The organism is Methanosarcina subterranea, from assembly GCF_055385895.1.
Window position 1 is genome coordinate 1 of record NZ_AP042426.1, and the last position, 57,671, is coordinate 57,671.

The 57,671-nt window shown below is 44.5% G+C and carries 45 protein-coding genes, 4 tRNA genes and 3 rRNA genes (1 of these 52 running past the window's edge); 38 read left to right on the forward strand and 14 right to left on the reverse strand.

The genetic code is table 11. The features are described from left to right. Window positions 1–156 precede the first annotated feature (156 nt). From ACZ5A8_RS00005 to rrf, 3 genes are all read left to right on the forward strand, one after another. Window positions 157–1,634: ribosomal RNA gene (locus tag ACZ5A8_RS00005) — 16S ribosomal RNA — on the forward strand. Between the two features lie 255 nt (window positions 1,635–1,889). Beyond that, a 23S ribosomal RNA gene (locus ACZ5A8_RS00010) occupies window positions 1,890–4,795 on the forward strand. 78 nt (window positions 4,796–4,873) lie between these two features. After that, a 5S ribosomal RNA gene (gene rrf / locus ACZ5A8_RS00015) occupies window positions 4,874–4,995 on the forward strand. The 16S, 23S and 5S rRNA genes sit together here, the layout of an rRNA operon. Window positions 4,996–5,554: 559 nt before the next feature. Here the strand turns inward: rrf and bfr are convergent. Continuing rightward, entirely contained in the window at window positions 5,555–6,025 is a 471-nt protein-coding gene (gene bfr, locus ACZ5A8_RS00020) for a bacterioferritin (RefSeq protein WP_464531544.1), read from the reverse strand. A gap of 342 nt (window positions 6,026–6,367) precedes the next feature. Between bfr and ACZ5A8_RS00025 the strand changes: the two genes are divergently transcribed. The 6 genes from ACZ5A8_RS00025 (at window position 6,368) to tpiA (ending at window position 10,411) form a co-directional block, all read left to right on the forward strand. Beyond that, window positions 6,368–6,955 carry a YIP1 family protein gene (locus ACZ5A8_RS00025; RefSeq protein WP_464531546.1) on the forward strand — a complete coding sequence of 196 codons (588 nt, stop codon included), beginning with the start codon at window positions 6,368–6,370 and terminating at the stop codon, window positions 6,953–6,955. Window positions 6,956–7,100: 145 nt separating this feature from the next. Then, window positions 7,101–7,172 (forward strand) — tRNA-Cys (locus ACZ5A8_RS00030). Window positions 7,173–7,245: 73 nt separating this feature from the next. Continuing rightward, a tRNA-Cys gene (locus ACZ5A8_RS00035) sits at window positions 7,246–7,317 on the forward strand. 170 nt (window positions 7,318–7,487) lie between these two features. Continuing rightward, the gene (locus ACZ5A8_RS00040) at window positions 7,488–8,105 is read left to right on the forward strand and encodes an endonuclease III domain-containing protein (protein WP_464531547.1); all 618 of its coding nucleotides are present in this window, start codon (window positions 7,488–7,490) and stop codon (window positions 8,103–8,105) included. Between the two features lie 262 nt (window positions 8,106–8,367). Next, window positions 8,368–9,546, forward strand: a complete 1,179-nt coding sequence (locus tag ACZ5A8_RS00045; RefSeq protein ID WP_229390498.1) for a bifunctional 5,6,7,8-tetrahydromethanopterin hydro-lyase/3-hexulose-6-phosphate synthase — start codon at window positions 8,368–8,370, stop codon at window positions 9,544–9,546. Window positions 9,547–9,742: 196 nt separating this feature from the next. Continuing rightward, window positions 9,743–10,411, forward strand: a complete 669-nt coding sequence (gene tpiA / locus ACZ5A8_RS00050) for a triose-phosphate isomerase (protein ID WP_464531549.1) — start codon at window positions 9,743–9,745, stop codon at window positions 10,409–10,411. A gap of 433 nt (window positions 10,412–10,844) precedes the next feature. Here the strand turns inward: tpiA and ACZ5A8_RS00055 are convergent, their stop codons facing one another. The 6 genes from ACZ5A8_RS00055 to ACZ5A8_RS00080 form a co-directional block, all read right to left on the reverse strand. Next, window positions 10,845–12,401, reverse strand: a complete 1,557-nt coding sequence (locus ACZ5A8_RS00055) for a HEAT repeat domain-containing protein (protein ID WP_464531550.1) — start codon at window positions 12,399–12,401, stop codon at window positions 10,845–10,847. 77 nt (window positions 12,402–12,478) lie between these two features. Continuing rightward, window positions 12,479–13,993, reverse strand: coding sequence for a prephenate dehydrogenase (locus tag ACZ5A8_RS00060; RefSeq protein ID WP_464531551.1), 1,515 nt, complete (start codon window positions 13,991–13,993; stop codon window positions 12,479–12,481). Beyond that, on the reverse strand, window positions 13,990–14,832 hold the full coding sequence (locus ACZ5A8_RS00065; RefSeq protein WP_464531553.1) for a shikimate dehydrogenase: 843 nt from the start codon (window positions 14,830–14,832) through the stop codon (window positions 13,990–13,992). Before ACZ5A8_RS00065 ends, ACZ5A8_RS00060 begins: the two co-directional genes overlap by 4 nt. After that, the gene (gene aroD, locus ACZ5A8_RS00070; protein WP_464531554.1) at window positions 14,829–15,572 is read right to left on the reverse strand and encodes a type I 3-dehydroquinate dehydratase; all 744 of its coding nucleotides are present in this window, start codon (window positions 15,570–15,572) and stop codon (window positions 14,829–14,831) included. The genes ACZ5A8_RS00065 and aroD overlap by 4 nt, the downstream gene beginning before the upstream one ends. A gap of 141 nt (window positions 15,573–15,713) precedes the next feature. After that, the gene (locus ACZ5A8_RS00075) at window positions 15,714–16,856 is read right to left on the reverse strand and encodes a 3-dehydroquinate synthase II (protein ID WP_464531555.1); all 1,143 of its coding nucleotides are present in this window, start codon (window positions 16,854–16,856) and stop codon (window positions 15,714–15,716) included. 127 nt (window positions 16,857–16,983) lie between these two features. Further along, on the reverse strand, window positions 16,984–17,781 hold the full coding sequence (locus tag ACZ5A8_RS00080; RefSeq protein WP_229390504.1) for a 2-amino-3,7-dideoxy-D-threo-hept-6-ulosonate synthase: 798 nt from the start codon (window positions 17,779–17,781) through the stop codon (window positions 16,984–16,986). A 488-nt stretch (window positions 17,782–18,269) separates the two neighbouring features. Between ACZ5A8_RS00080 and ACZ5A8_RS00085 the strand changes: the two genes are divergently transcribed. Further along, window positions 18,270–18,839: a GMP synthase subunit A gene (locus ACZ5A8_RS00085; protein WP_229390505.1), complete on the forward strand. Its 570-nt coding sequence runs from the start codon at window positions 18,270–18,272 to the stop codon at window positions 18,837–18,839. Between the two features lie 156 nt (window positions 18,840–18,995). On the opposite strand, the gene ACZ5A8_RS00090 is transcribed toward ACZ5A8_RS00085, so the two are convergent. The 3 genes from ACZ5A8_RS00090 to ACZ5A8_RS00100 form a co-directional block, all read right to left on the reverse strand. Beyond that, on the reverse strand, window positions 18,996–20,327 hold the full coding sequence (locus ACZ5A8_RS00090; protein ID WP_229390506.1) for a signal recognition particle protein Srp54: 1,332 nt from the start codon (window positions 20,325–20,327) through the stop codon (window positions 18,996–18,998). A gap of 354 nt (window positions 20,328–20,681) precedes the next feature. Then, a tRNA-Met gene (locus ACZ5A8_RS00095) sits at window positions 20,682–20,756 on the reverse strand. A 69-nt stretch (window positions 20,757–20,825) separates the two neighbouring features. Beyond that, window positions 20,826–20,900 (reverse strand) — tRNA-Met (locus tag ACZ5A8_RS00100). A 239-nt stretch (window positions 20,901–21,139) separates the two neighbouring features. Here ACZ5A8_RS00100 and ACZ5A8_RS00105 point away from each other — a divergent pair. Beyond that, window positions 21,140–21,331: a hypothetical protein gene (locus tag ACZ5A8_RS00105; RefSeq protein WP_229390507.1), complete on the forward strand. Its 192-nt coding sequence runs from the start codon at window positions 21,140–21,142 to the stop codon at window positions 21,329–21,331. A gap of 143 nt (window positions 21,332–21,474) precedes the next feature. Here the strand turns inward: ACZ5A8_RS00105 and ACZ5A8_RS00110 are convergent, their stop codons facing one another. Next, window positions 21,475–22,335, reverse strand: coding sequence for a protease inhibitor I42 family protein (locus tag ACZ5A8_RS00110; protein ID WP_464531557.1), 861 nt, complete (start codon window positions 22,333–22,335; stop codon window positions 21,475–21,477). A gap of 395 nt (window positions 22,336–22,730) precedes the next feature. On the opposite strand from ACZ5A8_RS00110, the gene ACZ5A8_RS00115 reads away from it, so the two are divergent. Beyond that, the gene (locus tag ACZ5A8_RS00115; protein ID WP_464533961.1) at window positions 22,731–23,678 is read left to right on the forward strand and encodes a formyltransferase family protein; all 948 of its coding nucleotides are present in this window, start codon (window positions 22,731–22,733) and stop codon (window positions 23,676–23,678) included. Here ACZ5A8_RS00115 and ACZ5A8_RS00120 read toward each other — a convergent pair. Continuing rightward, complete coding sequence (locus tag ACZ5A8_RS00120) at window positions 23,660–24,442, reverse strand: helix-turn-helix transcriptional regulator (protein WP_464533962.1); 783 nt, start codon at window positions 24,440–24,442, stop codon at window positions 23,660–23,662. The genes ACZ5A8_RS00115 and ACZ5A8_RS00120 overlap by 19 nt on opposite strands. Window positions 24,443–24,783: 341 nt before the next feature. On the opposite strand from ACZ5A8_RS00120, the gene ACZ5A8_RS00125 reads away from it, so the two are divergent. From ACZ5A8_RS00125 to ACZ5A8_RS00140, 4 genes are all read left to right on the forward strand, one after another. Continuing rightward, window positions 24,784–25,509 (forward strand): phosphoribosyltransferase, encoded by a 726-nt coding sequence (locus tag ACZ5A8_RS00125; RefSeq protein WP_464531559.1) that lies wholly within the window; start codon window positions 24,784–24,786, stop codon window positions 25,507–25,509. A 532-nt stretch (window positions 25,510–26,041) separates the two neighbouring features. Continuing rightward, window positions 26,042–26,500 carry a Zn-ribbon domain-containing protein gene (locus ACZ5A8_RS00130; protein WP_229390510.1) on the forward strand — a complete coding sequence of 153 codons (459 nt, stop codon included), beginning with the start codon at window positions 26,042–26,044 and terminating at the stop codon, window positions 26,498–26,500. A gap of 263 nt (window positions 26,501–26,763) precedes the next feature. Next, a complete protein-coding gene (locus ACZ5A8_RS00135; protein WP_464531560.1) occupies window positions 26,764–28,140 on the forward strand; it encodes a hypothetical protein in 1,377 nt (458 codons plus the stop codon). Between the two features lie 14 nt (window positions 28,141–28,154). After that, the gene (locus ACZ5A8_RS00140) at window positions 28,155–28,811 is read left to right on the forward strand and encodes a hypothetical protein (protein WP_464531562.1); all 657 of its coding nucleotides are present in this window, start codon (window positions 28,155–28,157) and stop codon (window positions 28,809–28,811) included. Window positions 28,812–28,884: 73 nt separating this feature from the next. On the opposite strand, the gene ACZ5A8_RS00145 is transcribed toward ACZ5A8_RS00140, so the two are convergent. Further along, window positions 28,885–30,294, reverse strand: coding sequence for a right-handed parallel beta-helix repeat-containing protein (locus tag ACZ5A8_RS00145; protein WP_464531563.1), 1,410 nt, complete (start codon window positions 30,292–30,294; stop codon window positions 28,885–28,887). A gap of 470 nt (window positions 30,295–30,764) precedes the next feature. Between ACZ5A8_RS00145 and ACZ5A8_RS00150 the strand changes: the two genes are divergently transcribed. The 18 genes from ACZ5A8_RS00150 (at window position 30,765) to ACZ5A8_RS00235 (ending at window position 52,497) form a co-directional block, all read left to right on the forward strand. Next, window positions 30,765–31,457: an ArsR/SmtB family transcription factor gene (locus ACZ5A8_RS00150; RefSeq protein ID WP_464531564.1), complete on the forward strand. Its 693-nt coding sequence runs from the start codon at window positions 30,765–30,767 to the stop codon at window positions 31,455–31,457. Next, window positions 31,454–33,739, forward strand: a complete 2,286-nt coding sequence (locus ACZ5A8_RS00155) for a CDC48 family AAA ATPase (protein ID WP_464531566.1) — start codon at window positions 31,454–31,456, stop codon at window positions 33,737–33,739. Before ACZ5A8_RS00150 ends, ACZ5A8_RS00155 begins: the two co-directional genes overlap by 4 nt. Before the next feature lie 170 nt (window positions 33,740–33,909). Then, on the forward strand, window positions 33,910–34,434 hold the full coding sequence (gene hsp20 / locus ACZ5A8_RS00160) for an archaeal heat shock protein Hsp20 (protein WP_229390515.1): 525 nt from the start codon (window positions 33,910–33,912) through the stop codon (window positions 34,432–34,434). A 31-nt stretch (window positions 34,435–34,465) separates the two neighbouring features. Next, a complete protein-coding gene (locus ACZ5A8_RS00165; RefSeq protein WP_229390516.1) occupies window positions 34,466–34,963 on the forward strand; it encodes an Hsp20/alpha crystallin family protein in 498 nt (165 codons plus the stop codon). A 296-nt stretch (window positions 34,964–35,259) separates the two neighbouring features. Then, entirely contained in the window at window positions 35,260–35,451 is a 192-nt protein-coding gene (locus tag ACZ5A8_RS00170; RefSeq protein WP_322225548.1) for an MnhB domain-containing protein, read from the forward strand. Between the two features lie 1,089 nt (window positions 35,452–36,540). Continuing rightward, complete coding sequence (gene mbhE, locus ACZ5A8_RS00175) at window positions 36,541–38,952, forward strand: hydrogen gas-evolving membrane-bound hydrogenase subunit E (protein ID WP_464531567.1); 2,412 nt, start codon at window positions 36,541–36,543, stop codon at window positions 38,950–38,952. After that, window positions 38,949–39,395 (forward strand): monovalent cation/H+ antiporter subunit B, encoded by a 447-nt coding sequence (locus ACZ5A8_RS00180; RefSeq protein WP_322225546.1) that lies wholly within the window; start codon window positions 38,949–38,951, stop codon window positions 39,393–39,395. The genes mbhE and ACZ5A8_RS00180 overlap by 4 nt, the downstream gene beginning before the upstream one ends. Then, complete coding sequence (locus ACZ5A8_RS00185) at window positions 39,392–39,817, forward strand: NADH-quinone oxidoreductase subunit K (RefSeq protein ID WP_464531569.1); 426 nt, start codon at window positions 39,392–39,394, stop codon at window positions 39,815–39,817. Before ACZ5A8_RS00180 ends, ACZ5A8_RS00185 begins: the two co-directional genes overlap by 4 nt. After that, a complete protein-coding gene (locus ACZ5A8_RS00190) occupies window positions 39,814–41,382 on the forward strand; it encodes a proton-conducting transporter transmembrane domain-containing protein (protein ID WP_322225544.1) in 1,569 nt (522 codons plus the stop codon). The genes ACZ5A8_RS00185 and ACZ5A8_RS00190 overlap by 4 nt, the downstream gene beginning before the upstream one ends. Next, a complete protein-coding gene (locus tag ACZ5A8_RS00195) occupies window positions 41,379–41,876 on the forward strand; it encodes a Na+/H+ antiporter subunit E (RefSeq protein WP_322225543.1) in 498 nt (165 codons plus the stop codon). The genes ACZ5A8_RS00190 and ACZ5A8_RS00195 overlap by 4 nt, the downstream gene beginning before the upstream one ends. After that, window positions 41,873–42,148, forward strand: a complete 276-nt coding sequence (locus ACZ5A8_RS00200) for a cation:proton antiporter (protein WP_322225542.1) — start codon at window positions 41,873–41,875, stop codon at window positions 42,146–42,148. Before ACZ5A8_RS00195 ends, ACZ5A8_RS00200 begins: the two co-directional genes overlap by 4 nt. After that, window positions 42,148–42,498 (forward strand): monovalent cation/H(+) antiporter subunit G, encoded by a 351-nt coding sequence (gene mnhG / locus ACZ5A8_RS00205; RefSeq protein ID WP_322225541.1) that lies wholly within the window; start codon window positions 42,148–42,150, stop codon window positions 42,496–42,498. The genes ACZ5A8_RS00200 and mnhG overlap by 1 nt, the downstream gene beginning before the upstream one ends. Before the next feature lie 457 nt (window positions 42,499–42,955). After that, window positions 42,956–43,690: a metallophosphoesterase family protein gene (locus ACZ5A8_RS00210; RefSeq protein ID WP_464531571.1), complete on the forward strand. Its 735-nt coding sequence runs from the start codon at window positions 42,956–42,958 to the stop codon at window positions 43,688–43,690. Window positions 43,691–43,944: 254 nt separating this feature from the next. Further along, a complete protein-coding gene (locus tag ACZ5A8_RS00215) occupies window positions 43,945–45,903 on the forward strand; it encodes a hydantoinase/oxoprolinase family protein (RefSeq protein ID WP_464531572.1) in 1,959 nt (652 codons plus the stop codon). Window positions 45,904–46,149: 246 nt separating this feature from the next. Then, the gene (gene rbcL, locus ACZ5A8_RS00220) at window positions 46,150–47,436 is read left to right on the forward strand and encodes a type III ribulose-bisphosphate carboxylase (RefSeq protein WP_464531573.1); all 1,287 of its coding nucleotides are present in this window, start codon (window positions 46,150–46,152) and stop codon (window positions 47,434–47,436) included. Between the two features lie 114 nt (window positions 47,437–47,550). Next, the gene (locus ACZ5A8_RS00225) at window positions 47,551–48,642 is read left to right on the forward strand and encodes an L-threonylcarbamoyladenylate synthase (protein ID WP_464531575.1); all 1,092 of its coding nucleotides are present in this window, start codon (window positions 47,551–47,553) and stop codon (window positions 48,640–48,642) included. Window positions 48,643–48,761: 119 nt separating this feature from the next. After that, window positions 48,762–49,007 (forward strand): hypothetical protein, encoded by a 246-nt coding sequence (locus tag ACZ5A8_RS00230; RefSeq protein ID WP_464531576.1) that lies wholly within the window; start codon window positions 48,762–48,764, stop codon window positions 49,005–49,007. Window positions 49,008–49,044: 37 nt separating this feature from the next. Then, window positions 49,045–52,497, forward strand: a complete 3,453-nt coding sequence (locus ACZ5A8_RS00235) for a DNA polymerase II large subunit (RefSeq protein WP_464531577.1) — start codon at window positions 49,045–49,047, stop codon at window positions 52,495–52,497. A 358-nt stretch (window positions 52,498–52,855) separates the two neighbouring features. On the opposite strand, the gene mmp10 is transcribed toward ACZ5A8_RS00235, so the two are convergent. Continuing rightward, window positions 52,856–54,091, reverse strand: a complete 1,236-nt coding sequence (gene mmp10, locus ACZ5A8_RS00240) for a methyl coenzyme M reductase-arginine methyltransferase Mmp10 (RefSeq protein WP_464531579.1) — start codon at window positions 54,089–54,091, stop codon at window positions 52,856–52,858. 421 nt (window positions 54,092–54,512) lie between these two features. Here mmp10 and mcrB point away from each other — a divergent pair, with 421 nt between their 5' ends. The 4 genes in view from mcrB to mcrG are tightly spaced (at most 24 nt apart) and all read left to right on the forward strand, a layout consistent with a single transcriptional unit that may run on beyond the window. Further along, a complete protein-coding gene (gene mcrB, locus ACZ5A8_RS00245) occupies window positions 54,513–55,817 on the forward strand; it encodes a coenzyme-B sulfoethylthiotransferase subunit beta (protein ID WP_464531580.1) in 1,305 nt (434 codons plus the stop codon). Between the two features lie 24 nt (window positions 55,818–55,841). Beyond that, complete coding sequence (gene mcrD, locus ACZ5A8_RS00250; RefSeq protein ID WP_464531582.1) at window positions 55,842–56,354, forward strand: methyl-coenzyme M reductase operon protein D; 513 nt, start codon at window positions 55,842–55,844, stop codon at window positions 56,352–56,354. Between the two features lie 6 nt (window positions 56,355–56,360). Then, entirely contained in the window at window positions 56,361–56,981 is a 621-nt protein-coding gene (gene mcrC, locus ACZ5A8_RS00255; protein WP_229390541.1) for a methyl-coenzyme M reductase I operon protein C, read from the forward strand. Between the two features lies 1 nt (window position 56,982). Beyond that, on the forward strand, window positions 56,983–57,671 hold the 5' portion of the coding sequence (mcrG, locus tag ACZ5A8_RS00260; protein ID WP_464531583.1) for a coenzyme-B sulfoethylthiotransferase subunit gamma. The gene runs 58 nt beyond the window's last position; only the first 689 of its 747 coding nucleotides appear in the window; the start codon lies at window positions 56,983–56,985; its stop codon lies beyond the right edge, outside the window.

Here is a 57,671-nt window from a genome sequence, read left to right on the forward strand (position 1 = left end):
GACAGAAGTTGTTTTCTGTCTGACGAGGATTTGTCGGTTCGGTTAATTCTGGGTGATAGGTGTTTTCACATCTATCGCGAAATGAACTAACTGAATTTGATGTTGTTAGTGCAAGTTTCTGCGACCAAGACCTTTAATTTCAAGTGTGCTATAACAATTCTGGTTGATCCTGCCAGAGGTTACTGCTATCGGTGTTCGCCTAAGCCATGCGAGTCATATGTTCTTCGTGAACATGGCGTACTGCTCAGTAACACGTGGATAACCTGCCCTTGGGTCCGGCATAACCCCGGGAAACTGGGGATAATTCCGGATACCGCATATCTGCTGGAATGCTTTATGCGTAAAATGGATTCGTCTGCCCAAGGATGGGTCTGCGGCCTATCAGGTAGTAGTGGGTGTAACGTACCTACTAGCCAACGACGGGTACGGGTTGTGAGAGCAAGAGCCCGGAGATGGATTCTGAGACATGAATCCAGGCCCTACGGGGCGCAGCAGGCGCGAAAACTTTACAATGCGGGAAACCGTGATAAGGGGACACCGAGTGCCAGCATCATATGCTGGCTGTCCGGGTGTGTAAAATACACCTGTTAGCAAGGGCCGGGCAAGACCGGTGCCAGCCGCCGCGGTAACACCGGCGGCCCGAGTGGTGATCGTGATTATTGGGTCTAAAGGGTCCGTAGCCGGTTTGGTCAGTCCTCCGGGAAATCTGACGGCTTAACCGTTAGGCTTTCGGGGGATACTGCCAGGCTTGGAACCGGGAGAGGTAAGAGGTACTACAGGGGTAGGAGTGAAATCTTGTAATCCCTGTGGGACCACCTGTGGCGAAGGCGTCTTACCAGAACGGGTTCGACGGTGAGGGACGAAAGCTGGGGGCACGAACCGGATTAGATACCCGGGTAGTCCCAGCCGTAAACGATGCTCGCTAGGTGTCAGGCATGGCGCGACCGTGTCTGGTGCCGCAGGGAAGCCGTGAAGCGAGCCACCTGGGAAGTACGGCCGCAAGGCTGAAACTTAAAGGAATTGGCGGGGGAGCACAACAACGGGTGGAGCCTGCGGTTTAATTGGACTCAACGCCGGACAACTCACCGGGGGCGACAGCAATATGTAGGCCAAGCTGAAGACTTTGCCTGAATCGCTGAGAGGAGGTGCATGGCCGTCGCCAGTTCGTACTGTGAAGCATCCTGTTAAGTCAGGCAACGAGCGAGACCCGTGCCCACTGTTACCAGCATGTCCTCCGGGACGATGGGTACTCTGTGGGGACCGCCGGTGTTAAATCGGAGGAAGGTGCGGGCTACGGTAGGTCAGTATGCCCCGAATCTCCCGGGCTACACGCGGGCTACAATGGATGGGACAATGGGTCCCTACCCCGAAAGGGGTTGGTAATCTCACAAACCCATTCGTAGTTCGGATCGAGGGCTGTAACTCGCCCTCGTGAAGCTGGAATCCGTAGTAATCGCGTTTCAATATAGCGCGGTGAATACGTCCCTGCTCCTTGCACACACCGCCCGTCAAACCACCCGAGTGAGGTATGGGTGAGGGCACGGACTCTGTGCCGTGTTCGAACCTGAATTTTGCAAGGGGGGTTAAGTCGTAACAAGGTAGCCGTAGGGGAATCTGCGGCTGGATCACCTCCTAAGCCAAAAAACACTATCACCCAGATGCCGATAAACCGAACAAATCCTCAAACCAGAGATCCAATGGATTCCATCTGGATCTCTCCATTAATAACAAACCAATTTGTTATTCAAAATAACAAATTATTCCATTATCATCAAGTGCACCCGGTAAGTAGCTTATCGGGGAAGGATGGATAGCCTGCGCGGAACCGCGGGCACATGAAGTCGTGTATAGGTGCTGTATATTGAACGCTAACTGGACCTGGTTAGGTGTAACAGGAGTTATGCTATCAGGTGGATGGCTCGGCTCAAGAGCTGATGAAGGACGTGCCAAGCTGCGATAAGCCCGGGGTAGGTGCATGGAGCCAATGAACCCGGGATCTCCGAATGGGACCTCTCCATAGTGATCAGTAATGATCGGGAACGCTCCGAATTGAAACATCTCAGTAGGAGCTGGAAAAGAAATCAAACGAGATGCCGCTAGTAACGGCGAGTGAAAACGGCACAGTTCAAACCGAATCCCTTCGGGGAAATGTGGTGTTGTAGGGCTGTTCAAACGTCTCGCGGCAAAACCGAACTTGCCTGGAACGGCAGACCATAGAGTGTGACAGTCACTTAGGTGTAAGCCAGAAGACCGGAACATGTCCCTGAGTACCGTGCGTCGGATATCGTGCGGGAATCCGGGGGGCACCAACCTCCAAAACTAAATACTACTTGAGACCGATAGCGAAATAGTAGGGTGACCGAACGCTGAAAAGTACCCCGAGAAGGGAGGTGCAAAGTGCCTGAAACCTGATAGTGATGGAACGATACGGCATGAAAGGATCTTTGGTACGAAGGAAGCACCCGCGAGGGTGTTGTACGAGTATCACTGCCAGTGTCGTATCTTACGTTTTGAAGAACGGGCCAGGGAGTGTATCTTGGTGGCGATGGCTAACCTTTTATCTGGGCAGCCGAAGCGAAAGCAACATGTGCGCAACCCTCACGGGTGAGGCACGACGTATACAAGTGCGTGGAGTCACCGGGGTACGACCCGAAGCCGGGTGATCTAGGCGTGGGCAGGTTGAAGCGTGGCGAAAGCTACGTGGAGGACCGCAAGCGGTATTGATCTGCAAATCATTCGTGTGACCTGCGTCTCGTAGTGAAATGCTAATCTAACCCGGCATCCGCTGGTTCCTTCCGAAACATGTCGCAGCATGACCTGACCGGAGATTGTCGGTGGAGTAGAGCACTGATTGGCGGTTCCGGGGGGAAACCCCTCGCCCGCCTGTCAAACTCCAAACCCACTGTCATCGAAGAAAGTCGGAGTCCGGACTACTGGGGTAAGCTTGTAGTCCGTAAGGGAGACAACCCAGCCCGTGGTTAAGGTCCCCAAGTGTCGACTAAGTGTTAACACTAAAGGGCGTCCCAAGCCCAAGACAGCTGGAAGGTTAGCTTAGAAGCAGCTACCCTTCAAAGAGTGCGTAACAGCTCACCAGTCGAGGTTTGGGGCCCCGAAAATTGACGGGGCTCAAGTCGACCACCGATACCACGGAGTACCGAAAGGTAATCTCGTAGGAAGGCGTTGTGTTCGGGCTGAAGCAGGGCTGTGAAGTCCTGTGGACCGTTCACAAACGAAAATCCTGGTAATAGTAGCAGCATAGCAGGGTGAGAATCCCTGCCGCCGAAGGGGCCAGGTTTCCTCGGCAATGATCGTCAGCCGAGGGTTAGTCGGTCCTAAGACGTACCGTAATTCGAGTACGCCAAAAGGGAAACAGGTTAATATTCCTGTACCATTTAGCACTGAGCTCTGACGTTTCAGGGCAGGCCGAGCGGCGTCGTCGCGCCGTCTAAGCAGCGAATCCTGTGGAGAGCCGTAATGGCGAGAAGCGGGCGAATCTGTTATGGCTAAAGTCGGCTGCACCCAGGAACCCGTGAAAAGGACAGCTAAATGTCCGTACCGAGAACTGACACTGGTGCCCCTAGCTGAAAAGGCTAAGGCGTGTCGGAGTAATTCAGTTAAGGGAATTCGGCAAATTAGCTCCGTAACTTCGGGAGAAGGAGTGCCTGCTGTGTAGACAGCAGGTCGCAGTGACCAGGGGGCTCTAACTGTCTAATACCAACATAGGAGATTGCAAACCCGTAAGGGCTAGTACAATCTCTGAATCCTGCTCAGTGCAGGTACCTGAAACCCCGGTTCAACGGGAAGAAGGGCCTGTAAACAGCGGGGGTAACTATGACCCTCTTAAGGTAGCGTAGTACCTTGTCGCTTAATTGGCGACTTGCATGAATGGATCAATGAGAGCCCTACTGTCCCTAACTGGAGTCCGGTGAAGCTTACATTCTAGTGCACAGTCTAGAGACCTCTAGGGGGAAGTGAAGACCCCGTGGAGCTTTACTGCAGCCTGTCGTTGGGTTGTGGTTCTGGATGTACAGTGTAGGTAGGAGACGTCGAAGCGGGTGCGCCAGCATCCGTGGAGTCGCAATTGGGACACTACCCTTCCGGGACTACGACCCTAACTCTGCGAAGAGGACCCCGATAGGTGGGCAGTTTGCCTGGGGCGGGACGCCCTTGAAAAGATATCAAGGGCGCGCAATGGTTGACTCAAGTGGGTCGGAAACTCACTGAAGAGTGCAAGAGCATAAGTCAGCCTGACGTTATTCAGCACAGCAGTGGATGACGAGACGAAAGTCGGTTCTAGCGAACTTTTGTGCCTCCTTGGTGGGGGCCAAAAATGACAGAAAAGTTACCCCGGGGATAATTGAGTCGTTGCCGGCAAGAGTACATATCGACCCGGCAGCTTGCTACCTCGATGTCGGTTCTTTCCATCCTGGCCGTGCAGCAGCGGCCAAGGGTGAGGTTGTTCGCCTATTAAAGGAGATCGTGAGCTGGGTTTAGACCGTCGTGAGACAGGTCGGTTACTATCTACTAGAGGTGCCAGAGGTCTGCAGGTAAGCTGCTTTTAGTACGAGAGGAACCAAGCAGCGGCGCCACTGGTGTACCGGTTGTCTGACAAGGCATCGCCGGGCAGCTACGCGCTAAGGAATAAGAGCTGAATGCATCTAAGCTCGAAATCTGACCTAAAAAGAGACCTCTTTAAGGATTCCGGTAAAAGACCGGTTTGATAGAAACGGGATGTAAGCACCAAGGCAACGAGGTGTTCAGTCCGCGTTCACTAACTATCCGTTCCTTTCACCTAATTCAGGTCCAGGCGAAATTCAGTATGCAGCACACCTATACACGACTTCATCTTTCCATATCCCATTTATAGGTAGAGTCTGGCGGCCATAGCGGCAGGGAAACTCCTGTACCCATCCCGAACACAGAAGATAAGCCTGTCCACGTTCCTTACTGTACTGAAGTGTGCGAGCCTTCGGGAACTCTGGATCGCTGCCAAACTCACCCTATACTACTTTCAAATCTATCTAATATTGTTTTCTAATATTGTTTTCTAATATTGTTTTCTAATATTGTTTTCTAATATTGTTTTTTCTGAATATTTTGTTTTCTGATGCCAGTTTTTAATAATGTTTTTTGAAACTGCTTTTTGATAATGTTTTTTGATATCGTTTCTCTACATTATTTTTTGACATCGTTTCTTAACGTTGTTTTGTTATTTCAGTTGATTTTATTATTACTGTTGTTTTTACTTCTTTGAAGCTTCTTCTCTGTTTGTACACTTTTTGTCTGTTGAGCGAAGCTTAGTATCAGTATCTCTCTATATTAGCCTTCTTTTTGAGGCTGTAGAAGTACATGCTGCCGCCTTTTGCTGGTCTGGCAAACTTTATTAATCAATTTTACTGACTCTCGTAAAAAAATTCTAAAAATATAATGTTTTTTTCTCCCATTGGATAAATCTCTCTAGATATCCTGGGGCATTGGAAATTTTTACTCTTTACCATGGCTTTCACAGGTGGCCCCAGGAATATCTCAAAAACAGAAGTACAGCAGTTAGTCCTTATTCATAGATCTGTTGCGCCAGATAGTTCTGGATACCGATCTGGTTGATCTGGTCGAGCTGCGCCTCAATCCAATCTATATGTTCTTCTTCTTCCTTCAGGATCGCCTCGAGAAGCACTTTAGTGTTATTATCTCTTATTTCTGATGCCAGGCGGATACTTTCGTTGTAGCCTTTAATGGCCCCATCTTCGGCCCTGCGATCACTTTCATGCATCTCCGGCACAAAGGAGCCGATAGTCATTTCGTTTAAGTTGCTGACGATAGGCTTCCCTTCGAGGAAGAGGATACGCTCTATCAACTTTTCAGCGTGCTTCATCTCGACAATGGCGCGCTTTTCGATTTCTTCTCCCAGTCGCTTGTAATTCCAGTTTTCGCACATTTCAGCATGAACAAAATACTGGTTGATAGCAGTCAATTCCTCAGTTAAACGAGCATTTAGATGTTCGATCATCTTTTCATTTCCTTTCATACATAAACCCCCTATGCAAAGGAAATTATAGTTTGCACAATTTATAATTATACACTATAAAAATACTTTAATATTCGATTGTCTATCGAAAACGATAAAATGGCGCTTTTCAGGCGTCAGTTTTCTCTCAGTCATTGACATCACTTCATGTAATTAATTACTTATGAGATACGACCTCGGCATCCAGATCTTAAAAAATGTCTCCGAAAGAAGAATCAAGTCCTGATCCTTATTTGTCCTGATTTGCTTTTTCGAATTACTCTATTCAATCGAAAAACAGAACTTCTTTTTTTAATGAATTTATTTAAATAAAAATCAAGCATATTTTCATTGGGGTGACTTATGAATTATATCAATACCTGGAAAGAGGTCATGCTAAGACCATCTGATTTCTACAGGAGCATGCCAAAGATCGGAGGATATGCTGATCCGCTCATTTTTGCAGCAATCAGTTTCATTATATACGGGCTTTTAACTGCGCTTCTAGCCATCCTTTTTGGTCGCGGGATGTATATGGGCGGTATGTATGATGGAATGTATGGAGGAATGTACAATAGTGCTGGAGAGTTCAGCCTTTTCACTATCCTTACGACTGTAATTGTATTACCTGTTGCAGGTATCGTCTCTCTCTTTATTGAAGCCGCAATACTCTATGTTATTTATAAAGTTCTTGGGGGAAAAGGAAGTTATGAAGGTACTATGAGGTTCGTATCCTATGCAACTGCCGTGCTGGTAGTATCCTGGATTCCTCTTGTAGGCTGGATCGCCGGGCTTTACGGGATATACCTCTATATTGTAGGCGGTATGCACGTGCACAATGTAAGTATGGGAAAATCCGCAATAGCTATTCTTCTGCCCACAATTCTGGTCTTCATACTGATGGCTCTGTTGATGGCAGGACTATTCGCTTTTTCTCGCTTTTTCTTTTGAGCTTGAATATCTCCTTTCTGGATATTCTCTCCTTGCTTTTTACACGAGCGTGTAATAAACTTTTAAGAAGATTGCCTCAAGCTAAATATTTATATATAAGAAATTACTTTAATTGCATCTACACGACTAATACGTGCTCAAAAATGCCAAGATGGCGGAGCGGCTACGCAATCGCCTGCAGAGCGATACCATTCCGGTTCGAATCCGGATCTTGGCTTTTCTCTTCTATTATAACAGATTTGACCTAAAACTATATATTCAATAAAGTGCTTTAAAAGAATCCACTTTGTGCCAAGGTGGCGGAGCGGCTACGCAATCGCCTGCAGAGCGATACCATTCCGGTTCGAATCCGGACCTTGGCTTCTTAAGCACTTTCCACTTCTCTTTTAAAGTTCTTTTTCATTTCTTACCTTTTCTATATTTTTTATCTTTAACTCAGACCTCTCTAAAACGTCTGTTTTCGTTTTTTATTAACGAATTAATTATATCTTTAATCTTGTATTTTTATATTAAGAGAATACTAACTCTGGGCATGGATATTGATGAACTTATGCAGAGACTTTTCGAACTTTATCCGGACGGTTGCACTGTAGACATAAGGGAACCCTTTTTCGCATTAATCTCAACTGTTATGTCCCACAGGACCCGGGATGACGTAACCTATCCTGCAGCAAAAAGGCTTTTTGAGAAGTTCTCAACCCCTGAGGAAATGGTCGAGACTGATGTTGAGGAGATTGAAGCACTCATAAGAGATGTGGGTTTTTACAGGGTCAAAGCCGGAAGGATAAAGGAAATCTCCAGAATTTTACTGGAAGAATACAAAGGCAGGGTTCCGGATAATATGGAGACTCTCCTTAAACTTCCCGGAGTCGGCAGGAAAACAGCTAACTGCGTACTTGCGCATGCATTCCTTAAAGAAGACGCACTTGCTGTCGATACACACGTTCACAGGATTTCTAATAGGCTTGGGCTGGTAGTGACAAAGAATCCTGATGAGACCGAAATGGAGTTAAAAAAAGTCCTGCCGCAAAAGTACTGGAGGCACGTAAATATTTTGCTTGTAAAATTCGGGCAAAATGTCTGCCGGCCTATATCTCCAAGGTGTGGAATTTGCGTCCTGAACGATATGTGCCCTAAAATTTTCCTTTGATTGGGAGTTTCCCGGACTACTTTTAGTTATAGAATCGAATTCGTAAGGCTCTGTACAGGGGTGAAAACCCTTATGGAGGATACGAGATTATTTATATAAAGCTGGCATTAAGCAGCAAAAGGGTTACTTTTAACCTAAATTCGATGACAGATTCATTTAAGGTACACAACTATCATACTTTACATAGTATATTCTCAATACTCTGCACAGTATATGTAATCAGTAATCTGCATCTCATATTTACCAATTTACGAGGTCAAACATGTTTCAGATAGGAGAAGCATTAATGGGGCAGGGCTCAGAACTTGCCCATATTGATTTGATGATAGGAGACAAAGGAGGTCCTGTAGGGCAGGCTTTCGCAAACGGCCTTACGCAGCTTTCAGCCGGACATACCCCTCTCCTTTCCGTTATCAGGCCCAACCTGCCTCCAAAACCTTCTACTCTTATTATCCCGAAGGTTACGGTAAAGAATATGGACCAGGCAGCAAGGATTTTCGGACCTGCCCAGTCAGCTGTTGCAAAGGCAGTAGCAGACTCTGTAGAAGAAGGCGTTATCCCTAAGGATCAGGTTGAGGACATTGTCATTGTAGTGAGTGTCTTTATTCACCCTGAAGCCCAGGATTACAATAAGATCTACAGATACAATTACGGAGCCACAAAACTCGCAATCAAGAGAGCACTTGAAGGCTTCCCTGACATCGACACTGTGCTTGAAGAAAGCAACAAGTCCACACACGCTATCATGGGCTTCAAAGTCACAAGGCTCTGGGACCCACCATACCTGCAGATTGCTTTTGACAACCCTAACATCGAGTTCGTGCTTTCGGCTATCTCGGATATCCCTAAGAGCGACCACGTCATTATCGAGGCAGGCACGCCCCTTATCAAGCGCTACGGCATGGATGTAATTTCCAAGATAAGGCAGGTAAGGCCAGATGCTTTCATTGTTGCTGACCTGAAGACTCTGGACACCGGAAATCTTGAAGCCAGAATGGTTGCAGATGCTGCAGGCGATGCTATTGTAGTCTCAGCCCTTGCCCCTATTAGCACCATTGACAAGCTCATTGAAGAAGCCCACAAGACAGGTATCTATGCGGTAATGGATACTCTCAACCAGCACGACCCGATTTCGGTCTTGAAGCAGCTTAAGGTCATGCCCGATGTCATTGAACTCCACCGTGGAATTGATATCGAAGGCACAGAACATGCCTGGGGCAACATTGAAGAAATCAAAAAGATTGCTCCAAAGGCTCTGGTTGCAGTTGCAGGCGGAGTACGCCTTGACAAGGTACCTGTTGCCCTTAGCCAGGGTGCTGACATCCTTGTGGTCGGACGCGCTATCACCAATGCAAAAGACATCAGGGAAATGGCTGAGCAGTTCATTAATAGTCTTAACAAGCCAGAGATCGACCAGTTCAGGGTCATGACAGACTTCTGAGCAGGTTTCGAATATTTCCCTAAAAAGCTGCCGGAGAAACTGCTAAAACGGCTGTTGTTACAAGTGTTAGAAACAGCTAACAAACCGCTAATAACAAAGTTACGGAAAAACCTCCGGCAGAAACTCTCAACGAAAGTGTGGATTTCCACGCTTTTTATTTTTCACTTTCTTTTCACTTCTCAGGAGGGTATCTTTCTTGAGTTCACCATTCATTTTACTGAACTATAAGACCTATATACAGGGCACAGGTCAGGGAGCAGTTGATATTGCAAAAGCCTGTAAAATCGTGTCCGAAGAATCAGGTATCGAGATTGCGGTAGCTCCTCAGCTCCCGGATATTTACAGGGTAGCTTCCGAGGTTGAGCTTCCAGTCTTTTCCCAACATCTGGATGGAATAGGCGCAGGAAGCTTTACTGGCCATATCTTCGGAAAATGCATAAAAGAAGCAGGAGCTGTCGGGACTTTGATCAATCATTCCGAAAGGCGTCTGACCCTTTCAGAAATCGAAGCTTCTCTGAAAGCGGCAAAAGAATTCGGGCTCAGAACAGTGATATGTACGAATAACGTCCCTACAACAGCAGCAGCAGCAATCCTTGGTCCGGATTATGTTGCAATCGAGCCTCCTGAACTTATAGGCAGCGGAATCCCGGTCTCAAAAGCCGACCCTGAAGTTGTTAGTGGTTCTGTTGAGGCAGTAGCAAAAGTCAATCAGAGAGTAAAAGTGCTTTGTGGAGCCGGAATCTCAAAAGGTGAAGACCTTAGGGCAGCCCTTGACCTTGGCTCGGAAGGTGTGCTTCTGGCTTCTGGAATTGTTAAAGCTGCAGATCCAAAGGCTGCACTGGAAGATCTTATAAGTTTGATTTAAATTATTAACTCGTTTTAATTTTTTCTGAATCTTTTTCCTCAAAAAACACGGATAATCTAAAACATGCACATTGGTCATCGGTTAAGGAAAAATCGTTATCACTTGCATTGATTTTCATAAAATTTGTTAAATTATTCATCAAATGCAAAACTGGAATCTGATATCGATTTCAATTTAAACACTAAACATTTGGGTTTGAGTTTTTCCGTCGAAATCGAGATCCGCAGCTCAAAATCCTTAACCGAATACAAATGAAAACATGCATAATCCCCGGATGAAAACATGCATAATCCGTATGGATAAAAACACCCGAGTAAAATACCAGAGTAAAATTCGAGTAAAGAGTTATCTGAGTAAAAAAGATGCGGCTTTTTCAGCCGCTTTTTTGAGTTTTTTCAGGACTTTCAGGTTTTTGATTACTGATAGCTCTAAATCACTGATAAGCCTGAATAAGGGGCTCAACTGCTCTCGGGTCCCCAATTTCAATAAGAATCAGGGCGGTTTCATCCTTAATTTTCAGGTCTTCGGTTTTCAGGTTTTCTATAAGAGGCTCAACCGCCGGTTCTCCCATATTTATAAGGGCTTCTCTAGCACTAACTCCAAAGTCTTTATCTCCAAGTTTTTGTATGAAAAACCCTGCAGCTTCCTGATTATTAGTTTTTCCAAGAGCAAGGAGAGCTCCGTTTCTAATGCTCGTATTCATGGTCTGATTGTCAAACACCATTTTAAGAGTACTTACAGCTTCAGGGCTTCCTATATTTCCAAGAGCTGAGGCTGCAGCTACCCTTACCTCAACCATTTCCCCATCATCGGTTAGCACTCCGGTTAATGTTTCCGTAGCCTTTGGGCCTCCTATTCCTCCAAGGGCAAGGACAACACTTTTTCGGACATCTGCATTTGCGTTCAGGTTATCTTTTCTTCTTCCTTCAGCTTCTTTTCCGCTCGCCAGAACGTCTATCAGCGGCTCTACTGCCGATTCATTTCCCATTCTACCAAGCGTAAGGGCTGCATTACTCCTTACCGAAGCCTTTGAGTCTCTCAATCTCTCGATAAGATATGGTACAGCTTCTTCTGCTTCTAGTTTTCCAAGGGAGACTGCAATACTGCTCCTGATGTAATCTTTCTCGTTATTTTTTAATTCCATCATCAGGGTATCTATGGCTTTTTCATCTCCGAGTTCTCCAAGTGCCATAGATGCACTATATTTTGCCAGAGGGTAGTCCCTGGTAAGCATTTTCAGTAAGGGGTCTGTTGCAGCTTTTTCCTTTTCTTGTCCAAGAGCCATTGCAGCTGCAACTCTTACGTATCCATTTTCGCTTTTAAGAGCGTTAAGGAGTTTTTCAGTTTCGTTCCCCGGTTCTTCAGGGTCAATTTTTGAAAGCGCAAAGGAAGTATAGAGCGTAGAATTCTGTTCTTCAGCTTTTAGAGCCTCTTCAAGAATATCCGTGTCATTTCCGTATTCCATATTAAGGGATCTTGCAAGGCTCTCTCGCATGGCTTTATCTTTTGTTTCTATAGCCTGCATAATATCTTTTGGAACTTCTCCCTGACTCTGTTTTCCGGCTGCATCAGCTGCAGTCCTATTTGAAGCCCCGTTCTCTTCAAAGTTTCCTGAAAGAGTACTTTCCGCTCTTTCATCTCCGGTTTCAAGAAGTGCGAGAAGCATATAACTTTTTATTTCTCCCGAGCTTGAATTTCCGGCCTCAATCGGTTCAACATTTTCAATCCTTTCTATGAGAACGTTTGCTGCCAGCTTTCCGAATTTTCCAAGTTCAGCTATTGAGTTTAATCTTGTTTCACGGTCACCAGTTTCCAGCCTATTTATGAGATATGTGACCTGATTTTCGCTTGAAACTCCAGCCACTGCTGTGGCGTTTGTTGCATTTCCATTGCTTTCAATAAACTTATCACCGCTTAAAAGAAGTGAAAAAAATATGGTAAGAGTGATAAGTGCAAATAAAAGAGAAATTTTCCATTTGACCTGAGACATTATGTTTTGTATTTATTTATTTATTGTTTATATCGGTTTCTCTGCTCATTAAGGCACAGTTCTAGGAAATAGCTCTTTCATTTCTCACGCTTCAGGTTTTTCTTTCTTATCCGGCACCCAAGCCCGGAAAGAAGGACTGTCACTTCAGTTTCGACAGAATCTGCGTTACAGTCTCCAAAAATAGTTATCCTATAAGTCACTCCTAGCTTTTTTGTCTCACTTAAATTTTTTTCGGATACTGTCTCATTAGCCCAGTTATAGATATCACTGATTTGACAATCTGTAAGATGCTTGTTTGTATTGATCGCTCCGAGAACTATCTCAGGGTCGGCACTTTCAGGGATGAGGACTGAAATATCCCGGATCGAATGTTTCAGGTTTTCTCTTCTCCATTCCCTTAACTCGGACTCCGAAAGAAGTCGAAGGTTTTCAAGCTTGAGTTTTACGAATTTGTTTTTGATATGAGGAGCAGTACCTTTCGAAACCAGTTTTGTAAGAACTATCTCGTTCGGCCCCACCTCTTCCACTCTACCTACATGGACTTTTCCGGAGTAAATGTGAGAAAAACCGCAGACTTTTCCGACAGAGTTAAGGACAGTCTCGTATTCTGCTATCCTGGAATTAATAAGTTTGTCCGACCTGTGCAGGGCATGGGATGTATCATCATATTTTCGGGCAGCAGCCTTCATTTTTCTTACAAAGCCCTCTTCATCATGAGCCCGTACAAGGCTGGATAGTTCCTCACATTCCTTTATAAATGCCTCATGCACTTCCGGAACACCCGGGTTTTCCATCTGAATCAGGGCGTAGAGGTAGGGATTCTGTCCAAGAATTCTGCCCACAAAGTCAAGCATTATACTGTAAACCGGGCTTACGAATTTTCTGGATTTCTTGATGTCAAAGTCAAGCCTGTTAATAGTCGCCCCTATAGAGATATAAGCAAAATGAGTAAGACCCTGCACTACCGAGACCAGCCGGTCATGTTCGGCTGCGGTCGTGATTTCAACGTGTGCACCGTTTTCCTCAAAAAGCTGCCTGATTATCGGAAACCATTTTTCAGAACGCCCTTTTACCGGAACAAGGATTACGGTTTGCCCCCGGATTGTGGGAATTGTGGGGCCGAACATAGGGTGTGTTCCAAGGATCTCAACATTTTCGGGTGCAAAGCTCTGCATAGCTTCTACAGGCTTTACCTTGATGGAGGTAAAGTCCATAAGAAGGCTGCCTGCTTTCATCTTTGGGGCAATTCCTGCAATAGTTTCTTCCGTTGCATTGATAGGGACGGATACGATTACTATATCATTTTCAGGGATAACTGCTTCAAGGTCCGAAGCAAAAGGCACATCCAGTCTCCTGGCGACTTCCACCTTGCCCCCTTTTCCCCATACAGTAACCTCATAGCCCTTTTCTTTAAAAAAACGAGTGAACCACTGCCCCATTTCTCCGGTTCCGCCAAGGATCAGAACCCTCGTTTTTCCGAAATTCTGTTTTTCCAGACCTGGGTTCCATATTTGGGTTCTTGTATGGTTTTGCAGCGCATGGCACTGATCTTTTTCGGCCTTCATTATTCCTGTCTCAAGATCCGTATTCAAGCCTGCAGAGCCTCCAGTACGGTTTTTTTCATGAGTTCTATTGGAGGTTCAACTCCTGTCCAGAGTTTGAAAGCTTCTGCTCCCTGATACACGAGCATTAAAACCCCGCTTACGGTTTTTGCTCCGGCAGCCTTTGCTTCCCTTAAAAGCCTGGTCTCAAGCGGGTTATAAACGATGTCAAAAACAGTAAGGCTGCTGTGAAGTTCTTCTGCTGTTGCAATAGTTGTATCTGTGTTCGGGTGCATCCCGAGAGTTGTGGTATTGATCAGGATATCTGCATCCTGCAACAATTCTTTTAGCCCTGAAAGCCCGGCACCGTTTATTTTTCCCGGAAGGGTTTCAGCCGAGATCTCTTTTGCAAGTTCGAGTGCCCTTTCTTCGGTCCTGTTTATTACTGTGATATCGGCGCCGTCGGCTGCAAGCTGAAAAGCGACCGCCCTTGCTGCTCCTCCTGCCCCTGCGATCACCACTCTGGACCCCTCAATTTCCACTGCAGCATTCAGGAGTGCTTGCCTTGCTCCCAATCCGTCGGTGTTGTACCCCTGAATTTCTCCTGTTTTTTCAAAGATTACAGTATTTACTGCTCCAATTCTTTTTGCAAGGGGATCAGGCTTGATAAAATCTAGTTTCAGAGCCTCCTCTTTTAATGGAACTGTCAGGTTAAGCCCTCCAAACCCCATAGCTTCTGCTCCGAGGATTGCTTTTTCCAGTTTTTCCGGCCTGACTCTGAAAGCGTGATAGATGCAGTCCATTCCAAGGGCTGAAAACGCTGCATTATGCATGGCAGGGGAAAGGGAATGCCCTATAGGGTTTCCAAATACACCAAAAACTTGCTTCATTTTAGCATTTCCATTATCTTCTTTACTTCATCCACAGGAAGCTGACCCGGGGCTGCGGCTGAATCCCCTTCCATCGAAGCATATGTCAGGACTGAACCGTAAAGAGGCGCAATTACTCTTGTATGTTTTCCTTGCTCCCCCATGGCAATAGTGCATACTGACTTTCCCGCACCCCTGAAATCCAGCGTAACTCGCAAAAGATTAAGGACATCTTCCATTGACTGGGGCATCACTGCAAGTTTGGCAATATCTGCACCAGAAAGAAACATTTCTTCAAGAATTGCTTTCATTTCCTGAAGAGAAGGAGTTTTTAAAAAGTCGTGGAAAGACACGATTACGGTTTTTTCGTGCTCTTTTGCCACTTTTATAACTTTGTCTCTTTCTTCCCTATCTGCAGAGAGTTCGATATCAACTGCATCAGGTCCGTTTTTATCCGGTCCATCTTTAAAAGAAAGGAGCCCTGTAAGAAGTCCGGTTCTTTCTCTCTCTTTTCCTTCCCATTTTCCTCCTTCCTCCCTGGAACGGTTAGTAACGATTACAGGAAGCCCTGTTTCAGACTTTATTTCCCTTACTGTTTCTGCAGCTCTCTCCAGGTCCCTGACTCCCAGCAAGTCCAACCGGACTTCAAGAATATCGGTTCCTTTTTCGGCTGCTTTTTTTGAGGAATCAAGCGGTTTTTCGAGAATTACTGCAACAACCGCAGTTTTCTGTTCAAGGTCAAATTGGCCTATGTGGGTCATGCTTTCTCCGAATCCGGGAGCTGTTTATTTGTCTGCAACTGGGTATTTTGCCTGTAACCAGTGATTTACCTGTGTTGGATTAATCTGCCTGTTTATCGAGCTTCTGCGTTTTAAGCTTTTGAATAAGAAGCTTATAATAAGTTACTTCTCTATGATTGTCTCCTGTATTTTTTTGCCGAAATGTCTGGCTCCTTCTTCGAGACGGACAAGGACCTCGTCTCCTTTCTTCAGTTTTGCAACTGAGATCGGGCTTCCATCCTTTCCTACAAGCTTGATGGTTTCGGCGTTTTGCAGGATTGCTGTTAAAGTCCTATCTTTTGCTTTTGCTTCGATTAACATAAGGGGGCGGCTTTCGATCTTGACTCTGCCAACTATACCCTCCCGCTGTTTTCCTTTCGAGTCTACAATAGTTACGGTATCTCCGGTCTGGAGTTCCGAAAGATAGCGGGTTTTATCCCCTATTTTAATGTAAGAATGAACTGCACCTGCATTTACCCTGAAGGGGCGGGCTGCCACGTAAGGGCTCTCCTCGGATTCCGAATTTACAAGGAACATCCCGCTTGCCTGCGAACCTATAAGCATGCCTTCTCCGCGCTGCATGAGGTTGCAAGTATCCACACAAACCCGGTCTCCCATTCCAAGGGGTTCTACCCTGGTTACCACTGCAGCTTCAAGTTCGGCGCTTTCGCTTTCCTGTTCTCTTGCAGCCTTGATCGTATCTTTTATTTCCTGAGGGTTTCCGCTGTCAAGGAGAACTCCATCAGCTCCTGCTTCAAGAGTCTGGAAGGCGAGCCTTGCTTCTTCAGCACTTTTTACCCCGAAGATAATCTTTACTTTCTCGCGCTGGAGATCGGCTATCAGGTTCTCGAGAGGAATAACTTTCCAGTCAGTGCCTGTCACAAGCAGATAATCACAGATCTTTCCCATTTCGGCTGCGAAGCGTTCATAGTGTTTATCCTTGATGACCACATATCCGCCTACGTTCACGCCTTTATCCATGAGCAGGGTTGCTGCGTTTACATCAAAAGAACCCGGAAGCTCCGCAGGCAGGGGTTTTGTCCCGTCACCTTCTCCTCTCTTTCCCACTACCACGATATCAGCTCCGGACTTGTTGTCACGGGCAAAGGCTGCTACTGTAATGTTTCCGAGTTCCCTGACTTTCTCTACATCTCCCGGATTTACAAGTACACAGTCGGCTCCGGATTCCAGGCCTGTCGTGATTCTCTCTTTCTGTTCTTCCCATCCGCCTTCATCGGCTTTTATCCAGACGCTTTTCTTTTTCAAAGGCTTTCAACCCCGTTCATAAATTCTGTTTTTTACTCCGGCCTTACTCCGGTACTTTCATTTTCGGTTTTTATTTTTTATTTCGGGCTTAGTTTTTGCTTCTCAGCACCCTTTTCTTAATGTCTCTTTACTTTAACTGCTCAAGAGCTTCTTCTACAGGCCTTCTATGGTGTACGATTTCGCAAATAGCCCTGGTCAGCCTGACCGGATCCCTGTGCTGGAACACATTTCTTCCGATTGCAGCTCCTCTCGCTCCGGCTTCCATTGCTCCGTCAATCATTTCAAGAAGCTCGAAGTCGGTTGAGGTCTTCGGTCCACCTGCAATTACTACAGGCACAGGGCAGCCCCTTACCACATCTCTGAAACTGTCAGGATCTCCGGTGTATACGGTTTTTACAACGTCAGCTCCGAGTTCGGCTCCAATCCTGGCAGCATGTGCCACATTTACAGGGTCGTGAGGATTTGTGATTTTTTTGCCTCTGGGATACATCATAGTAAGAAGAGGCATACCCCATTCAGTGCAGTCCCTGGAGATTGTCCCTAGCTTTTCGAGCTGGTCGGTTTCCGTGTCGGACCCTACATTGATATGCATGGAAACTGCATCAGCTCCCATTTTTATCACTTCCTCAACAGTACAGACCTGCACCTTAGCGTTGGGGTCGGGGCTCAGTATAGAAGAGGCACTGATATGCACGACAAGCCCGATATCATGACCGTATCCTCTATGTCCGTACCTGACCATTCCTTTCTGCATAAGAACTGCGTTTGCTCCTCCTTCGGCAACCCTATTAACTGTATCGGTAATATTGATAAGCCCTTCAATGGGTCCGTCGGAGATCCCATGGTCCATGGGAATAATGACCATGTTTCTGCTCTCCCGATTCATCAGCCTTTCTATGCGTATTTTTTTGCCAATCTCTGACATGGTAGTTCCCCTAAGTTCTGAACTAATTTACTTTATTTGTAAGTTTTATTGATTTTATTAATTGATTCTTTCTAGCGTGCTAGTATGTCACATAGTAGCACGCATCTTTTATTTAAACTTATTCAAGCCCTGATCCTGTGCAGCTTCACAACTTCTTTGGGTTTAGATAACACTCATTGGACTAATTTGTACATCTATGTACTATAGTGCTCAGCTCTTAAAGTTTTCTCTTATTTGACAGTTCGTGGTTGGATAGTTCATTATAGTTAGATTGTCATGTCTGATTTCATTCCTTCGATAACTGCCCATACGTATTTTCTCTTTTCTGAGATAGCTGCATGAACCTTGAAACTGCGGATGTGAAGAATCAGAAAGTGCTGAAGCAAAGCCAGGAAGATACAAGAATTAAAATAGGATAACATGGGCTAATAGAATAAGCTTAGAGCGTAAGAACCATTTCACATTTGTAAACAGGAACGGAAGAAACTATGAGAGAATTAAAAATCCTTGTTGTAAACAACTACGGACAGTTTTGCCACCTTATTCACAGGGCTGTTCGGGACCTTGACATGGATACAAAGATTATTTCCAATATAACCCCTGTAGAGGATATTCTGGCGGAGAAGCCTGACGGGCTAATCCTGAGCGGAGGGCCGGATATGGAAAGGTCAGGCCTCTGCTCTGACTACATCCGGGAAATTGATATCCCTATTCTTGGAATCTGCCTCGGACACCAGGCAATTGCGCTTGCTTACGGAGGTCATGTTCATGCAGGAAAAAAAGGCGGGTATGCCGAGGTTGAAATAGAGGTCCTCGAAGAAGATGACATACTCAGGGGACTTGGCCCAAAAACAACTGTATGGGCTTCTCATGCAGATGAGGTTGCCATTCTTCCTGAAGGGTTTATCCACCTTGCCCGCTCAGATGTTTGTGAAATTGAAGCCATGCGCCATCCCACAAAACCGATTTATGGTGTCCAATGGCATCCTGAGGTTTCCCACACCGCGCAGGGAGAAAAGTTACTTATGAACTTCTTTGAGGTTTGTGATCAGTACTGATCAATCAGTACTGACACTTCTGTAATTTAGAAAAAAATCTATAAATCTCTAAAAAGAGTCGGGGTTATCTTAAAGAATCCTGTAAATTCTAAGAATTACATAAAAAGAGCAAAAATAATCTAAATATAAAAACGATAGAAAAAAGTCCCGGGATTATTACATCCCAAGTTTTTTCTTCATCATCTTCTGAATATTGAATTTTCCGCCTCTGAAACCTTTCAGAGCCGTTTGCATGGTTTTGTGGTACTTCAGAAGCTCTCTTACATCTTCGGGACTGCAGCCTGAGCCTCTCGAAATTCTTTTGATCCTTGAGCCGCCTATAAGTTTAGGATCTGTCATTTCCTCTTCTGTCATTGAGTCCATGATGATCTTGTAATTTTTCATCTTGTCACTGGTGGCCTGGAACATTTCATCCGAGAACTTCGCGCCTCCCATTCCACCCATGCCCATAGGGAGCATTGACATAATCTGTTTCAGAGGTCCCATCTTATTCATTGCTTCGAGCTGCTTGTACATATCCTTCAGGGTGAAGCGTCCCTGCATCAGGGCTTCAACATTTACGTCTTCTTCACTCAGGCTCTCCTCTGCCTTTTCCATCAGGCTCTTGAGGTCTCCCATTCCGAGCAGCCTTGAAATAAACCTGTCAGCTTCGAACTTTTCAAAATCTTCCGGGGTTTCACCAACTCCGATAAAAGCAATCGGAGCTTTTGTTTCGGAAACTGCCGAAAGCGCTCCACCACCTTTTGCTGTCCCGTCCAACTTTGTGATGATAACGCCTGTGATCCCTACAGAGTTGTTGAACGCGTGAGCCTGCTGGCTTGCCTGTTGCCCTATGCCTGCATCCAGAACCATGAACTTGTGGTCGGGTTTTGCGATAGCATGAATCCGTTCCATTTCTTCTATCAGGTCGGCTTCAAGGGCGTGTCTACCTGCAGTATCTACGATTTTTATATCATATTTATCAAGCGCTTTAAGCCCGTTTCTGGTGATCTCGACAGCATCAGGGTTTCCTTCTTCTCCGTAAAAAGCCACATTGAGTTTCTCAGAGAGAGTCTTAAGCTGGTGGTAAGCCCCAGGACGGAATGTATCTGCGGCAATAACTCCTGCTTTGAGCCCTTTTCTCTGGAAGTAGCGGGCGAGTTTTGCAGTGCTCGTGGTTTTTCCGCTTCCCTGTAGCCCCACCATCATAATTGTCTGGGGCTTGAGCTGAATTTCCGCTCCTTTCCCGATGATTTCCATCAGTTCCTGATATACAATGCGGATTACGTGCTCCCTCGGGTTCATACCCGCAGGAGGTTCTTCTTTCATTGCACGCTCTTTGATTCTCTGGGACATCCCCATGACAAGTTTTACGTTAACGTCGGCCTGGAGCAGAGCCCGCTGAATATCCTTTACTACTTCGTTGACCGTGCGCTCATCAATTCTCCCTGCGCCGATCAGTTTCTTAAGTGCCCCCTGTAAGGAGTCTCCGAGTTTTTCCATTACCATATGAGAATCGTCCTGCTTAATTTTGAGAATGGATAAAAAGGTAGTTTAAGTTCCGTTTATTAGCCTGTGCAAGGAGATTACTTTTTCTTGCGTTTATTTTTACCTTATAGGAATGTGATCTTTTCTGAATTTATTTTAATCCTGTTAATCCTGTATAAGAAAGTGATCTTTACTTAATAAGCCTTTGAGTTTCTGACGCCTTAAAAAGGTATGATAGAACGCATAAGATAGGATTAATTAACTGGATATTAATGAGTGCCCGGATATAAAAAATAGAGGTACGGTACAAAACCTGAGATAATACAAATTATCGGATAGAGAAAAATGAAACCAATGTCTAAAAGAATTGTTTGATAGCGGGGGATGGATTCGAACCATCGGTCTACGGGTTATGAGCCCGTCGGGATCTCCTGGCTACCCCACCCCGCTACGAGGTTTTTGCTTTATTTTGTCCAAAAGGAAAATTATCAGGAAAAAAGTTATCTGAAAGTTCTCTTATAGCGGGGGATGGATTCGAACCATCGGTCTACGGGTTATGAGCCCGTCGGGATCTCCTGGCTACCCCACCCCGCTACAGGGTTTTATAGGTCAGGCACCTTGCCTGAGACAACTACCTGAACATACTAACGATTACTTATATACTTTTCGCTCGATCCATTAATCTTTCCGGAAAATCGGATAACTTTGCATCTGCTTTAGAAGCTTCACAGTTTCAATCCTGCCTTTTTCAGGTTTTTATTTATTTCTAGTTTTGCTGGTTAACCTGGAATTTTCAGGAAAGATATTTGAAAGCCGGAGACCCACATTATACTATGACCAGATGTTTGTTTTGCGGAGCCTATTGTGAAGTAAAATGCGGAGTCTACTGCGAAAGCTATTCCGGAAACCCCGAAGAAAAAGAACACAGGGAAGATGTAAATATACTTGGGTGTACTCAGATAGGCACGTCGTATATCTGCGACAGTTGCCTTAAAGACTTAAAACAAGCCCTGGGGCTCCCGTAAGATCGCTGGAAAAATAAGGTGACTGCTGATAGGAAGTATTTTTTCATGCCCCATCTCTTAATTGGGATTCCTCCTAACTTGAGATTTCTCTTACTTAATAAAAAATAAAAAGGAGGAAAAGGCATGAAAAGCAAGACTGCAGTTCAGACCACTTCTACACTAAGTGTAAATCTGTCTTCAGTGCCGGTTTCATTTTCCCAGGATCTTTTATATATTGCCATTACTTGCTGGTTGCCCTCGGAATCGGCTTTGATTTCCCAAAGATGAACCCCTCCGGCACCAACAAGAGGCTCTTCACCTTCTTCAGACTCTGGAGGATAGTACTCATCCGAAACCAGACTGAGCCCCTGGCTCAGGTTAAGTTCCCAGGAATAGCCCGTGGTAGGGTTTTCCTGAAGCCTGAGATAAAATGTCTCTTCATTTTCGAGGCTTATACTTGTTCCATTGCCAGCTTCGGTTACTACCTGCTGTCTCGGAGGCATGGGACTCGGCAGTTCCTCTAATGTATTATCAACGGCAAGCTCAAATGATCCTGTTGCCCCATTTACATTTACAGTATAGTTTCCGGCTTTGAGACCCTGCACGTCAAGCGGAATTGTTTTCTCAAAATCTTCTATAGCCTGGGTACACACTGCATCTTTTGGGCGCTTTGTCGTGATATTGATATTGAAGACATTTCCTTCCCTTTCAGTGTTTACTTCGTCGATTTCGGTGCATCCATCAGGAAGGTAGCCTTCTGCTATCACATGTATCTGTACGGGAAAAGATTCTAGAGTCAAAATATCGATGCTTTCCACGTTTGCAGTACCGTATATGTATTCTTGTTCGCTGGTGTTCTGGCCGTCAGTTACTGGACCTTCTGTTTCATTATCCGTATTGTTTTGTCCATCGTCAACACAGCCGGAAAGTGAAATTGTAAAGATAACGAACAGGACTGCCATCAGTCTCACAGCTTTTACAGATCTGTGATTTATTACAGGCCCGCCATTTATTTTTCCTTTCATTTATCTCCCTCTTGATTCTTCTAATATATAGATAAAAAGATAAGCCTGTTCGAATTTATCCTTTGCTTAAGCTTCAGTTCTGTTCGCAGCTTTAATAATATGTTTATTTTCTCTGTTATTTTGAAATTATATGAACTACATCTTTCTCTTTATAGCGAATCGATTTTTGCCAAAAGGATTTAAAGAGTAAGTAGAGCGGCACTCAGGGAGTTTTTCGATTTGAGTTAGTAAAAACGGCTAAGATTGGCATGAAGTGCAGTTAAAAGAAAAGTTGAAAGAAAGGTTGAAAGAAAGGTTTAAAAGGAAGGTTTAAAGGAAGGTTCAAAGAAGTCCCTGTAGCAGGTTTTGTTTTCATCTGGTATCCGATAAATTTAGGTGGGATTCTATTGAGGGTTGTGGTTATTACACAGGGCATTCCGCAAATTCTTCAAGCCATTATAGAATCAAAACATAAAGTTGTGGGAATTGTTGATTGTGCCCCAGCAAACGAACCAGATAAGTTTCTCAAAGCAGCAGGAAGGTTCCTTACAGGTGTTCACTACTCTCTGACTTCAAATCCTTTGAGCCTGAGACTTTTTTCCCGAAAACTGCAAATCCCTTACTATTATCTTAGAAAAGAGAACAGTAATGATCTGGAAAAATGGGTCAGGAATGTGGAACCTGATCTTATTGTTATATATTCCATGTCTCACTTGTTGAAAGAGAACGTCTTTAGCCTTCCTTTATATGGTACCGTTAATATTCATTATTCGTACCTTCCGGAGTACAGAGGACCGAATCCGCTGTTCTGGGAATACTATGATCATATACTCAATCCCGGTGTAACCATCCACTGCGTGGATAAGGGAGAAGATACGGGAGATATCATCTGCCAGGAACGTGTCCTTATAAATTCTGGAGAGGCACTCGAAGAAACCGGTCAAAAGCTGGTCTCTACCGGAATTAAACTGCTCTCAGAGGCGATGAATGCTCTTGAAAACGGGAGTGTCAGAATTAAACAGCAGCCTATTGGCACCCCAACAGTAAGGGCCAGAAAAATCAAGCCCGAAGAATATAATAAACTGGTAAAGTGGGATGATTGGAGTGTTGAGAGAGTCTTCCATTTTTTAAATGGTACCCCGAAGTATCATTCCGCTCTGCTGAAGAAAAATAGCTTTTACAGGCTGGGATTCAGTATCAGGATTCTGGATTACGAAGAATGCAATACTTCAGGGTATAAGGCCGGCAACCTCTATAAAGAAAAATCAGGGCATTTTTTCGCCTGTAGAGACGGGAAAATATATGTTGAAATAAAACCTTCTCTTGATAACTTTTTTGTCCGAATTTATCCTTTTATCTCCTGAGCCTTGTCTTTGTAATGGAGAATAAGGTCTTCAGTCCATTTCAAAGGGGCGGCTTCAAAACTTATAATACTTTCCTGGTCATAAGCTCCTTTCCAAGTAAGGAAATCAGCCATCATGAAATGTTCAGTTTTCGTCAACATAGCTATTTTCACTTCGTCAGTGCAAACAAAAAGCCGCCTGTTTTTTCTGGCCAGATAAAGCTTCAGTTCTTTCTCGAAGTCGTTTTTTAATCTTTCATAAATTCTTTTTGTTACTACAAGAGTAATTTCAGTGTTGTTATCTGCAATTCTGAGAAATATCCCTGGAAGTGCCGGATGGAATATTGAAGACAGAGAAAGCAGGTTTTTTGAATTTTCTATATTTTTTAGAAACACTGCAGGAGTTTCGAAAATTTTATCAGGATCGGGTTTTACAAGGGAATATGGTTTTAGTTCGTTAAGTCTCTCAAGGAAGGCTGGAGACAAACCACTCAGATCACGCTCCTGCCAGAATTCCTTATGTTCCTCGATGACTTCAAGAATGTCAAGCAGGGGCTGCATTTTTTCAACCAGAATTTCTGCAAGAGGGGTAAGCCGGTATTCTTTATCATCCTGCAAAATCAGAAAATCCTCCTTTAACTTTTTGATCTGGGGAAGCATCCCTGTAGGGGTAACATTCAGGAGATCTACGATTTCTTCTATCGTTTTTCCTCCCTCCTTGAGGAGGAGCAAAAGGTCCTTTCTTTTCTGGGACATAAAGAGCAGGTCTATCAACATTTTGTCCATTGTTTTCACTTTCCAGATTCATGTCTCTGCGGAAAAATTATTTTTGATTCTTTCTGCTTTCTGGAAGATCTCTTGAGTCTTTTATTTCCGGCAGCAGTAATCAAATATCTTTAGCTTTAAGGCTTTTTTCAAATAATATCTTAACTGCATCAAAATATGCCAGTAAAGTTTTCAAATATGCCAGTAAGGTTTTCAAATTTGCCTTAAAGTGTTTCTTTTTAGTCCTTTTCCGAACTATTTTTTAACAAGATAAGAAAACTTAAAGTCTATGGTCTGAATTATATGATCTCGAAGGTGGAGCCTGGACATGAGTGCTCCTGAAATAATTAATTTCCTGACCAATGCACCGGGTTTCGGATCCGGGAGGGTTTTTCATAGAATCGTTTAGATGTGTGCTTACTAATTGGGATTACATTTACAACCTGTGCCGAAACATTTCAAGAGAAATCAAAAACTCCGGATATGAGCCGGATGTTATTATCGCACTTGCCAGAGGAGGCTGGTTTGCGGGACGTGTGCTGTGTGATTTTCTTGGGCTCGATGACCTGTCCAGCCTTAAAATCGAACATTACATAGGATCTGCAGCTATTGACACCGGCGAACCTTATATACGGTATCCTCTCTCAGACAATGTAATCGAAGGCAAAAAAGTGCTTATCGTTGATGACATTGTGGATACCGGAGAAAGTATGATCAGTGCTAAAATTTATGTCGAAGGCCGGAGCCCGAAAGAGGTTAGAACCGCTTCCTTACAATACCTGGGGAGCTCAAAAATTGATCCTGATTATGTGGGAGAGCGGCTTGAAGACTGGGCATGGATCGTCTACCCCTGGAATTTTATGGAAGACATGATAAGTATCCTGACAAAAAACATGAGGAAAAACCCTCATAAGCTCTGGAGCCTTGAAGACCTTAAACACAGTCTTTATACAAATCATGCCCTTGACCCGGTAGTTTTTGAAATTACCCAACCTGGCAGGCTCCCGGAAGTTATGGAAGAGATGGACCGAATACGTAGAACCAGTTCTGAGGTTATTGATGGAAAGAAGTACTGGAAACTTCTCTAAATAACCTTATTGCCTGTTTGTGTACCGATAGTCTGTGCACTATTAATCTGGGCACCAGTAGTTCGCATTCAAGGTTACATTCGATACCAGGACTAAAATAATCTCTCCACTGAAGTTATCTATTGAAAGCAGGACTATTGAAAGCAGGAGGTTTGCAGCCGGTAAGGATAGGAATCCCTCCGGTTGAAAGTAAATTTTTCGTTAAAACTGCTAAATAAAAAAACTGTAAATACAAATATACATATTTATTAAAGGTATTTATCTAAGATATCATTTAATGTATACTGATATACGTATCAATGTATACTGGTATTCGTGCCAATTTCTTATAAAAGATAAATCTCATACTCAATTCAATTGCCTATTTAAATTGCCATTTTAATGATCAGTTTAAGATATCTATCTAAGACATATTTAAGCAATAAGTATCTCTAAGACATATCTAAGTAAATACGTATCTAAGTAAGATATCCATTATAAAATTATAAATCCTGCATTAATTAAGTTCGTATTATTGATTACCGGTGAACTCATGCCCCATAGATGTACCAGATGCGGAACCATTTTTGAAGACGGAGATTCTGTAGTCCTTAGCGGCTGCCCGAACTGCGGCTGGAATAAGTTCCTCTATGTGAAAAAAGAGCCAGAAGGCTTGGAAAACCAGGGAAGGCCCGCTCTGGAAGAACAAAAACTGGATCTTGAAGCCTCTCTGGACGAGGTTGTCAGGAATATTGACGAGGCCCTTGCATCCGGAGAAAAAGACAGGGGTCAACAATTAGGAAACGAAAGTAAAACTGATGAGAACAGGGTAGAGTCCGTAAGGATTCTCGGCCCCGGCTCTTACGAACTTAATCTGGATTCTCTTTTAGAGCGAAAAGAACTTGTTATGGCAATCAGGGAAGAAGGTTCATATGCTCTCCATCTGCCCTCCGTTTTTAACCAGCAGAAGGAAAGGCAAAAAGAAAAATCAAAATCAAAGAAGCAGAGATAACCTCTGACCTTTATCTTTTCCATCAAGTCTTCTGCTTTAAATTCATCTGCAAAACTCCTTCTCTTTTCTTCATGATATAGTTTTCAAGCATAATTTTCTATAGTTATCTTTAGTGATCTGCCGTTTCCTCATTCTTTTTATCGACATCAGGGCAAAAACCCACAAAAGAATGAAGTAATAGAGCAAAGTTCTTCTAGAAAGAGTGCAGATCTATATCTGTTTGGAGAGTTTGTTATTTATTATTTCCGAGCTGGGGGATTCGAATGAATTTAAGTAGTACAGAAAGAATACTTGCTGCCTTTCTGATTCTGGCTGCTCTCTCAGGATTTCTGGTTTTAACTGATGATAATAGTAAAGTTAAAACTCCTGAAGGTCCTGGAGCGCAACCCGATAAAATTGCTTCAGGTGAAAGGTCGCTTCGGGAACTTTCAGGGACCTCTGGTAATAATATCATTCAGAGGATCGAGGTTCAGGATATTCCATTTGAGTCCAATGAATACTGGGATGGTTTTGAAACTATTACAATAGACGTTGAAGAATTCGAGAACTCCGCTGCAAACGGGAGTGTAAATCTCAGGTTATTAGAGAGAAATTTTGAAGTAGAAATCGAGGAGATTTCCAGACTTAATGGGGGGAAATCGCATCGCTACTCGGGGCATATTAAAGAAATACCTCAAAGTAAGGCAACCTTCTACGTATGCGGCGAGTTACTTAGCGGCTCTATAGAGTTTGAAGACCTGATGTATAATATTGCAGTTACCTCTGAGGTATCTGACGGGAAAATTGTTCACACAGTATTTATAATGGACTGGAAAAAAGACAGAGAAAGACTGAAACAATCGTTAAATCCCTTTAGATTCATTTTTGCCTCCGGTTCAGCGGGAAGTTCTTCACTGATTAAAAGCTGCATGGCCGATGAAGGTAGCATATTTGAAAGAGTAGAGTTTGACAGACGTTCTTTCGAGATCCCGGTGACTTGCGAGGATTTTGAAGCCGTGATAGTAAACCCTCAAAGGTTCAGGGAGTCCGCTTCAAACGGGACTGTAAGTCTAAGCTTGATGGGAAAGAACTTTGAACTGAAGCTGAAAGAAACTAATACTCCTGACTCACAGACAACCTATGCTGGATACATTGTCGGAAAGCCGCAGAGCAGTGCAGTTTTTGCAGTAGGCAACGATACAATTGACGGCTTCATGAACGTTGATTTTCACACACTTTCTTATAGAATTACAGCTACGGATAAAAAATGTAATGGAAGAGTTGTCCATCTCATATGCAGATATTACAACGAAAATGCCGAAGAAAAATTAGAGCAGAAGTTTTCTTCGGATCCTTTGCATTTCTTCCTGAAAAATGAAGATAAGGAAACGCATGAGATAAGTATCGACATCCTGGACTTCTATAATGAATCAATATTCTGCAAGACTTATTCATTGAATCCGGGCAATGAAATTTCTTTTTCTGAGATTAGAGCGGAACCCGAAATTTACAGGTATGAAATTACTTTGGATAGAAACCTTACCTTCGAACAGGAAGTAAGGGCTAACTATGCTACCGGGCCTGGTTTTTCTGAAAAACTGCATATCGACCTCATAGACCATTCGGAATATCCTATCGCAATCGGGATTGAATCTGCCTAGGAGGTTTAATACATATGCAGGAAAAAGCAAAAACTGTAATTCTAATCATTATTGGCATGGCAGTATTATACTATGCTGCTCTGCCTCTTTATTATGAATCTTTTAATTATTATCCTCCTATGAAAGAGGATATGCCTTATAGAGGGACTGTACAGATATGGAACACCTTTATAAATCAAAGAGTAACCCTTGATACTGAAGTGCCTTCAATACCTGTAAATCAACTCCCGGTATATCAGGGGAAATCTTCCTTAAGCACCCTGAATGTCAGTTTTATTAATTCCAGCGAGTCTTATATTAATCAATATACTGGGGAAATCTATTTCCTTGTTGCAAATAACGAAATTATAGAAAAAGGGTTTAACTTAACCGATAGTGCTACAGATCCGGAACCCATACGAATAGTAGGTTTCCAGACAGCGGGTTTCAACGACTCAGACAAGTATATAGTCCAGCAGGTAAGGAACCGAAATTTCATCACTCAGAAAGGTAATCTGCCAATGTTTTCACTGGGAAGGGTCAGGATCATTGAAGTCAAGTTTGTTTATTACAATGGTTTTGATACTTACCCCTGCAGATATGCAGGTCAAACTACATACTATCCTGCCTGGAAAGTAACGGCTGAAACCTCAAATTATGGCGATCAAATTCTGATGATTAAAGCATTTTAACAACCTGGTAGTAAATGTTTCCCGGTATCTCATTCCTTATGTCCATCTATCCTGTCTTTCCAGATCAGGTACCTTATCCCTTTTTTCTTTTCACAATGATTGATGCCATCCCAACAATGGCTATTGTCATAAAGCAACCGATGAATGGCATGTCTGTTAACCGCATCCCCGACTCTTTCCCAATTTCCTGTGCACTGATCTCAGGTGTGTCGAGTTCGCTGGAGCCGATAAGAGTATCATCGGAACTGACCAGAACCTCCCCCAGCTGATTTGAATCCATACTATTATCTTCAAGCTCGTTATTGCGGCTGGTTTCCGCAAGAAAAATTCCGTATTTTCCGTTTGAGTGTATCGAATTATTCTTCAGCGTATTGTTGTCGCTTGAAATGCCAACGTAGATGCCGTAAATCGTGTTATTTGAAGCGGTGTTGTTGCTTAGAATATTGTCTCCTGACCCTCCCCATTCAAAAATGGCATCATCATCAATTTCAGTTCCTTCGTTCCAGAGATGGATGCCGTTTGCATTATTCTGGTTCACAAAGTTGTTATGGAGAATATTATAGTCGCAGTCCATCAGGCAGATCCCCTGGTTTATGTTATTCGAAGCATTATTGCCACTTAATGTGTTATTATTTGAGTAAAGTAAGAAGATACCATCCATGCCATTAAAGCTTATAGTGTTGTTTTTCAGGGTGTTGTTCTTCGAAAATTCAATCCAGATACCGTTTCTTTTGTTCGAATTTACTGTGTTATTGCTTATCGCATTATCAGCAGAGGATGTAATGCCCATTCCGTATTTCCCATTATTCAATATGGCATTGTTCCTTATAGTGTTGTTATCTCCCTGGATGTCAATGCCTATTGTGTTTTCCGAGACTGCATTTCCGTCTACCGTGTTATTGGAGGAAAAATGAATTATGATGATACCTGCGACATTTCCTGACATATGATTGTTCATTATCGTGTTATTGTCCGAAGACATGAGTATAATCCCGGCGTCATTGTTCTTCGGAAGCTTGTTGTTGATAAGGGTGTTGTTACTGGTATCAATTAAAAAAATGCCTTCCCTATTGTTTGAAATGTAATTGTTATCAATTATACAGTTCTTTATCCCGTCAAGATAAATCCCATATTTATAGTTCCCCGGATTTCCCGAGGCATCTTTTATTTTTAATCCTCTAATTGTCACATTATCCGAAGCAATTTTGAAGACATGCTCATTTTGAGTAGAAGCAAGGACGATGGTATCTTCCGGATTTCCGGATTTTGATATGATTCTTAATTCCCTGTCAACGACAATATTCTCTTTGTAAGTGCCGGGATAAACGAGAATTGTATCTCCTGGATTTGCATCATTTACTGCTTTCTGTATTGACTTGTAATCCTCTTCCCCACCGTTGTTCACTGTAAGGGTATCTGCTGATGCGGGGCTTGCAAGTACTAGAAATGCAAGTCCGATGAAGACGCAAATTTTGATTTTCACATTCCGGTTTGGAGACAACATAATCCTTCCAACCAAGCTTTAATTTTTCAGTTAAAATTAGTTTCTTATTTCATTTGTTTATTGTGGTTTTTTGCTCTTCGCAGTTTTTTTCTCTTTTTAGTGATTTTCATGCAAAACGTGAGCATCAGTAATATTTATATATCATGAATGATAACTAATGGTTAGTAACTATTATGCACGTATAATAATTGGTGTTCTGGCCAGGGGTTCCAGGAAGATTTTTCTGTGTAACTGCTTCCATACGGATCGTGAATTCTCTTTACCGGAGATTGGGTAGCAGGAAGACAACAACTCAAACGAACTGCAGAAAAAGCCTGGGTCACTATTAAATCTGTGCCAAATATAAAACATATATTATAATAATTATGACTAAAATATATAAAAAATAAAATTCAAAACTTATAGCTAATTATACATCATAACATTTCGATAATTACCAGAGGGAAAAAATGGACCCAGCAAAACTACTTGACATCCTGGGGAATGAAAACCGCAGGAAGATTATTCAGCTTCTTGCAAATCGCCCATGCTATGTCAGTGAAATCTCAGGCAGGCTGGGGGTAGGGCCAAAGGCGATTATCAGTCATCTGAGCCTGTTAGAACAGTCAGGGCTGATCGAATGTAGTGTGGATGATCAGAGGCGCAAGTACTTCAATATTGCAAATAATATGAGACTTGAGGTGTCCGTATCACCTTATGCATATACAGTGTCTCTTCAGGACATTAATTTTGACAGAGAGAAAAAAGGGGAAGGATCTGCTGTCGAGAAGAAAGAAAATATTGCCAGGAATGAATCGTCCTGCTTCTTCCTGAAACTGAGTAACAGGCTCCAGGAACTCAAAGCAAGGCAGGAACAGCTTGTGCAAATGCAAAAGCAGCTGCAGGTTGAATATATGGAATTGATGGACAAATGCCTGGACTCAATTGAAGGGGCTGCCAGAAATCCTGTAGAATGTGAGCTTCTGTTCGAGCTTCTTAAAAATGAGGCTACATCGGCTGTCCTCTGCTATAATCTGCGTCTTCATCCGAGCGTTATAATGTCTAATCTTATGGACCTTGCAGAAAGGGGTTTTGTTGAATATACGATTAAAAATAATCAGCAGTACTGGAAAATATGTGAGACCGGGGTTGAAAATAAATGACTGAAGAAATGAATCTGAGAGTAGCTGAGGCTTATCATAAAGATGTGGGCAGGGGAATTGCAAGAATTGATACCCGCCTGATGCAGGAAATGGAGCTTGTAAGTGGGGATATAATTGAAATTTCGGGCAAATCCAAGACTTATGCAATTGTCTGGCCGAATGTCGAGCGCGGGCAGGAGAACAGGATCAGAATCGACGGAAACCTGCGCAGCAATGCGAAGGTTGGAATTGATGATAGGGTTACGATCCAGAAAGTCCAGGCAAAACACGCTCAGAGGGTTACACTTGCTCCATCCCAGCCTGTAAGGCTTGTGGGCGGGGCGCATTATATCCTGAGAATAATCGAGGGCAGACCTCTGAACAAAGGCCAGCAGATAAGGGTTGAAACTGTAAATAACCCTCTGACTTTTGTCGTAGCATCTACAAGGCCTGCAGGCCCGGTTGTTGTTACCAAAGATACTGAAATTATCATTAAAGAAAAATCCATTGAAGAAATTAAGACGCCTGAAGGTGTATCGTACGAAGATATAGGTGGGCTCAGGCGTGAAATCCAGCTTGTCAGGGAAATGATCGAGCTGCCAATGAGGCACCCTGAACTCTTCCAGAAGTTGGGGGTCGAGCCTCCCAAAGGTGTCCTTCTCCGCGGGCCACCCGGAACGGGCAAGACAATGATTGCAAAGGCAGTTGCAAGCGAAACCGATGCCAATTTTATCACCATCAGCGGTCCTGAAATCGTTTCCAAATACTATGGAGAAAGTGAACAGAAACTCCGAGAGATCTTCGAAGAGGCTGAAAGGGACGCACCTTCCATTATCTTTATAGACGAAATCGATTCCATTGCTCCCAAACGCAGTGAAGTCACTGGAGAAATGGAAAGAAGGGTCGTTGCCCAGCTACTTTCCCTGATGGATGGGCTCAAGTCCAGAGGTGAAGTAGTGGTAATCGCTGCCACAAACCGTCCTAACTCCATTGACGAGGCTCTCCGCCGCGGCGGAAGGTTTGACCGGGAGATCGAAATCGGAATTCCTGACCGGAACGGCAGAAAGCAGATTCTCCTGATCCACACACGAGGCATGCCTCTTGAAGATGAAGTGAGCCTTGGCGAAATTGCAGATGTAACCCATGGTTTTGTAGGAGCTGACCTGTCCTCTCTCTGTAAGGAAGCTGCAATGCATGCTCTCAGGAGAATCACTCCTGAAATCGATATCGAAGAGGAGATCCCGCAGGAAATCATTGACAACCTCATGGTCACCAGGGAAGACTTCAGAGAAGCCCTGAAGAACATCGAACCTTCGGCAATGAGGGAAGTCTACATTGAAGTTTCGCATGTGGGCTGGGATGATATAGGTGGACTTGAAAAAGCAAAACAGGAACTTATCGAGTCTGTGGAATGGCCCCTCAAGTATCCTGAAATGTTCAAGATTGTCAGTATAAAACCTCCAAGAGGCATACTGCTGTTCGGACCTCCGGGTACGGGCAAGACCCTGCTTGCAAAAGCCGTTGCAAGCGAAAGTGAGGCTAACTTCATCAGCATTAAGGGCCCCGAACTACTCAGCAAGTATGTAGGAGAATCCGAGCGTGCAATCAGGGAAACATTCAGGAAAGCAAAGCAGGCTGCTCCGACTGTAATCTTCTTTGACGAGATTGACTCGATTGCTCCTCAAAGAAGCTCCGTTTCCGACACTCACGTTTCCGAAAGGGTGGTCAGCCAGATCCTTACGGAACTTGATGGGATAGAGGAACTCAAGGATGTAATCATAGTCGCTGCTACAAATCGGCCGGACATGGTAGATCCTGCTCTCCTCAGACCTGGCCGCTTTGACAGGCTTATTTACATCAAGCCTCCTGGAAAAGAAGGCAGGGAGAAGATCTTTGAGATCCACACAAAAGAAAAACCCCTTGCAGAAGATGTAAAGCTCTCAGAACTTGCTGATATGACCGAGGGATATGTGGGTGCAGATATTGAAGGCATCTGCAGGGAAGCTGCAATGCTTGCCCTCAGGGAAATAGTTACTCCGGGTATCGACCGAAAGGGCATTCAGGAGAGAGCAGGAGATGTTCGGCTTTCCAAAAAACACTTCGAAAAAGCAATTCGCCGTGTAAAGCCTACAACCTCCAGAGAAACACTGAATGCGTACGAAAAGAGTGCCGAACTCTTTGCCAGGTATGCAACTGAGTTTGAGGAAGAAGCTTCCGAAGTAAAAAAAGAAGATTCTGAATCAAAAGAACAGGAAAAGAAAATAGAGGGAAAAGAAATCCCAAGTTTTTTGCAGGCTGAGTGAGACTTTGCCTGAAATGCTGAAGTGCCGGTAAATGCCGGCTTTTTTAATTTTTATTAAAAAGAGTAATCATTTCAATTAATAGCCTCTTGATTTCAATTAATGGCCTTATTGATTTGAGTAATACTCACTTAAGAAACTCAAGACGCATAACTTAATAATGATGTGATGAGATGGACAGAGACAGGAGAAAAAGAAGTTTTTTCGATGAAATATTCGGAATTGATCCCCTGAAGGATATGGAAGAAATATTTGAGCGCCTTAGCACAGCTATGGGAATGAGCATGGATAACTTCGGGCAGCATCCCTTTGTTTACGGTTTTTCCGTAACCCAGCGTCCAGGGGAAGAGCCTGAAATCCGGGAATTCGGAAATATTCCGATGTTTGAGCAGACGGAGACCGGAGAAAAACGGTACCTTGACATAAGAAAACCCCTTATTGATGTACTGGAAACCGAGGAAACAGTCCATGTGATTGCCGAGATGCCGGGCATCGAGAAAGAAAATATTCAACTGAACGCAACTGATTTAATACTTGACATCGAAACATTAGATGGGAATCCAAAATATTCCGAGCGTGTGGAACTGCCCATAAAGGTGGACCCCCAGAGCGCTAAAGCCACATATAAGAATGGTGTGCTGGAAGTTACCTTTAACCGGCTGGAATCCAGTTCCCGAACTTCGATCAATATAGAGTGATTCGGGAGCGAGAGGAAAATAAGAGGTAATAATGGTGGGCACAAAAAAAAGAAAGGATTTCTTTGAAGATTTTGGGTCTGAACTTTTTGACAACCTGGAAGAGATGATCGAAGCCCTCCTGGAAGAAATGGGAGAGTCCGTCCCCTTTGTTTACGGATTTTCGATCATTCACCGCCCGGGGGAAGATCCTGAACTCCGGGAATTCGGAAACGTTCCGGAATACTCTCAAAACGAAGAGAACTTCTTTACCCCAGAAACAAAAGAACCTTTAATTGACATATTTGAAAATGAGGACATGGTGCATGTACTTGCAGAATTCCCGGAGACTGAAAAGGAAAATCTCCTGCTGCACGCTACATCTCAACACCTTGAAATTAAAGTCCTTGGGCTTTCTGAATATTCCGAAGACGTAGAACTCCCCGTCCTTGTGGATCCGAAGAGTGCAAAAGCAAGTTACAAAAATGGGGTGCTTGAGATCACCTTCAGGCGTTGCCCCGAAGAAAGTCCTGTAGCAATAGAGATCAATTAATTATAGAAAAGACAGAGAACACCTTTCAGGGTGAAGGACAGGAAACAAAGCCTGAACCCTGATAAATATGCTCATTATAACCAGTAATACAGAAGATTATTATTTTTCTCCTCTTTACTATGAAAGAGAAATAATTATGAACCTCTTTTAGCCATTTTTAATTATAAAAGAGAAAATAATTCTGGATTTTTTTATCGGCAGTTTCTACTAATGGCATTTTACGGATCTTTGTATCTTAATTCACTATACCTTTTTATCTCTGACCTAGAATGTAGTTTGTTGGTTCGCATAGATCTTTGCGTTTAATTACCAAAACGGTTTCAAAGATCTGTCTGTTGATAGATATGCTGTACTCTATCGACCTTTTACTGGTCGGTGGGAACAGGTCTGGCGGAGGTTTCATTGGCGGCGTACTCTGTGCTTGCGGAATTGGGCTCATCTATGTAGCGGTTCATTGCGCCTTTTTATCTGGCACATGTACTTTTTAAAATACACGTTGTTTTATAATAGTCATGGGGTTTTTAAAGTCCGCCAGGTAAATTTTATAATTATCATTCACTATCAGGAATCCTATTCTTGAAAACAGTTTCAGAACACTTCACTGACAGTTTCAGAACACTTCACTGACAGTTTCAGACAGAAAGTTTCGAAGAATTATGTTAGATATACTCTTTTCCTTTTTGTGAACTTTTTTTGTCAACCGTTTCTTTTTTTTGACAAAAAACTTTTTTTCGAGTTTCTTTCTATTTTGATTTTTTTTACTTTCAATGCGCACAATTCTTTTTTTTATCTATTTAATTCATTTTATATGCAAGTTTCATTTTTTTGGCATACAATCATATATATTTAAATATAGAATTAATTCAAATGAGCCTGCTACTGAATCATTCTCTATTGCTTTCTCAAACTAAATCTTCTGATTCACAGTTTTAATGATTTAAATAAATTATACTGATCGAGGGGGTAACTTATTAATTAATTTAGTTAACTTTTTTGATCAAATTGCTACTTAAAAAGGAAAAAAAATTTCTCTGACCTTTATTTTTCATATTTTTTTCTCGAAATTGCTGTTTTTCTTGATAGTGTTTTTTGGAAATATTCAAATATTTGAGAATCCACATGGAAATTAGTGAACCTTATGCTATCGATTTAGTCCTTCATATTTATTTAGTTCTAATTTGGAGTACTTCGCATACATTCCATTAAACCTCTATCATGATAGAATCGGTAGCAATAAGAACTGAGTATATCTAAAATTTCAATCAGGAAAGCGGGATGTACTTTAAATTATCTAATAAATCTGAAGTTCTGAAAGGGAGGTATCTACTGTAATAATGGAATAATTTGGGAAGATTTCGTGTGCAATTTTGGACGCAAAATAGTTTGCTTGATACTGAAGATGTGTCCAGTAAAAACCGAAACATTTTTACTATATGACAAAAGAGTATACGCGAGGAAATATAAGATTACATTATATCTTTATTTTCTATGTGGATTGAATTCTGGATTGAAACTTTTGAACCTGACTAGTATTCACTATTAATAACCAAAAACTACAGAGGTTGGGTTGATGATTAATGGATCCATTTAATGCAATAGTAATAGCTGTCTTTTTACCATTTATACTCGCATGGACATTACCTGTATTATATCGCGTATTCAAACAGAGGATTGGCTGGATTTCGGCACTTATTGCATTTACGTGTTTTGTGCTGAATGCTCAGGTAATCCCGTACGCTATGGCAGGCACTCCTGTAAAGGGTTCGTGGGACTGGATGCCGACAGCTGGTTTATCCTTAGACTTTTACGGAGACGGCATGGCTGTTCTCCTGGCATTAATCGTTTCAGGCGTTGGTGTTATCATCATGTCCTATTCAAACGGTTATATGTCCACAAAGGAAGACCTGCCAAGGTATTACCAGTGGCTCTTACTCTTTATGGGTGCAATGCTGGGCATTGCCTATACAGATAATACGATCCAGATGTTTGTTTTCTGGGAATTAACCAGTATAACGTCTTTTATGCTTATCGGATACTGGAGAGAAAGACCGGAATCCGTATACGGCGCAACCAAGGCTTTTCTGATAACTGCCGGTGGCGGACTTCTAATGTTCGCAGGTTTCCTGATGCTCAGGGTTGTTACAGGCACCTATGGAATCTCTGAAGTCGCTCAGAACTCCGAAATCCTTTCAACATTCCATGGAAGTCCGTTTTATGTTGCAATCCTTGTTCTGATCTTCCTGGGAGCCGCTTCCAAATCTGCTCAGGGACCGTTCTATATATGGCTGCCCAATGCAATGGAAGCTCCGACCCCTGTCAGTGCTTTCCTGCACTCGGCTACAATGGTCAAGGCTGGTGTCTATCTGGTTGCAAGGATGCACCCCATCCTTTCGGGTACTCCCGAATGGTTGATTCTGGTTTCAGGAACAGGTATGATAACCATGGTGATGGCAGGTTTCCTGGCTTTCAGGCAGACCGACATCAAAGCTATTCTGGCTTACTCGACAATTAGCCAGCTGGCCTATCTGATGACCATGTATGGTTACAGTACTGCAGAACACCCGGGATTGGGCTTTGCTGCAGCAACCTTCCACCTGTTGAACCACTCAACCTTCAAAGCTACCCTCTTCCTCGTAGCAGGTATTGTGGCTCACGAGGCGACAACCCGAGATATCAGAAAACTCGGCGGTTTGCGTAAAGAAATGCCAAAAACGTTTATAGTTGCGGTGATCGCAGCGGCCTCAATGGCAGGTGTCCCCCCACTTAATGGGTTCCTGAGCAAGGAAATGTTCTATGAGACATCCGTTGAGATCGGGGCGCTGGTTTCGGAAACTTATGGAGGTCCATGGGCTATTGTCTTCCCGGCTGTCGCAGTGCTCGGTGGTGTATTTACTCTTATGTACTCTATCAAACTGATAGACGGGATATTCCTTGGGCATAGGACCCACGACCATGATGTCCCTCACCACATTCACGATGCTCCCTGGGTCATGCTAGCTCCTGCAGTTTTCCTTGCAGGTCTGATCATCTTCTTCGGGCTCTATCCCAAATTCCCGGTTGAAACCCTGATTCAGCCTGCCTACAGCGGCCTTGTCCCGCATGCAGAACACCTTCATATAAAGCTCTGGCATGGAATTACCACACCGCTTCTGATGACGATAGCAACCTTTGCCATCGGTATTGTGCTTTACAAGTTCTATGACTCAATAGCTGCCTGGCAGAACAGCTTCAATGCAAAGCTTCCCTGGGTTAGCGTGAACTACTGGTATGATGCAACCGTAAACAATGCAAAAGGCATAGCCGCCAAGTTTGGAGCAATTACCCAGCCGGGACCTATCGGAGTTTATATCAAAGCTGTCATGCTTTTCATGATCTTCCTTATTACCTGGCCTATCTATAAACTGGGTATAGGCTTTAGCGACATTCTGCCTGCTGGCATGAACTTCAGTTCGCAGCCCTATGAAATAGTGCTGTATGCCCTTATGATTGCGGCAGCGCTTGGTGCTACGGTTATCCCGAGATATCTGCCTGCAGTCCTGTCTCTTTCAGCATTAGGCTTCCTGGTATCCTTGCTCTATGTGTACCTCAAAGCCCCCGACCTTGCAATGACTCAGGTCTGTGTGGAAACCCTTTCTACCATTATCTTCGTCCTGGTAATCATGAAGATTCCTCAAAAATTCAAGGAACCGATGCCGGCAGGTAAGGTTATGGTAAACTTTATAATTTCAGCAGTAGTTGCGTTTTCAGTCTTTGCCGTTATGGTAAACGCAAACATAGGTCTCCTGGGGCCGTTTGAGTCCTTCTCTTCCTACTTCATGGAAAACAGCTTGCAGCTGACAGGTGGACTTAACGTAGTAAATGTGATAGTCGTGGACTTCAGAGGATACGATACTATCGGAGAAATTTCGGTTCTTTCCCTGGCAGCCCTTGGTGTATATAACCTGATCCTGAGCAGGGCTGGAAAGGCTGAGGGAGGTGAGGAAGAGTGACCACGTTAATTACCAAAACAATTGCAAAGATCTGTTTGATGATAAGCATGCTTTACTCAATCGATCTTTTGCTGATTGGTGGGAACCGCCCGGGTGGAGGTTTCATTGGCGGTGTGCTCTGTGCTTCCGGAATTGGACTTATCTACGTGGCATACGGGTTCGATGAAGTCAAGAAAATCTGGAACCCGGACTGGCATACCTGGTTTGGATACGGACTGCTTTTTGCAAGCATTACGGCCATATCCCCTATGCTTGCAGGCCACAACTACTTCAGAAGTGCTTTTGAGCTAAAGCCCTTAATCCTGGGAGGCTTCCATGTGGGTGAGCTTGAACTTGTCTCATCCATGTTCTTTGACCTTGGAGTATATTTCGTGGTCGTCGGAGGGCTTCTGTTCATCGTAACAAAAGTAAGCACAGATAAAGGTCTGGAGGGTAGAAAATGAACAATGCCTTACTAGCGCTTACTATCTCTCTGCTTTTCGGGATCGGGACTTTTCTGATTCTGCGCAGGGATATGATGAAAGTTATTATCGGTTTCGGGATCGTTTCCCATGCCATAAACCTGTATATTGTTGCGAGTGGGGTCTTCAGCGAAGGTACCCTCGTGCCTATCCTGGAGCACCACCAGGCTGTGCATGGTCTCGACCAGGGCCTGGTCGTCGCCGATAACATAACAGCTGGCATTATTGGGCCGATAACAACCAATCCGTATACAAATTTCGTGGATCCACTTGTACAGGCTCTCGTGCTCACGGCAATTGTTATCGGACTTGCAACAACTGCTTTCATATTGACCCTTGCATATCGCATTAATGAAGAATATGGTACTATTGATGTAAGGGAACTCAGGAGGTTGTGGGGATGAGCTTTTTAATGCAGCATCTGCCCATGTTCCTGATCGCCATACCTTTGCTGATGGCCCCTATTACCATCATAGGCAAGAATTACCCTGGATTCCAGAAGGCTATTGATATGATAGCGAGTGTCAGTCTGCTGGCTTTAAGCGGGCTGCTTATATATACAGTCTGGAACGATGGAATCATAGTATATGAGATAGGTGAGTTCGGAAAGTATGGAATCGTGCTTGTAGCTGATCTCTTGAGTTCAAGTATGGTTGTCCTGACCTGCCTTATAGGCTGTATGGGTCTGATTTATTCCTATAATTACATAGAGAGTAAATCCCTGAGCCTGACATATCACTCCCTGTACAACCTTATGCTTGCAGGTATCATCGGAATCTTCCTGACAGGCGACATTTTCAACCTGTTTGTCTTCTTCGAGATCATGTTGCTCTCTTCAGGAGCTTTGATCGTTGCAAACGAAACCTCAAAGGTTACGAAGATCTCGGATAAGATGGAAGCTACCATGAAGTATATTGTCCTGAACATGCTCGGTTCAAACGTGATGCTGATTGCAGTCGCTTCCCTGTACGCATCCATTGGCTCTCTGAACATGGCTGACATTGCGCTTAAGATCAGGATCCTTGCCGAAGCAGGAACAATGCCCTGGCATCTGTACGCTATTGGCCTGCTCTTCATCATCGTGTTCGCTGGAAAAGCAGCAGTCTTTCCCCTGCACTACTGGCTTCCGGATGTTCACCCCACAGCGCCGTCCCCGATCAGTGCGATGCTCAGTGGTGTGATTATCAAGATCGGAGCCTATGGTATACTCAGGATCCTCTTTGTTATCTTTGCACCTCTCAAAGGAGTGTACGGACCGATCATTCTGTTGCTCGCTCTTATCACTATAGGACTTGGAGCCACAGCTGCGATAGGACAGAATGATGTTAAACGTTTGCTAGCTTACTCCAGTGTATCCCAGATAGGATATGTTTTCCTGGGTTTTGGTATGGGAGCGATTGCACTCGATGCAGGTGAAATTGCAGGCGGGACTTTAATTGTTGCGGCATCTTTTGTCTACATGGTAAACCATGCCATTGCCAAGAGCATGTTGTTCTTTACCTCAGGTGGAATTATTCACCATGCGGAAACCAGGGACATGCGTAAGATGGGAGGCATGATTAACAGCAATCCTCTGATGGCTTTCTCTTTCCTTGTGGGAGCCATGTCCATTGGTGGGGTACCCCCAATGGGCGGATTCATTGGTAAGTTCTCCCTCTTCGATGCAGGCCTCAGAGCGGAATTCTATATCCCTATAGCTATTGCATTAATATTTGCAGTCTTTACTCTGTTCTATATGTTCAGAGGCTGGATGCTTATGTTCTGGGGAGAAAGAGATCCGCAGTACGGGGAGTATTCCCATCACAAACTGTCCATGTTGATCGTAGGCCCGATCATGCTGCTGGCAGCTCTTGTGTTCATTCTCGGATTATTTGCCGACCCGGTCCTTGAGGTTGCACAGACCATAGCGATGCAGATCACTGATCCGCAGCCGTATATTGATGCAGTATTAGTGAGGGTGATTAGATGAAACGTCGTTTGATTACTTACATGGCACTCCCGGTAGTATGGTGTATGGTCAGTGGAGAAGTAACCATCGGCAACCTGTTTCTCGGCCTCGTCTTCGGAATGGTTGTTGTCCAGCCTTTCAGTAAACTGTACAGGATGGACGAGGTGGTAGTGCCTACGGGAAATTGGGTGGCAAAGATCCCCAAGAAAATCAAGTATTTCTATGTGCTGATCAAGGAGATTATAAAAGCTAACATTGTTGTCGCAAAGATCGTTCTCAGCCCAAAAATCGACATCAAACCCGGAATTATCGCAGTTCCTATAAGGGCCAAGACCAATATCGGGATCACCGGGATTGCAAACACGATCACGTTGACTCCCGGAACCCTGACCGTGGACATCTCGGATGATAAAACCATTCTGTATGTCCACTCAATCGATGCAACCAATCCGCAGGGGGTCCGTGATTCTATCAGGGATGATCTTGAACACTATATACTGGAGGCATTCGAATGATGATCACACTTGAACAAGCAGACTTTCTTGCCCTGATAGTATTGGTAGCTGCAACAGCACCCTGTTTATACAGAGTGCTGTACGGTCCGACCCTTGCTGATAGGATTGCGGCTGAGGATGCCATGGGTAATGCCCTTGTAGTGATCTTTGCGCTCTACGCTTTTCAGTCGAGCTCGATCTTTCTCATGGATGTAGCCATGCTTCTGGCAATAATCTCCTTCGTAGGGACGGTTGTAGTTGCAAAGTACCTTGATAAAGGGGAGGTGCTCTGATGGCTGGCGAAGTTGAACTCGTTTTAGACGTCCTGAGTATTATCACTCTCCTTATAGGGATTTTTTTCCTATCTCTGGGTATGATTGGCCTCCTTCGCCTGCCTGATGTCTATAACAGACTGCACGCAACTACCAAGGTCGGTACCCTGGGAGCGTTTGGGGTCCTCCTGAGCATTATCCTTCAGGAAGGTGCCTCCCCCATGGGCATCAAGGCCTTCACTGTCGCAATTTTCATCCTCCTTACCAACCCGATTTCCGGGCACATGATTGGCAGGGCGGCATACAGGATGGGAGTGAAATGCTGCGAAGGCACTTGCATGGACGAATACGCAGGAAAGAGAAAAAAGTAAAGATTAAGTGAGTGTGTTTCCCAAACACATTCATCTTTTGTTTTTACCGGATCTCCGATCTTTTTAGCGTCGGGTTTTAGTTCCGGATTTCTGGTTCAATCTCATTTTTTCTGTTTTCTGTCTCATCTGATTTTTCATATTTTCTGGCTATCAACTCAATCTTTTGGTTTTTTTTCTTCAGGGAACCTTCGGATTCTTTTCTTTATTCAAATTTCCTTATTCATTTTTCTTATTCAATTTTCCTTACTCAACTTTTCAAATTAGATTTCTTGATTTGATATGGCTCTATTTTTAAACACTGGAGAAGTATATACTAAATATAGCTTATTTGCTTATTATTTATCTATTGTTTAATACATAGACTAAATCGAATAACTATATATTATACTCTGCGAATTCTAATCCTGAAAAGTCAGAAATATGAACAAACAGGCATAGAGGAATAGATATTATAAGAATGGTACATCTTTCAGACATCCATTTCTCAGAGGCATACTACATTCCTGAGATTGCAGATTCAATGCTTGAAAAAATAAATCAGGATAACCCTGATATTGTTGTAATTACGGGAGACCTTACGGAAAACGGGCTCGCAGCCGAGTATAACGGAGCAAAAAACTTCATTGATAGGATCGAATGCAGAAACAAAGTAATAGTTCCCGGAAACCATGATTCCAGAAATGCAGGTTATCTTTTCTTCGAGGACATTTTCAAGGCCAGGTCTTCTTCCGGGCGTTTTGGTGAAATTACGGTTGTAGGGCTTGATTCTTCCCAGCCGGAACTTGAAGAAGGGCACATCGGAAGGGAAAACTACGGATGGATAAAGGAGGCTTTTTCATCAGACGGTTTTAAGGTTTTTGCCCTTCACCACCACCTGATTCCAATTCCCAGGACAGGCAGGGGAAATAATGTGCTTGTGGACGCAGGGGATGTTCTTGAACTTCTGGACCGTTCAGGTGTGAACCTTGTGCTCTGCGGGCACTGGCATATTCCCTGGGTCTGGAGATTAAACGACATGCTTGTTGTCAGTGCAGGAACAGTCTGCTCGTCCAAAATCCGGGGAAAAGCCTTTCAATGTTACAACTACATAGAGCTTGAAGTGCCTGAGCCCGGGTGTACGCGCTGGCATCTGCAGGTTCACAGAGTTTTCTCCTCCAGAGAAAAAGAGCGGGTTGTGGATAGTATAATATAATAGTATAATAGACAGGCGGGTTAAGAATACAAAAAGTCCTGAGAACTTCAGATTTCTTTTACCTGCATTCTCCGTATTACCTGTTTTTCTTTTTCACTGCCCCCTTCCCTGTTGCCTGCATTGTTCTTTTCTTTCAATATTTTGCCCCCTCTATTATTTCATACCCCTTAATATTTTACCCTCCTGCAGAATCTTATGCTCTTACAAAATCCTGATCGGCTATGTTATATTTTTTTGAAAATAAATTATAAACCATGAAACTTGGTTTAGGAATTGATACTGGTGGAACATACACAGATGCTGTTTTAATGGATCTTTCAGAAGGCCGGATTCTTGATTTTAACAAGGCACTAACAACGCATTCCAATCTGGTTGAAGGGATAGAAAATGTAATTGCAGGCTTAAAGCAGGAGTATCTGGTCAATATAAAACTTGTTTCGGTATCCACAACTCTTTCTACAAACTCCACACTGGAAGGTAAAGGTCATCCTGCAGGGCTGATTCTGACAGGCTATACGGTAAACGGAGGTATTCCGGCACGTGAAACAATTTCCATAGGTGGCGGCCATGATTCAAAAGGAAACGAAGTTAGCTGCCTTGACCTTAAAGCTGCGGAACAATTCGTTAACGACACCAGAGGCAGGCTCTTTTCATATGCTGTATCTTCTTATTTTTCCGCGAGGAACCCGGAACACGAGCTTTCAGTAAAAAAAACAATAGAACAGCTGACCGATAAACCCGTGGTTTGCGGGCACGAACTTTCCCTGAGCCTTGGAGCTTATGAAAGGGCAGTAACTGCAGTTCTGAACGCTCGCCTGATCCCGATAACTTCTCAGTTCATCCGGGCTGTTTTATCGGTGATGGAAGCGAGAGATATCAAAGCTCCTATGATGGTAATGAAATGCGATGGCTCTCTTGCACACATAGAAGAAGCGCTTGAAAAACCTGTGGAGTCCATTTTTTCAGGCCCTGCCGCAAGCCTTGTAGGAGCTGCCCATATAAGCGGCTTGAAAACCTGCGTGGCTGTGGATGTTGGAGGCACAAGCACTGATATTGCTCTGATAGAAGACGGAGTTCCCGAAATAAGTGAAAACGGAGCTGTAGTGGGAAACTGGAAAACCATGGTCAGGGCGGTCAGGATCAGAACCTCGGCTATGGGAGGAGATAGCCACATCTGGGTACAGAGACAACTTTATATTGGCCCTAACAGGGTTATCCCCCTCTGCTTTGCAGCTTCAGATTATCCTTCCATCGAAGATAAGTTGAGGAAAGCCGAAAAAGTTTCGGACAGGATAATGAATGATATCTTCCAGCCAGCTAGTTTCTTTGTCAGGAGCGGGAGTCCTGAATCTGATGATGATATACAGGCACTTAATTACTCTATTGAATTTGAACTGGAAAACCATGAACGTCAGATTTTCGATGCTATAGGATATGAGCCAGTTTCAGTATCCGATATTGCAGAAATAGTTAAAAAACATCCACTGCAGTTCGTAAAGGCTCTGCGCTCCCTGGTCCAGAAGCGCTGCATTTGCCACATAGGTTTTACACCTACGGACGCCCTGCATGTGCTTGGAGAGTATGAGGCATGGAACAGCACTGCCTCATTGTTGGGAGCAGAACTTCTTGGCAGCTATCTCGGGCTGGACCCTGAAAGCTTTTCCAGGGAAATAAAAAAGACTTTTGCAAGGAATATTGCTCTTGACCTGCTGACGTTCTTTGCAAAAGATTTCAAACGGGAAGACCTTGAAAAACTACTGACAAGCTCTCGTTTCACAAAGTTCAAAATCAATATTCCCGTCGTAATGATAGGGGCTCCTGTCAAAGCTTACGTGCCCGAACTCAGAGAATTTATCGATGCGGATATCCGTATTCCGGAATTTCATGAGGTGGGCAATGCCGCAGGGTCCCTGGCTGGCAACATCGTCAAAAGAAGCGAAATTCTAATCCGTCCGGCAGGTCACGGGACCGAGCAGTATCATGTGTTCTCTGAAATGGAACGGAAGGTTGCAGATAATTATCATGAGGCTGTGGACTATGGGTTGGGACTTATGGAAAAACTGATTTTCGACCATATGGACGGGTACGGGCTTCAGAAAGAGCAGGTCCGTTTTGACCTTGAAAGAAAGGACTTTAATCCGGGTTTCGGAGCCCAGAAAGAAACCCGTCTGGTGGGCCTTGGTATCGGAAACCCTTTGAAACTGGAGCAATAAAAAGGGTTACATAAAGATTTTTACTTTCGAGGACTTTCTTAGCCATTTTTCCACATAGAGCAGCCAAATTTCTGGCTTCTTTTTTTATTTTTTCATTTCAGTCAAGACTTCAATTAGGGTCCTGTTAATACGAGTAAACAAATCTTATTAATGTTCAGTTACTTCCTTCAACGAAGACGATTATTGTATTTACTGGATTTTTACTGAATTCGATTCTAAAATGATTATTAATCAGGAGAAGACAACATGCGCAGGGACTACATAGATATTGGCTACAGCCCTAAAGATACGGATCTGATCTGTGAATTCCACATAGAACCGTCAGCAGGAGTGAATTTTGAGGAAGCTGCTACCCATATGGCAGGGGAAAGTTCCATAGACTCTTGGACTGAGATTGCTACACTGAGTCCCGAACTTGCAGAGAAACTGAAGCCCCATGTTTTTTACGTGAATGAGAAAGCACAGACTGTAAGGGTGGCTTATTCGGAAGACCTCTTTGAACTGGGCTCTGTCCCTCAGGTTCTCAGTGCTGTTGCAGGAAATATACTGAGCATGAAAGTCGTTGACAACCTCAGGCTGCAGGACATCGCCTTCTCTAGTTCAATGCTCCGTGAGTTTAAAGGTCCGAATTTCGGGCTGCAGGGAATCAGGAGATTTGTTGGTGTGCAGGACCGGCCGCTTATAGGGACTATTGTCAAGCCTAAAGTTGGCCTGAACTCCGAAAAACATGCGGAGGTTGCTTACAATTCCTTTGCCGGAGGCTGTGACCTCGTTAAAGATGATGAGAACCTGACCGACCAGAAATTTAACGGTTTTGAAAAGAGAGCCGAACTCACCCTTAAGCTCGCAGAAAAGGCAGAATCAGAAACCGGAGAGCGAAAAATGTATCTCTGTAATGTTACTGCCCCGACCTGTAAAGAGATGATCCGCCGCATGAATGTCCTTAAAGACCTGGGTGCAAGCTATGCAATGGTTGACATCGTGCCTGCGGGCTGGACTGCCATTCAGACCCTGCGCGAAGAGGCTGAGGACGCAGGCCTGGCTCTTCATGCTCACCGCTGCATGCATTCAGCCTATACCCGAAACCCACGCCACGGGATAAGCATGCTAGTAGTTGCCAAACTCTGCAGACTGGTAGGGCTTGACCAGCTCCACATAGGCACTGTAGTCGGAAAGATGCACGGAGAAAAGCATGAAGTTCTGAATCTCAGAGATCAGTGCGTGCTCGATAAAGTGCCTGCAGATGAAAGCCAGCACGTCCTTGACCAGGACTGGGGAGGGCTAAAGCCTATGTTCCCTGTAGCATCCGGAGGGCTTGCCCCTACAATGATTCCGGACCTTTATTCTATCTTCGGAAAAGATGTTATTATGCAGTTCGGTGGTGGAATTCATGCGCACCCGATGGGCACGGCAGCTGGAGCCACTGCCTGCAGGCAGGCCCTTGAAGCAAGCCTTGAAGGAGTCAGCTTGCAGGACTATGCGAAGGACCACAAAGAACTTGAAGTCTCTCTCGGAAAATGGCTGAAGAAATAAGCTTCTAAGTAAGGACCAGACTGGATAACCGGAACCAATTACAGGCAGAAACAGTTACAGATGTAAAAGGCAGAAACAATAGCGGGATAATAATCAGCAAGGGGTTTACTTCTGGTGAAAGCAGAAAACGGAAATAAAAGAGAGACCCGATTTTTCCGGGTATCCGAAGAGAACTTTGACGATATTCTTGACAAGGCTGCAGAAATTATCAAAAGGGGCGGGACAGTTGCCTTCCCCACGGAAACCGTTTATGGGCTTGGAGCTGATGGGCTCGACCCTGACGCTGTCCGGAAAATTTTTAAGGCAAAGGAACGCCCGCCCGGCAACCCTCTCAGCCTGCTCGTCCATTCCAGGGAAGACCTTGGAAAAGTCGCAAAAAATGTCCCTGAAAAAGCTTTCAGGCTTATGGATGCTTTCTGGCCTGGTCCACTTACGATCGTTCTTGAAAAAAATGACATTGTCCCGGAAATTACCTCAGGGAACCTGTCTTCGATAGGACTCCGCATGCCTGATCACAGGATTCCTCTGGAGCTTGTAAAAAGGGCAGGCACTCCTCTGGCTGCTCCGAGCGCGAACCTTTCGGGAAAGCCCAGTCCCAGTCTGGCAGCCCATGTCCTTGCTGACCTTGCAGGCAGGATTGATGTAATTATTGACGGGGGAGGGACAGCCATAGGGCTTGAGTCAACCGTGATTGATATGACAGTAGAACCTCCTGTGGTTCTACGACTCGGAGCCGTGGGAATTGACGAACTCGAGAACGTTATAGGTAAAGTCAGGCCCACATACATGGAAGCTGAAGCCAAAGATGGAGAGGCTATATCTGAGAAACAGGCAGGCCAGAAGTACAGTCACTATACTCCTGATACGCAGGTTGTGCTTGTAGAAGGAGAAAGAAAAAAAGTTTCTGAAAAGATTGGTACCCTGCTTGAAAATTACCTGCTCGAAGGAAAGAAAGTAGGGCTTTTAATTAGTAATGAGACCGCAGGCTTTTTTGCTTCTGAAGGACTGAGTGCCCACGGATGCTTTTTACTTGGGCCTTACGAAGAGCCGGAAGAAGCTGCCAGAAAACTTTTTGAAGGGCTAAGAACTCTGGACGCGAAAAGTCTGGATGTAATTCTGGCTGATGGTTCTTTTAACCCTTCAGGACTTGGAGCTGCACTTCTTAATCGGTTAAGAGAAGCCGCGTCCATAAGGTACGCTGTTTGAATCGGGAATGCCGGTTAAATTGCGATAGTATAAGTGAGAGTTTGACAGTCAGATTTGACAGTCGAATCTGACAGTCATATATGATGGTTATTTTTGTAGTATACTGGAGAGAGATTTTCTTGAAGGCGGAAAAAAGAGAACAGATGGAAAAAATGCGGGCTTATAAAAAAGTCCGGAAGCAGAACAAAAAAACAACAGGAGTAAGCCTTGCGATCCTGGCTGCAGGTCTACTTTTGAAGACTCTCAATATAAATGTTCTTGGTATTGATATCGGGTATTATCTTCTTTGGGCAGGAGTTTTTGTCTTCTTTGTAACTTCTATGTCAGGCCTCTTCGCTGCGGGATCTCTGCGCAAGCAGAGATAATCTTTTTTCTTTCTTTTCCAAAAAGGGGCTTTTCAAGATGGGTGAAACGATTGCAAGTGAGGAAATGCATGAATACTTTAATGGGCTTGAGGCGAGGCTAAAAAAGGCAATTGATGTTGCAAACAGGGCCCGGGCCCGGGGCGGAGATCCGAAACCCTTTGTAGAAATTCCCCTTGCCAAAGACCTTGCAGATAGGGTCGAAAACCTTATTGGAGTCCAGGGGGTTGCTGCAAAGATCCGGGAACTTGAGGTCAAGATGTCCAGGGAAGAAGCTGCCCTTGAAATCGGGAAACAGGTTGCCGAAGGGATTGTAGGAAGTTTTCCAACAAAAAAAGATGCAGTGGAAGCTGCTATCCGTGTTTCCATGGCAGTCCTGACCGAAGGGGTGGTTGCAGCTCCTATAGAAGGAATAGATAAGGTAGATCTCGGGAAAAATGACGACGGATCTCAGTATATCCGGATCTTTTATTCCGGGCCCATCCGAAGCGCAGGAGGGACTGCGCAGGCTCTTTCCGTGCTTGTCGGTGACTATGTGAGGCGTGGGATCGGGATTGACCGCTACAAACCAAGAGATGAGGAAGTAGAGCGCTATGTGGAAGAAATCCTGCTTTACAAGAGGGTTGCAAGCCTGCAATACATGCCTTCCGAAGATGAAATCCGCCTTATAGTTCGAAACTGCCCTGTTTGCATTGATGGGGACCCTACTGAAGAGGCAGAGGTCGAAGGGCACAGGAATCTCGAGAGGATAGGGACAAACCGTGTTCGGGGGGGGATGTGCCTCGTGCTTGCCGAAGGTCTCGCCCTCAAGGCCCCCAAAGTCAAGAAGCATGTTAACAAGTTGAAGATGGACGGATGGGACTGGCTGGAGACACTCATCGGAGGCGCTAAAAGCGGAGAGAGTGCTGAAGATGAGCAGAAAAATAAGATCAAACCAAAGGACAAATATATTCGTGACCTGATCGCCGGAAGGCCTGTGTTCTCTCACCCTTCGAGGCCGGGAGGTTTCAGGCTGCGATACGGGCGGTCAAGAAACACTTCATTTGCTTCTGCAGGAATCAGTCCTGCCAGTATGGTCTTGCTTGACGATTTTATAGCGAACGGCACCCAGCTCAAGGTTGAAAGGCCCGGAAAAGCGGCAGCCATGTCTGCCGTGGACTCAATAGAAGGACCTACGGTAAGACTTTTTTCTGGAGACCTTATCCGTATAGATAACATAAAGGAGGCATATGAACTCCGCCCACAGGTTGAAGTAATTGTTGATATCGGGGAAATTCTTATCAATTACGGTGACTTCCTGGAAAATAATCACCCTCTTATGCCTTCACCCTATGTTTTTGAATGGTGGCAGTACGATTATCAGGCAGTCTGCCCTGAAAAAATTCCCGAGGATGAGCTGAAAAACCCATCTGTTGCCCTTGCTCTCAGGCTTGCAGAGGGATTTAATGTGCCATTGCACCCGAAATTCACCTATCTCTGGCACGACATAAACCGGAACGAATTTGAAGCTCTGAGAAAATTCGTGGCTGAAAAAGGGATCTTTCTGGCAGATGAGTCAACCGGCGCAGGAGTCCTTAAACTGCCCCTGGAAACTTCCCTTGAAGAAGGTATAAAATGGGTGCTTGAAAAGCTCCTTGTACTGCACAGGGTAAAAAAAGGTGAAATTCTTATTGAAGAGGCTCTTCCGTTTATTTTATGCCTCGGGCTTGAACATTCCCTCAAAGAAAAAGCCAGTATGCCAGATACTGATAATATGGTGGAAGCTGCAGGTATTCTTAGCGGGTTTAAGGTATACCCGAGAGCTCCTTCAAGAATAGGGGCAAGGATGGGAAGGCCGGAAAAATCCGACCTGCGCAAGATGTCCCCTGCAGCCCAGGTTCTCTTTCCAATAAACAATTCCGGGGGAATTACGCGAAATCTTGTCTCTGCCTCCGACTACACATCCTGCATGAATGGAAAGATAGGAGAAATTGAAGTGGAACTGGGGCTTAGAGAATGCCCTGCCTGCGGGAAAGAGGCTTATTTCTGGCGCTGCGAATGCGGCGAATTTACGAATCCCAAACTTTCCTGCCCTCGCTGTAAAATAGATGTACGGGGTGCTGAGACCTGCCCCAAGTGTGGGAGAAAACCGACTTCAGTTGCAAATGTAAAACTGGATTTTCGTTCTATTTACAAGCAGGCTTTTGAGAATGTAGGGGAAAGAGAAAAAATGGATCTGATCAAGGGAGTAAAGCGGCTCATGAACGGGCAGATGACTCCCGAGCCTCTGGAAAAAGGAATCCTGCGCGCAAAACATGATGTCTACATTTTTAAGGATGGGACCGTACGCTATGATATGTCAGATATTCCCCTTACCCACATCCGGGCTGATGAACTGGGAATTACGGCAGCCAAACTCCGGGAACTCGGCTATATGGAGGATATTTATGGAAATCCCCTTGAGAGGGACGACCAGGTTACCTGCCTGAAGGTTCAGGATCTTGTGATATCTTATGACGGGGGCGAGTATATGCTGCGTACTGCAAAATACGTGGACGACCTTCTTGTGAAGTATTATAAGATTGAGCCCTATTACAATGCCGAAACCATTCAGGACCTTGTAGGGGCACTGCTCATAGGGCTTGCTCCTCATACTTCCGCAGGAGTACTCGGGCGCCTCATAGGGTTTACGAAAGCTTCCGTAGGATACGCCCATCCTTTTTTCCATGCTTCAAAACGCAGGAATTGTGATGGAGACGAAGACTGCATAATGCTCCTTATGGATGGAATCCTCAATTTTTCAAGGTCATATTTGCCCGACAAAAGGGGTGGGAAGATGGATGCTCCCCTCGTGCTAACTACGAGGATCGACCCCAAGGAAGTGGATAAAGAAGCCCATAATATCGATGTTCTTGCGCACTATCCTCTTGAATTTTACAGGGCTACGCAGGAGATTAGAAACCCCACTGATCTTGAAAGTATTATGGACCTGGTTAGCAGCCGGCTTGGGACGCCCGAACAGTATGAACATTTCATGTTTACACATGATACCTCGAATATTGCCGCAGGCCCTCTTAATTCCTCATATAAAACTCTTGGGAGTATGATTGAAAAAATGGAGGCCCAGCTTACTCTGGCTAACAGGATAAGGGCAGTGGATGCGCCGGATGTAGCTGAAAGGGTGCTCAAGTCCCATTTCCTTCCGGATCTGATAGGGAACCTTCGCTCTTTTTCCAGACAACGGATGCGTTGCATCAAATGTGCAGAGAAATTCAGGCGCCCACCCCTTACCGGAACCTGTCCGAAATGCGGAGGCAATGTGATACTGACCGTGCACGAGGGATCCGTCCGCAAATACCTTGAAATTTCAAAAGAGATCGGAGAGAGGTATGGGGTCTCGAGCTATACCAGACAAAGAATCGAGCTTCTTGATTATGATATCTGCTCTCTGTTTGAAAACCACAAGGTTAAGCAGCTGGGACTTTCAGATTTTATGTCCGGGTCTGCGCGTTGAGCTAAAGTGCAGAGAGCGTTAAGAATATGAAAAAACTTCTTACGACTGGTAGGAAGGAGATAGGGCAGTCTGAAAGTTGGAAGAAATCGGAATGTTTATAAATTATGTCTCCAAACTTCCCAGCAGAATTTTTTTTCTTCTGGAAAAGAGGTCTTTTCATTTTCTAGCTCTTTTTTACTGACAAAGACTTTACTATTGAACTGGATTATTTTCTATTGATTTTTTTCACAATTATATAATTTATTCTAGATTTATATAGTATCTGTTTTAATATCTATACTTATATCTGTATCTCTTTTTTGTCAATGTTTAAGTCTCTTCAGAATTCGACCCTACTGACTCTCGGCAGGGTCAGATTTTACTTTACAGGTAGCCCCAGCGAGTTAATCTGGTTAATAAGCTCAGTAAAGTTCTCTATTTCCAGTTCCAGAACTTCTTCCCTGGTCATACCTATAGACATTTCTCCATCTACGGAAAGGCACTCAGGTCCTCTGCGTACAAGCCTGTCTACCCCGTCTCTTTTGAGGGCTTCCTTGACTTCCATATCATGGACAAAAGCTCTCCCCGGAATAAACACAGTTTCAGTTACCTGGGAGAGGTCAAGGGTTTTGAAATCGTCAATAGTAATAAGGCATCCAATATCCTTTTTCAGTGGAACTACGTTTACAGTCCCTCCAAGGGCATCAAATATTTCAGTAAGCCTGGAGGATGCTACCTGACCTGTAATGACAGTTGCTCTTCCGGTTACTCTGGGAAGTTTTGAAAGGGCTTCAGGAATGTTGCGGATTGCAAAAGGTGAGCCAATTAAGGGGTCTTCCAGTGGTGTTCCTGTGATCCTCATAGAAGGATGTTTTGCTGCTGAACTGCGCACAATTTCAGTAAATTCAGAGACCGTATGTGGAGTTATCCCTGGCATGATAGGTGAATTGTCAAGGATCAGGCCGTTTTCCTGGAAGTTTGCAAATCTCATAAAAATAGCTCCCTTTGCGCCCATAGCTTCCAGGTCACTGAGGGTCTTTTCAAGAACCTCTCCATCATTTATTCCCGGAAGGAGGACTATTGCTCCGTAAACTTCACAGTGGGCACAGAAATCCCGAAGAACCTGAATTGAAGCTTCGGGTTCAGGGTCTTTCATGTATTCGGCTCTCAACGCCGGGTCTGTTGCAAAGACCGTGAAACTCACTTCTGTAACCCCATGCTCTATGTAGAAAAGAGCATCATCGGGTTTACTGAAACCTTTCCCACTGGTATATCCAAGATGTATCGGGGCGCCGAACTGAGATAGAAAAGTAACAAGATTTTTTAGTTCGGGATAACAGCTTAAGTCCCCTCCTCCGCTGACCGTGAATTTTTTCACCTCTCCGGTCGTGAAGTAAAGTTTTTTTGCAGTCTCTTCGAGTACCATCTGGAGGGACTTGAAGCCTGAGTACGATTCTTTTACACTGCGCGTACAGTAATCACACCCTTTTTTAAAAGGGAGGCAATACTTGCAGCCCAGGGGCTGAACGTCTTTGACCTTCTTAAAATAGCAATATTTGCAAAAGCCTTTGCAGTCTACCCCAGGATTTCCGCCTACGTCGACAACTACTTCCATATTAAAGTTTCGTATCACGAGGATATTACTAAATCTTTTTGGTATGATTTTTATGGTTAGATTTAAACATTTAAAAAAAAATCATATGATATTAGTCTTTTCTAGGAAAAATACTTAAATAAGTGATCCCGGAAATTTCCGCCGATTTTAAGCGACCTTAAAAATTCATTTTTCTATTGATGCTGGTTTTTTATATAATTGTAGAAAAATACATTTCATCTTAATAAAATGAATTTTAAAAAAATACATGAATTCATCTAGCGGAGAACACAAAAGATTTAAGTACCTTCTAAACGAATGAGATTTCATTGGGAAAGTGGACACTTAAAAACGACGCGGTACTTGATTTGTGAGTGCTTTTTGCACTCGAGTAGGTGACCAGTCCCAAAATGATTTTAATAAATTAAGGAGGAAATTATAAGTGTCTGACACAGTAGACATCTACGACGACAGAGGAAAACTGCTCGAGAGCAATGTCGATATAATGAGCCTTGCTCCAACAAGAAACGCAGCAATTAAAAAGATTATCTTGGACACCAAGAGGTCAGTTGCAGTCTCCCTCGCAGGTATTCAGGGCGCACTTGCCAGCGGCAAGATGGGCGGCAAAGGCCGTCAGATCTTAGGCCGTGGGCTTAACTACGATATCGTAGGCAACGTTGATGCAATTGCAGAGAATGTAAAGAAGCTCGTCCAGGTCGATGAAGGCGACGACACCAACGTCAAGATCCTTAAGGGCGGAAAGAGCCTTCTTATCCAGGCCCCAGAGTCCAGGATGGCCGCTGGTGCTGACTACATGTCCGCAACCACAGTCGGTGCAGCAGCAGTTACCCAGAGCATCATGGACATGTTCGGAACCGACATGTACGATGCACCTATCGTAAAGGCAGCTGTCTGGGGAAGCTACCCACAGACAATGGACCTCATGGGTGGACAGGTTCAGGGCATTCTGAGCATCCCCCAGAACAACGAAGGTCTCGGCTTCTCCCTCAGGAACATCATGGCCAACCACGTTGCAGCAATCACCAACCGTGGTGCAATAAACGCAGCAGCTCTCTCCTCAATCTATGAGCAGGCCGGTATCTTTGAGATGGGCGGCGCAGTCGGTATGTTCGAGAGGCACCAGCTCCTCGGTCTTGCCTGCCAGGGCCTTAACGCCAACAACGTTGTATACGACCTTGTAAAGGAAAACGGCAAGGAAGGTACCATCGGAACCGTTATTCAGTCCATTGTCGGCAGGGCAGTTGAAGACGGCGTTATTTCCGTTGACAAAGCAGCACCCTCCGGATACAAGTTCTACAAGGCAAACGATGTTCCAATGTGGAACGCTTACGCCGCAGCCGGTACCCTTGCAGCCACTCTCGTGAACTGTGGTGCAGGCCGTGCAGCCCAGAACGTCTCCTCAACACTTCTGTACTTCAATGACATCCTTGAGAAGGAAACCGGTCTCCCAGGATGCGACTATGGTAAAGTACAGGGTGTAGCAGTAGGATTCTCATTCTTCAGCCACTCAATCTATGGTGGCGGTGGACCCGGTGTCTTCAACGGTAACCACGTCGTTACCAGGCACTCCAGAGGATTCGCAATTCCCTGCGTATGCGCAGCAGTAGCCCTGGATGCAGGTACTCAGATGTTCACAATCGAATCAACATCCGGCCTCATCGGCGATGTGTTCGGATCGATTGAGGAATTCCGCCAGCCGATTAAGGCAGTTGCAGGAGCGCTCTAAACAAATTATTTAAAAGGTCTAACGATGTCAGACTCTGCTTCAAATACGGAAGATTCTATCCAAATCGAAATCTTTCCCAGTAGAATCCTGTCTCCTGAAACCGCTCAGAAACTTATTACTGAGCTCTATCGGGTTGACGGGATAATCCGCGTTATGGTCCAGGGCTCGAGGCTACCCGAAAAGGTGTCTTCAGGCCCGGGTACCGGGGAAAAGGTGGAACACCCCCTAAGGAAGCCTATTCAGATCGGAGATCAGGTTATTGAGCTTAAGATCAGTGTAGGCAGGATCAGGCTTGAAATCTCAAATGCCGAAACTAAAGAAAAGGTCAGGGCAGTATGCGATAAAGTGCTCCCGTTCTCTTTTGAATTCAGGGAAGGACATTTCTTCAGGAAAAAGCCCACAGTGACTGATTATGCAAAATATGGTCCTGAAACCGACCCTCGCTTGCTTGGCATGGTGGATCCCAAAGCCAAGGTAAACCAGCTCGTCTTCATCGAGAAACAAGAAAAAGAAGATGACAAAGACAAAGATGAGTGAAAGGATATGATGATCGATCGGGAAACACAGGTAGTTGACTGCCGATGCGGCGGAGGACTCGGCAAAGGAGGAGGGCTTGCTCAAAGAGGCACTCTTTCGGAAGCCGGTCGTGCCGATGTGGTAGCTATTGCTATGAGTCCCGGCCAGAGGCATATCACAAAACCGGTATGCGAGATTACATACGGGATGAGGAAGGAAAACATTCAGGTGAGTGTACTTGTACTCTACTCAGGTTCAGGGATACCTGAATCCGGCATGAGGACAGGATCGTTTGTACTGAGTCCGGTAGAAGTCGCACAGATTGAAATGCACAAGCTGGCTGTTATTCACCTCGGAAATATTAAGGATCACGTTATTAGAAAAACCAGGGAGATCCTGAGCCAGGCTGATATCCCGGCAATTGTTGTCAGCCAGATTCCGGTGGATTTTGAGGATTTTGCAGAAGCAGGGATAAAGACGAGATTAGTGATGCCAAGGGATGAAAATATTCGTACGAAGGGAATTGTAATGGATATGGTAAGTGGAGTTACACGTGGTGACTTCTGTCCCAGGGATAAACTAAATTCAATCGTAAAATACGTCAAGACGACATTAGACCAGTTAGAAGATCATAAAGGAGTTGCATGAGATGGCATACGAACCACAATTTTATCCAGGCGCTACATCAGTTGGCGCTAACAGAAGAAAGCACATGTCCGGAAAACTTGAGAAACTCAGGGAAATTTCCGACGAAGACTTAACTGCAGTCCTCGGACACCGTGCCCCAGGGAGCGACTACCCAAGCACCCACCCACCACTTGCAGAAATGGGAGAGCCCGCATGTTCCGTCCGTGAGGCTGTAGCAGCAACACCCGGTGCAGCAGCAGGAGACAGGGTCAGGTACGTTCAGTTCGCTGACTCAATGTACAACGCTCCGGCTACCCCTTACTTCAGATCATACTTCGCAGCAATCAACTTTAGAGGTGTAGACCCAGGTACCCTTTCCGGTCGTCAGATCGTTGAAGCTCGTGAGAGGGACATGGAAAAGTGCGCAAAGGTCCAGCTGGAAACTGAAATGAGCTGCCCTGCACTTTCCGGTATGCGCGGTTCAACTGTGCATGGTCACTCAGTCCGTCTTCAGGAAGACGGCGTAATGTTTGACATGGTCGACAGGAGAAGACTCGAAAACGGCACTATCATTATGGACAAGGACCAGGTTGCAATTCCACTCGACAGGAAAGTAGACCTCGGTAAACCCATGTCTGAAGAAGAAGCCGCAAAGAGGACAACCATCTACCGTGTGGACAATGTGGCTTTCAGGGACGATGCAGAAGTCGT

Coding starts and splice junctions, on each gene's coding strand:
- bfr (WP_464531544.1), bottom strand. CDS start 6,025: ATGAAAGGAAATGAAAAGATGATCGAACATCTAAATGCTCGTTTAACT.
- ACZ5A8_RS00025 (WP_464531546.1), top strand. CDS start 6,368: ATGAATTATATCAATACCTGGAAAGAGGTCATGCTAAGACCATCTGAT.
- ACZ5A8_RS00040 (WP_464531547.1), top strand. CDS start 7,488: ATGGATATTGATGAACTTATGCAGAGACTTTTCGAACTTTATCCGGAC.
- ACZ5A8_RS00045 (WP_229390498.1), top strand. CDS start 8,368: ATGTTTCAGATAGGAGAAGCATTAATGGGGCAGGGCTCAGAACTTGCC.
- ACZ5A8_RS00055 (WP_464531550.1), bottom strand. CDS start 12,401: ATGTCTCAGGTCAAATGGAAAATTTCTCTTTTATTTGCACTTATCACT.
- ACZ5A8_RS00065 (WP_464531553.1), bottom strand. CDS start 14,832: ATGAAGCAAGTTTTTGGTGTATTTGGAAACCCTATAGGGCATTCCCTT.
- aroD (WP_464531554.1), bottom strand. CDS start 15,572: ATGACCCACATAGGCCAATTTGACCTTGAACAGAAAACTGCGGTTGTT.
- ACZ5A8_RS00080 (WP_229390504.1), bottom strand. CDS start 17,781: ATGTCAGAGATTGGCAAAAAAATACGCATAGAAAGGCTGATGAATCGG.
- ACZ5A8_RS00085 (WP_229390505.1), top strand. CDS start 18,270: ATGAGAGAATTAAAAATCCTTGTTGTAAACAACTACGGACAGTTTTGC.
- ACZ5A8_RS00090 (WP_229390506.1), bottom strand. CDS start 20,327: ATGGTAATGGAAAAACTCGGAGACTCCTTACAGGGGGCACTTAAGAAA.
- ACZ5A8_RS00105 (WP_229390507.1), top strand. CDS start 21,140: ATGACCAGATGTTTGTTTTGCGGAGCCTATTGTGAAGTAAAATGCGGA.
- ACZ5A8_RS00110 (WP_464531557.1), bottom strand. CDS start 22,335: ATGAAAGGAAAAATAAATGGCGGGCCTGTAATAAATCACAGATCTGTA.
- ACZ5A8_RS00120 (WP_464533962.1), bottom strand. CDS start 24,442: ATGGACAAAATGTTGATAGACCTGCTCTTTATGTCCCAGAAAAGAAAG.
- ACZ5A8_RS00125 (WP_464531559.1), top strand. CDS start 24,784: ATGCACCGGGTTTCGGATCCGGGAGGGTTTTTCATAGAATCGTTTAGA.
- ACZ5A8_RS00130 (WP_229390510.1), top strand. CDS start 26,042: ATGCCCCATAGATGTACCAGATGCGGAACCATTTTTGAAGACGGAGAT.
- ACZ5A8_RS00135 (WP_464531560.1), top strand. CDS start 26,764: ATGAATTTAAGTAGTACAGAAAGAATACTTGCTGCCTTTCTGATTCTG.
- ACZ5A8_RS00140 (WP_464531562.1), top strand. CDS start 28,155: ATGCAGGAAAAAGCAAAAACTGTAATTCTAATCATTATTGGCATGGCA.
- ACZ5A8_RS00150 (WP_464531564.1), top strand. CDS start 30,765: ATGGACCCAGCAAAACTACTTGACATCCTGGGGAATGAAAACCGCAGG.
- ACZ5A8_RS00155 (WP_464531566.1), top strand. CDS start 31,454: ATGACTGAAGAAATGAATCTGAGAGTAGCTGAGGCTTATCATAAAGAT.
- hsp20 (WP_229390515.1), top strand. CDS start 33,910: ATGGACAGAGACAGGAGAAAAAGAAGTTTTTTCGATGAAATATTCGGA.
- ACZ5A8_RS00165 (WP_229390516.1), top strand. CDS start 34,466: ATGGTGGGCACAAAAAAAAGAAAGGATTTCTTTGAAGATTTTGGGTCT.
- mbhE (WP_464531567.1), top strand. CDS start 36,541: ATGGATCCATTTAATGCAATAGTAATAGCTGTCTTTTTACCATTTATA.
- ACZ5A8_RS00185 (WP_464531569.1), top strand. CDS start 39,392: ATGAACAATGCCTTACTAGCGCTTACTATCTCTCTGCTTTTCGGGATC.
- ACZ5A8_RS00190 (WP_322225544.1), top strand. CDS start 39,814: ATGAGCTTTTTAATGCAGCATCTGCCCATGTTCCTGATCGCCATACCT.
- ACZ5A8_RS00195 (WP_322225543.1), top strand. CDS start 41,379: ATGAAACGTCGTTTGATTACTTACATGGCACTCCCGGTAGTATGGTGT.
- ACZ5A8_RS00200 (WP_322225542.1), top strand. CDS start 41,873: ATGATGATCACACTTGAACAAGCAGACTTTCTTGCCCTGATAGTATTG.
- mnhG (WP_322225541.1), top strand. CDS start 42,148: ATGGCTGGCGAAGTTGAACTCGTTTTAGACGTCCTGAGTATTATCACT.
- ACZ5A8_RS00210 (WP_464531571.1), top strand. CDS start 42,956: ATGGTACATCTTTCAGACATCCATTTCTCAGAGGCATACTACATTCCT.
- ACZ5A8_RS00215 (WP_464531572.1), top strand. CDS start 43,945: ATGAAACTTGGTTTAGGAATTGATACTGGTGGAACATACACAGATGCT.
- rbcL (WP_464531573.1), top strand. CDS start 46,150: ATGCGCAGGGACTACATAGATATTGGCTACAGCCCTAAAGATACGGAT.
- ACZ5A8_RS00235 (WP_464531577.1), top strand. CDS start 49,045: ATGGGTGAAACGATTGCAAGTGAGGAAATGCATGAATACTTTAATGGG.
- mmp10 (WP_464531579.1), bottom strand. CDS start 54,091: ATGGAAGTAGTTGTCGACGTAGGCGGAAATCCTGGGGTAGACTGCAAA.
- mcrD (WP_464531582.1), top strand. CDS start 55,842: ATGTCAGACTCTGCTTCAAATACGGAAGATTCTATCCAAATCGAAATC.
- mcrC (WP_229390541.1), top strand. CDS start 56,361: ATGATGATCGATCGGGAAACACAGGTAGTTGACTGCCGATGCGGCGGA.